Source organism: Lysobacter sp. M2-1, assembly GCF_022662495.1.
Lineage (GTDB): Bacteria > Pseudomonadota > Gammaproteobacteria > Xanthomonadales > Xanthomonadaceae > JAKPBU01.
In genome coordinates this window covers 170,772-226,681 of the sequence record NZ_JAKPBU010000007.1, presented here as the reverse complement: position 1 = coordinate 226,681, position 55,910 = coordinate 170,772, and the positions used below count along the sequence as shown (strand labels likewise).

Sequence of the window (55,910 nt, the reverse complement as noted above, 5' to 3'; positions counted from 1 at the left end):
GCGTGGGCAAGGGGTAGATCCACGCCACGATGCTAACGCCATCCGCACTCGCGCGCCGTGCCGGCCTGCGCGTAAAGCGGACGCAACATTGCACGTCCAGCATGGCCGCGCCGGCTGACAGGGGACCGGCATCCCCCTCCAGAGAAGGACGACATCATGCCCCTGCGACATGCCATCCAAGCCATTGCACTGGCCGGCTTCGGTCTGGCCGCATTCGGCGCGTGCGCGGCACAGCCACGCGCCGACGCCCACACGCAGACTGCGCCCGCCGACCGAAGCGATCACCAGGGCCTGATCGTGATCGGCCACCGCGGAGCCAGCGGCTACCGCCCGGAGCACACGCTCGAATCCTATCGGCTGGCGATCCGCCAGGGCGCCGATTTTATCGAGCCCGATCTGGTCGCCACCCGGGACGGCGTGCTGGTGGCGCGGCACGAAAACGAGATCTCCGGGACCACCGACGTCGCGACCCGCCCGCAGTTCGCCGACCGCAAGACCACCAAACTCGTCGACGGCGTGAGCATCACCGGCTGGTTCACCGAAGACTTCACCCTGGCCGAACTCAAGACCCTGCGCGCGAAGGAGCGGATTCCGGCGGTGCGCCCGCAGAACGTGCGTTACGACGGCCAGTTCCAGGTGCCGACCTTCGCCGAGGTGATCCGGCTGGCCAAGCGCGAGAGCCGTCCCGGGCGTCCGATCGGGGTCTATCCGGAGACCAAGCATCCCACCTACTTCGCGTCCGAAGGACGGCGGCTCGACGGTACGCCGATCCACGTCTCGCTCGGCGCCAAGCTGGTGGAGACGCTGGTGGCCGAGGGCTTCACCGATCCACGGCGGGTCTTCATCCAGAGTTTCGAAGTCGCCAACCTGCTGGAATTGAAGCGTTCGATCATGCCCGCGCGCGGCGTGTCGTTCCCGCTGGTGCAGCTTTACGACGATTTCAACGACGCCAGCCCTTACGACGTGCGTTACCACGCCGCCCACGGCGGCGACATGCACGCCATCTATGGCGGCCTGGCGAACGTCGCCGAGGGCGGATTGGACAGCGAGACGACGTACGGCGCGCTCGCCACCGAAGCGTCGTTGAACTGGATGAAGGCCAATTACGCCAGCGGCGTCGGGCCATGGAAGGGTAGCTTGCTGCCGCGCGTGTCCCTGGACCCCAAAGTCGACGCAAACGGCGACGGCAAGGCCGAACTCGGCAGCAGCGGCACCGGGCTGGTCCATCCCATGCTGGGCTGGGCGCTGAAGGCGGGCCTGCAGGTGCACCCGTACACGCTGCGCGCGGAGGAAAGCTACCTGGCGCAGACGCCGGGCGGCATTGCGCAGTCGGTCATGGCCGAAGCCGTGCAGCTCTACGGCCTGGGCGTGCAGGGGTTCTTCATCGACCAGCCGGACATCGGCGTGGCGGCCCGCGAGATCTTCCTCGACATCAGCAGCCCCTGACTGGATTGCCGATTCGTGCAGGGATGCTCACAAGCGACTCACGGGATGACGGGCAAACCGAGCCGTTCCGACTGGGACAAAAAACCGCCCGGATCGCTCCGGGCGGTTTCGTTCGCAAAGGGGGCGGCGCTTACTTCCCGCTTTCGGCGGCAGGCTCGGTCGGCGCTTCAACCGGAGGTGCATCGTCGCTGGTGGTCGCGTCCAGGCCACGCTTCTTGAGCAGGGGTTCGATCTTCGGCTCGTGCCCGGCGAAGTTGGTGAACAGCTTCGACGCCTCGATGCTGCCGCCCGGGCCGAGCACGTACTGGCGCATGCGGTCGCCGTTCTCGCGGGTCAGGCCGCCGTGCTGCTCGATCCATTCCACCGTGTTGGCGTCCAGTACTTCCGACCAGATATAGGCGTAGTACCCGGCTGCGTAGCCGCCCATGATGTGACTGAAGTAAGGCGTGCGGTAACGCGGCGGCACCGGCGGATAGTCGACACCGTCCTTCTTGAGCGCGGCCGCTTCGAAGCCCATCACGCCCGATGCGTCCGGCAGCTGGTCGGCCGTGGCCTGGTGCCAGTTCTGGTCGAGCAGCGCCGCGCCGAGGTATTCGGTGGTGGCGAAGCCCTGGTTGAATTTCGAAGCCGCCAGCACCTTGTCCAGCAGTTCCTTCGGCATCGCCTCGCCGGTCTGGTAGTGCTTGGCGTAGTTGGCCAGCACGCTCGGCCAATCGGCCCACATCTCGTTGACCTGCGAGGGATACTCCACGAAGTCGCGCGGCACGTTCATGGTGAAGTAGGGGTACTTCACGTCCGAGAAGAAGCCGTGCAGGGCATGGCCGAACTCGTGGAACGTGGTGGTGACCTCGTCCCAGGTCAGCAGCGTCGGCTTGCCGGCCGACGGTTTCGGGATATTGAGGTGGTTGGCGACCACCGGATTGTTGCCGATCAGCTCGGACTGGCCCACGTAGGTGTTCATCCACGCACCGCCGCGCTTGGACTCGCGCGCATAGGGATCGAAGATGAAGATCGACAGCTGTTTGCCGTCCTTGTCGAACACGTCGTAGGTCCAGGTGTCCGGGTGGTACTTGGGCAGGTCGGTGCGTTCCTTGAAGCTGATGCCGTAGAGCTGGTTGGCCGCGTAGAACACGCCGTTCTCCAGCACGTTCTTCATCTCTAGGTAGGGCTTGAGCTGCGCTTCGTCGAAGTTGTACTTGGCCTGGCGCACCTTTTCGGTGTAGTAGGCCCAGTCCCAGGGTTCGAGCTGGAAGGTCGGCTCGCCCTTGGCCTTCTGCTCGCTGTCGATCATCGCCTGCAGGTCGGCGGCTTCCTTCCTGGCATTGGCCACGGCCGCTGGCGCCAGCTGGCCGAGCATCTTGTTGACGTTGGCCGGCGATTTGGCGGTTTCATCGGCCAGCACGAAGTCGGCCCAGGTGCCGTAGCCGAGCAGCTTGGCCTTTTCGGCGCGCAGCTTGGTGACCTTGGAGACGATCGCGGTGTTGTCCCACTGGTTGCCGCGGCTGCCGCGGGCGACCGAGGCCTTGTGGAGCTTCTCGCGCAGCGCGCGGTTCTCCAGCTGGGATTCGGGCGGCTGGCCGGTGGTGTTGAGCAGGGCGATGACGTACTTGCCTTCGAGCTTGCGGCTCTTGGCAGCTTCCGCCGCACCCGCGATCTGCTCGTCGGTCAGGCCCTTGAGCTCTTCCTTGGTGTCGACCACCACGGCCGAATCGTTCACTTCCGCCAGCACGTTCTGGCTGAACTGGGTGCCGAGCTTGGAGGCCTCGGTATTGATTTCGCGGATGCGCGTCTTGTCCGCTTCCGACAGCGCGGCGCCGGCGCGCACGAAGTCTTCGTAATAGCGTTCCACCAGGCGCAGGCCCTGGTCGTCCAAGCCCAGCCCGGCGCGACCGTCGTACAGGGTCTTGATCCGCGCGAACAGCTTGGGGTTGAGCGTGATCGCGTCGCGATGGGCGGAGAACTTGGGCGAGTAGTCGGTCTGCAGCTGCTCGCGCGCGTCGTTGGTGTCGGCGCCGACCAGATTGAAGAAGACGGTGGTGGCGCGGTCCAGCGTGCGCCCGGATTTCTCCAGCGCGACGATGGTGTTGTCGAACGTCGGCTTGTCCGGGTTGTCGGCGATGGCTTCGACTTCCTTCAGTTGCGCAGCCATGCCGGCGTCGAAGGCGGGGGCGAAATCGCTGTCCTTGATCTTGTCGAACTGGGGGTAGTTGAGCGGCAGCGGACTGTCGCTGTCGAACACGCTCGTTTGAAGGGTGCTTTCGGGTGCGGAGCTGGTGGCGGTATTCACGGGCGCGGGGGACTGGTCGGATTCCTGGGCGTAAAGCGGCGAGCTGGCGGTGAGCGCGATGGCCAATGCCAGGGCGAGCGGATGCTTCATGGGATGATCCTGAACGGACAAGTCCGGCAAGGCTACCGGAACCACCCGTAGCCAGCCCATGACGAAAGGCACGGTCGGCGGCGCGCGGTCCGTGCGCCGATTCCGTGAGGGCACGGCCGGAACCGTTTCCATCGGGGATCTGATTCCGCCCTGCAAGGGAGGCGACGATCGCCAACCGTGCAGGAGGCTGGCAAACCGGACAGGCGCCACGCGCCGAGCATCGAGCTTGCCGCGCTGCACCGTTTTCGCAAAGGGGCAGGTTTCCGGTCCAGTCGCGGAGGGAGCACAATGCGCGGATGGCGGCGAGCAGCCGCCACGCGTTTCCTCCGCGGAAACGCTCCGCCTTTCGTCCTGGAGATCCTGATGAAGCGTTGTGGCATCGCGTTGCTGGCACTGGCGCTGAGCGCCCCGGCCTGGTCGGCGGAAACCCTCAAGTACGTGGCACTGGTCGACGGCGGCAAACAGGCCGGTCAGCAGACCGTGGTCCATGGCGACGACGGCACCACTCGCGTCGATTTCATCTTCAAGGACAACGGGCGCGGTCCGGAGCTGAAGGAAACCTACACACTCAATCCGGACGGCACCTACCGGACCTATCAGGTTACCGGCGCGAGCACGTTCGGCGCGAAGATCGACGAAACCTTCCGGCTCGAAGGCGGCAAGGCGGTCTGGAAATCCACCTCGGACGAAGGCGAGCAGGAGATCGCGGCGGGGGCGCAGTACTCGCCGCTCGGCGGCACGCCGCAGTCCGGATCGGTCGCGATCGCTGCGCTGGCTGCGCGCGCCGACGGCAAGCTGCCGCTGATCCCGAGCGGGACCCTGACCATGCGCAAGGTCGGCGAAGCCGAGGTGATCAACGGCAACGACAAGCGCCAGGTGCAGCTGCTGGCGATCACTGGCGTGGGTTTCACGCCGCAGTTCGTCTGGGCGACCGCGGATGCCAAGCCGCGCCTGTTCGCCTTCATCTTTCCCGGATTCCTGCAGCTGATCGAAGAGGGCTGGCAGGCCAATGCCGATGCGCTTGAGGCGACCCAGAAGACCGCCGAGAGCAAGGCCCTGGTCGACCTGCAACAGCGCCTGGCGCATCCGATCAAAGGCAGCACCCTGATCCGCAACGCGCGCGTGTTCGACAGCGAAAAAGCCACCCTGGGCGCCGCGTCGGACGTGCTGATCCGCGACGGCCGCATCGTGTCTGTTGCCGCCACGAGCGGGCAGGGCACTGCCGACCACGTCATCGATGCCGGCGGCCGGGTGCTGCTGCCCGGCCTGTTCGACATGCACACGCACATGGACCGCTGGAGCGGCGGGCTGCAGCTCGCCTCCGGCGTCACCTCGGTGCGCGACATGGGCAACGACAACAAGACCCTGCAGCAGGTCATGGCCGAGGAGCGCGACGGCACCCTGCTGATGCCACGGATCGTGGCGGCCGGCTTCATCGAGGGCGAGAGCAAGCAGTCCGCGCGTAACGGCTTCGTCGTCAGCAACCTGGACGAGGCGAAGAAGGCGGTGGACTGGTATGCGGCCAACAAGTATCCGCAGATCAAGATCTACAACTCGTTTCCCAAGGACATCCTCAAGGACACGGTGGCCTACGCCCACGGGAAAGGGCTGCGCGTGAGCGGGCACGTCCCGGTGTTCCTGCGCGCCCAGGATGCGCTCGATGCCGGCTACGACGAGGTCCAGCACATCAACCAGCTGATGCTGAACTTCCTGGTCAAGCCGGACACCGACACCCGCACGCTGGAGCGTTTCTACCTGCCGGCGAAGGGAGTAGCCGACCTCGACCTCGACTCCAAGCCGGTGCAGGACTTCATCACGACGCTTGCGCAGAAGCAGATCGTGATCGATCCCACCCTGGCGACGTTCGAGTTCCTGCATCAGCGCAACGGCGAACTGTCGCCGATCTTCGCCGACGTACCCGATCACATCCCGCCGGACGTGCAGCGCAGCCGGCGTGCCGCGGAAATGGACATCCCGGACGAGGCGACCGGCGTGCGCTACCAGAAGTCCTTCGACAAGATGGTCGAGTTCGTCGGCCGCGCTTACAAGGCCGGCGTGCCGGTGGTCGCGGGCACCGACGAGGTGCCTGGGTTCACCTTGCAGCACGAGCTGGCGCTGTACGTGAAGGCGGGGCTGACCCCGGCCCAGGCGCTGCAGGTCGCTACCTGGAACGGAGCGAAATATTCGGAGGTGCTGGAAGAGCTGGGCAGCATCGCGCCGGGCAAGCGCGCCGACCTGATCCTGGTCGATGGCGATCCCACCAGCGACATCGCCGACATCCGCAAGGTGACGACGGTGATCAAGGGCGAGACGGTGTACTACCCGTCTGAAATCCATACTGAGCTCGGCATCAAGCCGTTCGCCGAGCCGGTGCGGCTGCAAGGGAGCCGGTGAGGTGACCACCGCCTACGATTTCAGCGCCACCGACATCGACGGCCACGACACTGCGCTGGCCGACTACAGCGGCAAGGTGCTGCTGATCGTCAACGTGGCGTCCAAGTGCGGCTTCACCCCCCAGTACGCCGGGCTGGAGAAGCTCTGGCAGCAGTATCGGGATCGCGGCCTGGTGGTGATGGGTTTCCCGTGCGACCAGTTCGGGCACCAGGAACCCGGCGACGAGGCCGAGATCAGGAATTTCTGCTCGCTGACCTACGACGTGGATTTCCCCATGTTCGGCAAGGTCGAGGTGAACGGCGCCGGCGCACACCCGCTATGGAAGTGGCTGAAGGACGAGAAGGGCGGCTTCCTCGGCATCGACGCGATCAAGTGGAACTTCACCAAGTTCCTGGTCGGCCGCGATGGACGGGTGGTCAAACGCTACGCGCCGACCGATACCCCCGAATCGCTGGCCAAGGACATCGAGGCTGCCCTGGGTTGAGGTGTGGACATGGACGCTGCGGAGTACGCCATCGTTTTCGCGTTGCGCGAGGGCGTCCTGCACGCCCACGTCACCGGCGTCTCCAGCCTGGAAGCGACCATCGGCTACTGGCGCGAGATCGCGCGCGAGGCCAGGGAGCGCGACGCGAAGCTGCTGCTGCTGGTCGATGAGCTGCGCGGCGAGCCCCTGGGCGAGGCCGACTGGCTGCAGCTGGTGACCGCCTCGCAGGACGAGGGTCTGCAGCGCCTTCGCATCGCCCACGTCAAGCCGGCCGGACTGCAGGCGATCGAATACTGCGAGATCTTCGCCCGCGAGGCAGGAATCGAGGCCAAGGTGTTCGAGCACGAGGCGCTGGCCGAGATCTGGTTGCGCTACGGCGAGAGCTAGCGGCGGCTGCGGTTATTTCTCGACGAATGCCCGCTCGAACACGTACTGCCCGGGCACACCGATTCGCGGTGCGGCGGCGAAGCCACGCGCATCGAGCAGGGCGCGAAAATCGGCCAGCATCTGCGGGCTGCCGCAAACCATCGCGCGGTCATGCGCCGGGTCCAGCGGCTCGATGCCGAGCTGTTGCATCATCCGCCCGCTCTCCATCAGGCTGGTCAGGCGCCCGCGCTGGTCGCGTCCTTCGAACTGGAAGGGCTCGCGCGATACCGCCGGGTAGTAACGCAGACTGGCCGCGATCTGCTCGCCCAGGAACTCGTGTCGTGGCAGTTCGTTGACGATGTAGTCGCGATACGCCAGGTCCCGTGCGTTGCGCACGCCGTGGCACAGCACCACACGCTGGAAGCGCTCGTAGGTGTTTGGATCCTTGATCACCGCCAGCCACGGCGCCAGCCCGGTGCCGGTGCCCAGCAGGTACAGGTTGCGTCCCGGCAGCAGGTCGTCGATGCGCAATGTGCCGGTTGGCTTGCGCCCGATCAGGATCGCGTCGCCCGGCACGATATCGCGCAGGCGCGAGGTGAGGGGCCCGTTGGGGACCTTGATACTGAAGAATTCCAGCTGCTCTTCCCAGTTGGCGCTGGCAATGGAGTACGCGCGCATCAGCGGGCGCCCATCGACTTCCAGGCCGATCATCACGAACTGGCCGTTCTCGAAGCGGAATCCGTCGTCGCGGGTGGTGGTGAAGCTGAAATAGTCGTCCGTCCAGTGACGGACGTCGAGCACCGTTTCGGTGCCGAACGGCGAGGACATGCGGCAGGGCCGAGTTGCGGGGTCGCGGAGCGGCTATTTTACAGCCCGCTGCGCGCCGTATTCAGCTGGTCGCGAAGAAGGCGCCGTAGGCCAGCAACACAAAGCCGGCGACCGCAGCCAGGGCATGGGTGAGCACCAGCCAGGCAGGTAGCAGGATCCTGTTCCATTTGTAACGCAGGCTCAGGACGGCGCCGCCGACGGCCGCGATGCACAGCAGGCCGAACGCGGACGGCGCGGTGCCGTCGGCATTGTGGGCGAAGACTGCATAGCCGGTGAGCGTGAGTCCCGCCGCGGCGAGCAGACCGTGCAGCATGGCGAGCCACGCGGGGGGATTGGCGCTGCGAGCGAAGCGAATCGCCGCCATGGCGACGCCGCCGAGGGCGCCGATCGCGAACAGCACCGTTGCGGTCTGCAGCAGCTGCAGTCCTGCCGTAGGCGAGACATCCATGGGCGGCCCTCCGTGCGGGGACTGTGGAAAGCTAGCAACCGCGCGGTGACAGCCGCGTCGACAGGCGCTCCGCGCGGCTGGCGTATGCTCGCCGCATGCCGACGCTGTGGACCATCGGCCACTCGATACGTCCGTGGGACGCCTTCGTCGCCATGCTGCGCGAGGCCGAAATCACCGCGGTGGCCGACGTGCGCCGGTTCCCCGGCTCGCGTCGGCATCCGCAATATTCCGGGGAGGCAATGGCGCAGGCGTTGCCCGCGCTGGGTATCGAATACCTGTCGATGCCGGAGCTCGGCGGGCGGCGACGCCCGCGGCCGGATTCGGCCAATACCGCCTGGCGCAGCGCGGCCTTCCGCGGCTACGCCGATTACATGCAGACGCCGCAATACGCCGCCGCGCGCGATCGCCTGATGGCCATGGCGACGGCCCAGCGCACCGCGGTCACGTGCGCCGAAGCGGTCTGGTGGCGCTGCCACCGCGCCCTGATCTCGGACGATCTCAAGGCCCATGGCTGGCACGTGATCCATCTCTCGGCGCTGGGACGCAGCGAGGAACACCCGTTCACCTCGGCGGCGCATATCGACGACGCGGGCCGGCTGGATTACGCCGCGACGTCGGCGCTGCAACCCGAGCTGTTCGAACCCCCCGGGCCTCGATGACCGCGGTCGCGTTGGTAGGCGCGCTACCGGTAACCTGCTGCCTGCAGCTCGAATAGCTCCGCATAGCGCCCGCCCTGCGCCAGCAGCTGTGCATGCGTGCCAGACGCCTCGAGCCTGCCTTCGGCCAGCACCAGGATCCGGTCGGCCATCCGCACGCTGGAGAACCGGTGCGAGATCAGCACCGCGGTGCGCCCTTCCGAGAGTTCCTTGAACCGCTTGAACACCTCGTACTCCGCGCGTGCGTCGAGCGCCGCGGTCGGCTCATCCAGGATCATCACCTGCGCATCGCGCATGTAGGCGCGGGCGATGGCGATCTTTTGCCACTGGCCGCCGGACAGGTCCACGCCGGTCTTGAAGCGGCGCCCGATCAGCTGGTCGTAGCCGTTGGGGAGCCCGTCGATCACCTCGTCCGCCATCGCCCGATGCGCGGCGTCGCGGATGCGCTCGCGGTTGTACATGTCTTCCACCTGGCCCACGCCGATGTTCTCGCCCGCGGTCAGGTGATAGCGCACGAAGTCCTGGAAGATCACGCCGATGTTGGCGCGCAGGTCCTCCAGGTCGTAGTCGCCCAGGTCGCGTCCATCAAGCAGGATCCGCCCTTCGTCCGGGTCGTACAGCCGCGCCAGCAGTTTCACCAGCGTGGTCTTGCCGGCACCGTTCTCGCCCACCAGGGCCAGTACTTCGCCAACGTTCAATTGGAAGTCCAGGCCGCGCAGCGCCCATTTGTCGGCGTCGGGATAGCGAAAACCGACGTTTTCGAACACGAAGCCCTGTGCGATCGGCCGCGGCACCGGCAGCGCGCCGGGCCGGCTGCGGATCTCCGGCTCGATCTCGAAGAACGAGTACAGATCGTCCAGGTACAACGCCTGGCCGGCTACCTGCGAAAAGCCGATCAGCAGGCTCTCCAGCAGTTGTCGGAGGCGCCGGAAGCTGCCGGCGAGGAAGGTCAGATCGCCGATGGTGAAGTCGCCTCTGACCGTGCGCCAGGCGATGTAGGCGTAGGCGATGTAGTAACCCAGTGTCCCCAACGCCGCAAGCAGCGTGCCCCAGAACGCGCGCCGGCGGGCAAGGGCGCGATTGGCGGCGAAGAACTTGGCCGAGAGTTCGCGGAAGCGAGTGATGAAAAAACGGTTGAGGTTGAAAATCTTGACCTCTTTGGCCGTCTCCACGCTCGCGCCCATCTGGCGGATGTATTCCAGCTGCCGGCGTTCGGGCGTCCACTGGAAGTTGAGCGAATAATTCATCGCATTGAAATGCGACTCGCCGATGAAGGCGGGGATCAATGCGACCGCCAGCAGTACGATCAGCCACGGCGCATAGATGAGCAGTCCCGCGGCGAAGCCCGCCACCGTTATCGCGTCCTGGGCCTGTCCGAACAGCTGGCTCATCAGGTTCATCCGGCCCATCGTCTGCCGGCGCGCCCGGTCGAGCTTGTCCTGCAGGTCCGGATCCTCGAAATCTTCCAGGTCGAGCGTGGCCGCATGCTCCATCAGCCGGATGCTGGTGGCGTTGGTGAACAGCTCCGACAGCACCGAGTCGGCGTAGCTCACCAGCCGCCCGAGCAGATCGGAAACGATCGCCAGGGCGAATTCGGCCAGCAGCAGGGCGAGCAGATGGCTGAGCTGTCCGCCCTCCCATGCCGCCTGCAGCGAATCGAAACGCACGCCGGCCCCGACCAGGCGCACCGCCTCGTCGATGATCAGCTTGCCCACGTACAGGGTCACGATCGGAAGCAGCGCGCGCACCAGGCGCAGGCCCATGCTGGCGGTGGTCAGCGGTTTGCTGGTCGCCCAGATCTCGCGCAGGAACGGCGGCAGGTTCTTCAGCGCGCTGACCCGTTCCCTCAGACTGGGATTCTGCCGCCTGGGGTTGGACGCGGCGGCCGGGTCGGGGAACGGGCTGGGCATCGATGCATTGTGCGGCAGGCGCGCGCGAATTTCGTGTGTCGCGGCGCTGGCGGTCGAGCGCGATCAACCGGTCGGTGCGCGCTCCCTGCCGTACCGCTGGCAAGCCCGCAGGCCCGGGATCTGCAAACGCGCCGGCCGCGTGTACGCCCCTAGGCGGTACCGGCCCCCACGTCGACTTCGCGATAGGCCTGGATCACGCGCTGCTCGCCGTTGACGCCCGGCTGCGAATTTCCGTGCTCCATGCCGAAGACGAAGTCGCGGCCTTCCTTGCGCATGCGTCCGTGCACGTGCGCAAGCACGTTGCGGTAGTTGATCTCGCCGGTGCCCGGTTCGTTGCGGCCGGGTACGTCGCCGATCTGGAAATAGGCGATCTCGTCCCAGGACAGGTCGATGTGCGCGATCAGGTTTCCTTCGTTGCGCTGCATGTGATAGATGTCGTAGAGGATCTTGCAAGCGGGGCTGTTCACCGCACGCGCGATCTCGTAGGACTGCGCGGAAGTGCGCAAAAACAGTTCCGGCGTGTCGCTGAGCGGCTCCATCACCATCACCAGCCCGTGCGGTTCGAATACTTCGGCGCCGGCACGAATCGCATCGATCACGTGCCCGGTCTGCACGCCCAGCGGCAGCTTGGTCTCGAAGAAGCCGGGCACGATCGTCATCCACTTCGCGTCGACCCGGCGTGCGACATCCAGCGCCTCGCGGCAACGCCGCACGAAGCGGTCGGCGAACTCTTTCGCGCCGGTGGCGTAGGACACCTTCCAGTTGTCGCCGGCATCGATCACGAACACGCCCATGGTCATGCCGTTCTCGCGCAGGACCTTGCCAATGCCTTCCTGCACCGCCACGGACCGGTCCATCAGCCCGTTGTCTTCGAACGCCGTGAAGCCCTGGTCGGCCATGAAGCGGACCTGGTCGACAGGGTCCTTGCCGGCGGAGGCCTCGAACATGCCGATATGGGGCGCGAACTTGAGCCGGAACTTGCTGGCGGTCGCCGGCGCCGGGCTTTCAGCCTGCGACTGTGCGAAGACAGGCGCCAGCGGCGCGGCCGAGGCGACGGTGAACGCGGCCAGGGATTGAAGGAAGCGACGACGCTGCATCCGGAACTCCTGCGAATCGATTGGGGTGTTGCGAGCCGCCGTGGGAGCGAGCTGCTCGCGATGGCTTTGACGCCTTCGACGATCAATACGACCAGCGTTCGCGGCCAAGGCCGCTCCCACGGGCGGTCGCAGCCGAAGTCGCTGTCACGGGCACCGCTAGGTCCACCACGGCTCGTCTGGCGGTTCGCGCAGCAGTGCCTGCTTGAGCGTGGCGATGGCGGTCTGGAAACCCTGTTCCACCGACATCAGCGCATCCTCGTGTTCCAGGCTGACCACGTAGTCGTATCCGGCCATGCGCAGCGCCTCCATGATCTCTTTCCACACCAGCAGGTCGTGGCCGTGGCCCACCGAGCGGAAGCGCCAGGCGCGGTCGGCCATTTCGCGGTAGGACTTGCCGTCGATCACGCCGTTGACCGCGACGTTGCGGCGGTCGACGCTGACGTCCTTGGCATGGAAATAGAACAGCGCCGGGCCCAGCGCGCGGATCGCCTGCGGAATGTCGACCCCGCGCCAGAAATGATGGCTGGGGTCGAGATTGATGCCCAGATGGTCGCCCGCGGCCTCGCGCAGGCGCAGCATGGTCTCCACGTTGTGCACGATGAAGTTGGGGTGCGCCTCCAGCGCCACGCGCACGCCGTGCTCGCGGGAGAAGTTCGTGGCTTCCTTCCAGTAGGGAATGGCCTTCTCGTTCCACTGCCATTCCAGCGTTTCGAGCATCTCCGGTGGCCAGGGAGAGGTGATCCAGTTGGGTATCCTGGACTGGTCAGAATCGCCGGGGCAGCCGGAGAAGGTCACCACCACAGGGACCTCCAGCCGCTCGGCCAGGCGCACGGTCTTGCGGAAGATTTCGTCGTCGCGACGCGCGGCCTCCTTGTTGGGATGCAGCGGATTGCCGTGGCAGGACAGCGCGCTGACGATCAGGCCATGGTCGGCGACCTTGCTGCGGAACTCGCGCGCCTTGTCCTGCGAAGCGAGCAGGCCGTCGACGTCGACGTGATCCGAGCCCGGGAACGCGCCGGTACCAAGCTCGACCGCGTCCAGGCCGGCGTCGCGAACCTTGGCCAGCACTTCGTCCAGGCTCAGCTTCGCGAACAGCGGGGTGAAAACGCCAAGTTTCATTGCAGGCTCCTCATGATGCTGGGTGCGCGCCGTCGCCTCAGCTTCCGACCCGGGTCCAGACACCGCCTTGCGCGGCGCTGGCGAGCATGGCGTCGACGATGTTCAGCGCGCGCAATCCGTCCTCGAAGGTCGCCACCGTGGGCGGAAGCGCTTCGTCGATCTTCCCGCCCTTCGGCCAGCGCGCGATGGCGGCGTAGATATCGCGCATCAGATTGCCGAACGCGTCCGCCCAGGCCTCCTGGTGTCCCCCGGGCAGGCGCGCGTAATCGCTGACCGCGGGGTCCATCAGCGACGGATCCTTCTGCAGCAGTTCGTTGGCGCGGTCGCGGTGACCGATCCACAGTTCGTTCTGGGCTTCCTGCCGCCACTTGACCGAGCTGCGGGTGCCGCACACTTCCAGCACCAGATCGTTCTTGTGCCCGGCGCAGACCTGACCCACGCTCACCACGCCGCGCGCACCGTTGTCGAAGCGCAGCAGCACGCTGGCCAGGTCCTCCATGGTCATCTCGACCCATTCGCCTTCCTGGCCGGCATTGGCGCCGAAGGTGCCGGCTCCGCCGGCGGTAGGCTTGCGACGGCGCGGAATTGCAGTACCGAGCTCGGCCAGCACCTCCACGATCCGGCAGCCGGCCACATGCTGGGCCAGGTCGCACCAGTGCGAGCCGATGTCGGCCAGCGCCGAGGAAGGACCTGACTTGTCCGCCTCGAGCCGCCAGGACCAGTCGGTCTCGTGCAGCAGCCAGTCCTGCAGGTAGCGGCCATGGATGAATGTCGGCCGGCCCACGCTGGCGTTGATCACCATCTGCCGCGCCTGCTGCACCAGCGGGTTGCCGCGGTAGTTGAAGGTGACCGCGTGGAATACGCCGGCTTCGCGCGCCGCGTCCAGCAGTTCGCGACCCTGCGCGGCCGTGTTGGCCAGCGGCTTGTCGCAGACCACGTGCTTGCCGCGGGCGATCGCGGCCATGGCAACTGGGTGATGCAGCTGGTTGGGCGCGGCGATGTGGACCACGTCCACTTCGCCATCGTCCAGCAGCGCCTGGTAGTCACCGTAGGCGCGGGCGATGCCCAGCTTGTCCGCGGCAGCCTGCGCGCTGTCCTGGCGGCTGCCGGCCAGGGCGACTACGTCCACGTTGCCCAGCCGGCGCAGCGCGTCGACATGCCAGGGACCTATGAAGCCGGCGCCCACCAGGCCGGCGCGAATGCGGGCACTCATGCGGCAGGCTCCTGCGCGGCAGCGAAGGCCGGGGCGCCTGTTGCTGCAGTCGAGGTCATGACCTGGAGAATGCGGCGGCGCTGCATGTGCTCAAACCTCCTCGCCCTTGTACTTGATCCTCTCGTTCTTGAAGGCAAGCAGGAACAAGGCGAACACGCCGGCGGCAAAGACGGCTGGGTAGATCCAGATGCTTCGCCAATCGTGGCCACCTTCGACGACATGCATGTCGGTGATCATGCCGGCCACCCAGAACCCGATCAGCATGCCCAGGCCGTAAGTCGCCAAGGTAATCAGGCCCTGTGCCGCGCTTTGGTAGCTTTCTCCGGCTTTCGAGTCGGTATAGATCTGTCCGGATACGAAGAAGAAGTCGTAGCAGATGCCGTGCAGCACGATGCCGGCGACGAGCATGAGGAACTGGGCGTCGGCATTGCCGTAGGCGAACAACACATAGCGCAGTGCCCAGGCGAGCATGCCGACCAGCAAAGTCATCTTGATGCCGTAGCGCACCAGGAAGACCGGCAGCAGCAGCATGAAGAACACCTCGGACACCTGGCCCAGCGTCATCAACCCGGTCGGCTTGCCCACCCCGGATTCGACCAGGAAGGGATTGGTGTTCTGGTAGTAGAAGGCCAACGGAATGCAGATCAGTACGGACGAAACAAAAAACACCAGGAAGTTCCGGTCCTTCAGCAAACCCAGCGCGCTCAGACCGAGTTTGTCCCTGATGCTTGCATCCTCGCTGCGGGCCTTTGGCGGCGTTTTCGGCAGGGTGAAGCTGAACAAGCCCAATGCCGCCGACGCAATGGCCGTCATGACGAATGTGTTCCGCAACAGGCCCTGGCCGATACCTTCCTGCGAATCCCACGAGAACAGATGGCTGATCGCCAGCCCTGCCACGACCCAGCCGATGGTTCCCCACACACGAATGAAGGGAAATTCCTTGGCCGGGTCGGCCATCTGGCGGAACGAAACGGAATTGACCAGCGCCAGGGTGGGCATGTACACGATCATGTAGCCCAGCACGTACGGAAAGAACTGGCCGAAATCGGTCGCTCTCGAGAGCTGGAACATCAGGACGGCGCCGATGAGATGCAGGATGCCGAGTATGCGTTCGGCATTGAAATACCTGTCAGCAATCAAGCCGATGATGAAGGGCGCGATGATCGCGCCCCACGATTGGGTACTGAAGGCCGCGCCGGTTTCCACGCCGCTGGCGCCGAGCGTCTCGCCCAGAAACGTACCCAGCGTTACGAACCATCCGCCCCAGATGAAGAACTGGAGAAACATCATGAGCGACAGCTGAGTTCTCGTGGTCGTTTTCATTGTGGTTGTCTTATCCGGAATTGCGGATGAGGTTGCCGGGCTTCGTTCCGGCACGCGTGGTTACGGGCACTGCAATCGCGGCCGCCTGTCACCCGAGCGGTCCGGGGTGGTCGAGCTACAGCTCCTTGATGCGGATATTGCGGTAGCTCACCTCGTCGCCGTGATCCTGCAGGCCGATGTGGCCTTTCGGCAACATCCCGTAGCGTGGCCAGTCCTTGAACTTGGTCTGCGCCACGCGCGCCTTCCACTCCGGCGTCCATAGCTCATAGCCGGCGACCTTCACCCCGTTGAGCCAGTGCTCGACATGCGCGCCGCGGGCGACGATCCGCCCTTGATTCCATTCGCCCACCGGCACCGTCCGCGCACCGTCTGGGGCGTACATGCCGTACACCGCCGCGGCGTGGCGGTCGGGTCCGTTGCGGCCGTCGGGATGGCGTTCGTTGTCGAGGATCTGGTATTCGATGCCGGTCCAGTACGCGGCTTCCTCGTCCTCGGCCGCACGGTAGAACACGCCGCTGTTGCCGCCCGGGGAGATCTTCCATTCGAAGCGCAGGTCGAAGTCGCCGAACGCGCGGTCGCTGATCAGGTCGCCACTGGCCGCCGTTCGGGTGAGGACGCCGTCCACGACCGACCAGCCCGACACCGGCGCGCCGGGTTTGCGATACAGGTGCCAGCCAGTCAGGGTGGCCCCATCGAACAGGGGCACGAAGCCGGCTTCGTCGCCGACGGGAGCGCCCGTGCCGGCCGCAGCGTCGGGCTGTGGTGATGCGGTGTCCGGCGCTGCGGCGTCAGGTGTCGCGGTTGGCGCCGGCGAACAGGCGACCAACAGCCATGCCGAGCAGGCGAGCGACAGCAGGCTGGTGCGGATGGCGGCAGTGCGGGTCATGGGAAAGTCTCCAGTGCGGCGGTGACGGTAGTAGGGGCGGGGGAGGGCCAGTCCTTCGAGGCCACGCGCTGCACCCGTCCGTCCGGATCCTGCCGGACCATGAGTACGGCGCTGTCCGGCACGCCGGCTACCAGGCGCAGCCCGGCTTCGGTGCCCAGTACCGACGCCGCGGTGTCCAGGCCATCGGCCTGCAGCCCGCGCGGCGCCACGACTGTCGTGGTGCTGCGAAAGGTAAGCGGCCAGCCCGTGCGCGCATCGAGCACATGCGAATAGCGGACGCCGTCGATTTCCATCCATTGCTCGGCATCGCCGGCAGTTGAGACTGCGGCATGCTTCAGCAGCAGGGTCGTGCCGGGCGGCGCACCCGGCACGTCCAGCGGCGCCACGTCGATGCGCCAGCCGGGTTCGTTTGGCGGCGGCGCACCGACGGCGATGTCGCCGCCCAGCGCTACCAGAGCACGTTCGGCACCGGCGGCCCGAATCGCCTGCAACGCCTGTTCGGCCACATAGCCTTTGGCGATACCCCCCACGTCGAGCTGGATGCCAGGTCTTGCCAGCGACACGGTGCCCCTCTCTGGATCGAGCTGCAGGTCGCGATAGCTGCCCGACGCCAGTGCCTGGCGTATCCGCACCGGATCGGGCATTTCATCGAGCTTGCGGGCCTGTCGCCAGATCCGGGTGACCGCCCCACGGGTGACGTCGAACGCGCCATCGCTGCGCTCGGCGAGGGATTGCGCAGCCTGCAGCACGGCGAACAGGTCCGCGCTCACGTGCACCGGGCCGGCGCCGGCGCGCGCGCCGAGGCGGCGGAGTTCGCTGTCGCTGCGATAGTCGCTGAGCACCGCGTCGAGCTGGCGGATGCGTGCGAATCCCGCGCCCGCCGCGCGCCGCGCCTGCGCTCCATCATGCGCATACACCACGATCCGCGCCTCGGTCCCCATCTGCGGCTCGGAAAACGCATGGCGCGATAACCCGCCATCCATCGATTCTGCGGCCAGGGCCGCGCCGGCCATGGCGGCCAGCAGCAGCGATACCGCAGACAGGCGAAGCGGGTTCATGCGTAGTGGGGCGTGCACCCGGATCCGTACGCCCCGACGACCGCACTCATGTCAGCGGCGTCTGACCGGGCATGGCCACCGCCGGAACCGGAATCGTCGATTCCAGGCTGAAGTCGGCGGGCATCAGCACTTCCTGCGACGCCATCGCCTCGTCCCAGGTCACCGCCTGCCCGGTGTAGCCAGCCATGCGTCCCATGATCGCGGTCAGGGTGGTTTCGGCGACGGCCTTGAGTTCGTTGAGCGGCTTGTTGCCGCGGATCGCCGCGATCAGGTCGGCATGTTCCTGCACGTAAGGATCCGGATCGTCGTCGCGCTCGGCACGTTTCCACGGGTTGGCGCCGGTGATGGTGTAACGGTCGACCTGGCTGTTGCCGCGGGTGCCGACCAGGGCCTCGCCGACGTTGTTGGCGCAGTTCTCGATCTGCCGGCACATGCTCATCAGGTGCACGCCGTTCTCGTATTCGAAATCGGTTGCGAAGTGGTCGTAGACGCTGCCGAACTCCGCTGCGGTGCGCACCTGGCGTCCAGCCAGGCTGACCGCACGCACCGGGTGCGCCTGCATTGCCCAGTTGATCACGTCTGGATTGTGGATGTGCTGCTCGACGATGATGTCGCCCGACAGAAACGGGAAGTAGAGCCAGTTGCGCAGCATCCACTCCGCGTCCGACCAGCCGGGCTGGCGCGGCTTGCTCCACAGCGAACCCTGGTTCCAGTACGCGCGCGCGGCCACGATGTCACCGATCGCGCCGTCGTGGATGCGGCCGATGGTCTCGATATAGCCCGCCTGGTGGCGTCGCTGGGTGCCCGCTGCGATCCGCAGGCCTTTGGCGTCGGCCACGTCGACCAGTGCGAGCACGTCGCGCACGCCCGGGCCATCCACCGCCACCGGTTTCTCGGTGAAGATGTGCTTGCCGCTTTCGACCGCGGCCTTCAGGTGCAGCGGACGGAAGCCCGGCGGCGTGGCCAGGATCACGTAATTGATGTCCTGCGCGAGGACGTTCTTGTAGGCGTCGAGTCCGGAGAACTGCCGCTCCTTCGGAACGTCCAGCGGCTTGGCCAGCTTGGCGTTGACCTGCTTGAGCGATGCGTCGATCTGATCCTGGAATACGTCGCCGATCGCAACCACGCGCACGCCTGGCGCCGCATCGAGCACATTGCGCAATGCGCCCGTGCCGCGGCCGCCGGCGCCGATCAGTCCCACCCGGATCTCGTCGCTGCCGGCGGCATGGGCCATGCCGAAGCGCCCGGCAACGCTGGCGGCGACGGCCGCGCTGGCGGTGGTGCGCAGAAAGTCGCGTCGCGTGAAGCCGGCAACGGGGGCTGCGGGGTCGTGCGTATCGCTCATCGCTGCGAATCTCCGGTTCGGGTTGTGGAACTGCCAGTGCTACTGGTCCGGGCTCGCGCGCGTGACCTTGGATTTGAGCTGTTGGAGTTTGGGCGGATCGTTGTCCACGCGCACCACCCGGAATCCGACGAAGGTGGCATCGGTATGCCACCAGATGCTGCGCGGCTCCTGCGGATCGCGCCGGCTCCAGCCGGGTTTGGAGCCGCGCCGCGCGGCGCTGCGCAGCTGCGCAGGTTCGTCCTCGAACGAGCCGCCACGCACGACGTGCGGAAAGCGCGCCGCACCGGGCAGCGCCACCGGATCGGTGGCCTTGCCGCGCAGGGCGGCATAGCGCTTGGGCAAATACTGGTCCAGCGTCCATTCCGCCACGTTGCCGTGCATGTCGTACAGGCCGAACGCGTTGGGCTTCTTGCCGCCCACTTTGTGCGGTGCGCCATTGGAATTGCCGGCGTGCCAGGCCACCGCATCGAGCGATGCGGCCTCGCCCGACGACCAGGGCGTGGCGGTGCCTGCGCGCGCGGCGTACTCCCATTCGGCTTCGGTCGGCAGCCGGTAGTGATGGCCGGTCTTCTCCGACAGCCAGCGGCAATAGGACATGGCGGCGTGCCAGGTCATGCCGATCGCCGGTTGTTTGCCCTTGCCGTAACCCCAGCTCTCATCGGCATAGGGCGGCGTGGGGCGGGTGATCGCGTCGCCGTCGCTGCCTTCGCGCCTGGAAACCGGAATGCCGGTGTCCTTGCGGTACAGATCGTATTCGGCCCAGGTCACTTCGTGCTTGCCGATCCAGAACGGTTTCACCGTGACTTCGGCCTGCGGGCCTTCGTCCGCACTGCGTCCGGTTTCCGCCGTGGCGCTGCCCATGCGGAACTTGCCGCCTGGTACCGGCACCATCTCGAAGGCAACGGTGCTGCCAGGGATCTTTTCCGCATAGGGTTGCTGCGGTGCGGCATGGATCGCGCACGGCACCAGGGCCAGGATCGCCAGCCACATGCGACGGGTTGGAAAATTCGACAGGCGGAACTGCCGGCAAGACGGTTTGCCCAGCCGGGCGGAAGCTTCCATCGGGTGCGGGGAACCTGTGATCGACCGAATCGTATGACAAATACCGTGGCGGTCCGCGCCAGTCAAGCGCGCAATCCACGCAGTCGGACCGCGTGCACGTATGCAGGCGTGCGTCAAGCCTGCGATGGCGTCTTGCATGTCGTGTGTCGCGCCCGCCATCCCCGACTTGTGCGGCGATCACATGACATCCGTCATCAGTCCGGCAATACGCGTGAGTATCGCGTTGGGCCTCAGCATTGCGGAAACGCCGGCGCTCCGGCTCGGTCGCGCCAGATATCCAAATGTTCCGCGGGTAACTGATTCGGCTGCGCATGCGCCTGCGGTGCGCTGTCTACATCTCCGGGATGGCTTCCAGCGCCTTCCGGTCCCCTGCATCGTGCTCGCGTCGTGACGATCGTTGCAGGGGCTCCTTGCTGGCCCGGTACTGCGCGCGCAGGGCGGGGTCGAGCACGTCGATCTGACGCTGCGCCTGCATCGCCGCGCGGTCGCCCGGCGCGAGCTGGCAGTTGCGACTGAGGATCTCGAGTTCGTCGCCGTTGCGCGCCGCGCTGCTCTGCAGGTTGACCACGACCGCCAGGGTATCGCCGAGCTGCTGCAACTGGTAGCAGATCTCATCGATGGTCTGGTGGCTGCGACGGGCATTGCTGTCGACCAGGGCCAGCAGATTCTCGCCGTCCACCCAGACCACCGAGCCCACGCCGGTTACCGTGCGCGCGGCGGCACGGGCGGCTTCCGGATCGATGCGACGGTCGGGATCGGGCAGCTGCGTCGACCGGCGCATGGCCTCGTGCAGGACACCGGCTTCCAGGGCGCCGACCTGGCCGCGCGCGGCTTCCTGGGCGTTGCCCGGAGCAGGCATCTTCAGGCCATGCGCCGGTGCCGGTTGCGTAGGCTTGTTCGTTTGCGCCAGTTCCCATCGCGGCGGCGGATGCGGCGGAGGAGCCTGGGTGCAGGCGGTGAAGGCCAGCAGCCATCCGGCTGCGATGCCGCACTTGCGCAATTGCGCCAAGCCGCTGCGTGGTTGCATCCGGCAAGGATACGTCAGTGGGTGTGGATGCCTCGCAAGGCCAAAGCCGAATGCAGCGCGTGACCACCGGTGTGTTGCAGCGCTGCAGACCGGTGGGCCGGCGCATGGCACTAGAATTACGCCTTTCACCAGCAGCGATTGCCCGCCTTGTCCGCTTCCCCTTCCAACACGCCTTCTGCCGGCGCCGTCGTCATCCGCCAGGATGATCTGATCCAGTCCGTGGCCGATGCCTTGCAGTACATCAGCTACTACCACCCCGGCGACTACATCCGGAACCTCGCTGCGGCCTACGAGCGCGAGCAGTCGCCCGCCGCGCGCGACGCGATCGCCCAGATCCTGATCAACTCGCGCATGTGCGCCGAAGGCCACCGGCCGATCTGCCAGGACACCGGCATCGTCACCGTGTTCCTGGCCATCGGCATGGACGTGCGCTGGGATGGCGCCACGATGGGCGTGGAAGACATGGTCAACGAAGGGGTGCGCCGCGCCTACAACCACCCCGACAACAAGCTGCGCGCCTCCGTCCTGCTCGATCCCGCCGGCAAACGCAGGAACAGCGGCGACAACACGCCGGCGGTGGTCAACGTCAAGGTGGTCCCGGGAAACACCGTGGACGTGATCGTGGCGGCCAAGGGCGGTGGTTCGGAGGCCAAGTCGAAGTTCGCCATGCTCAATCCGTCGGATTCGATCGTGGACTGGGTGCTGAAGACCGTGCCGACCATGGGGGCGGGCTGGTGCCCGCCGGGCATGCTCGGCATCGGCATCGGCGGCACCGCCGAGAAGGCGATGCTGCTGGCCAAGGAAGCGCTGATGGAACCGATCGACATCACCGACCTGCAGGCGCGCGGAGCCTCGAACCGGCTGGAAGAGCTGCGGCTGGAGTTGTACGAAAAGGTCAATGCGCTGGGCATCGGTGCGCAGGGGCTGGGCGGGCTGACCACCGTGCTGGACATCAAGATCCGCGACTACCCGACGCATGCGGCCAATCTGCCCGTTGCCATGATTCCCAATTGCGCGGCCACCCGGCATGCGCATTTCACCCTGGACGGGAGCGGACCGGTCATGCTGGAACCGCCGTCGCTGGAAGATTGGCCGAAGCTGACCTACGACGCGTCGAAGGGCCGGCGCGTGGACCTGGACAGCGTGACCCGTGAGGACGTGGCCGGCTGGAAGCCCGGCGAGGTGTTGCTGCTCAACGGCAGGCTGCTCACCGGTCGCGACGCCGCACACAAGCGCATCGTCGACATGCTCGACAGGGGCGAGCCGCTGCCGGTCGATTTCAACGGTCGTTTCATCTATTACGTCGGGCCGGTGGATCCGGTGCGCGACGAAGCCGTGGGCCCGGCAGGGCCGACGACCGCCACGCGCATGGACAAGTTCACCGGGCAAGTGCTATCGCAGACGGGGCTGTTGGGGATGGTCGGCAAGGCAGAGCGCGGCGATGCCGCGATCGAGGCGATCCGCAAGCATCGCTCGGTCTACCTCATGGCGGTCGGAGGCGCCGCCTATCTGGTCTCGAAGGCGATCAAGGCCGCGCGCGTGCTGGCGTTCGAGGATCTGGGCATGGAGGCGATCTACGAGTTCACCGTGCAGGACATGCCGGTGACGGTGGCCGTCGATTCGACCGGTGAATCCGTACACAAGACCGGTCCACGCGAGTGGCAGGCGAAGATCGGGCGCATCCCCGTGGTGGTGGAAGCCTGAGGTGGCGGGGCGCCTGATCCAGCACCACCGCGAGATCGACAGCCTGCTCGCCGGTCTGCGCCGGATCGCGGTGCTCGGCATCAAACCCGAGAGCCGCGCCGGCCAGCCCGCGCACATGATCCCGGCCTATCTGCTGCGCCATGGCTACGAGGTGATCCCGGTGCCCGTGTATTACCCGGAGGTCACCGAGATCCTCGGCAGGCCGGTGTTCCGCAGCTTGCGCGACGTGCCCGGGCGTATCGATCTGGTCGACGTGTTCCGCAAACCGCAGGACATTGCGCCGCACCTGGACGAGATCATCGCCGCCCGGCCGCGTGCGGTGTGGTTCCAGACCGGGATCCGTCACGACGACTGCGCGCAGGCGCTGCGCGAGGCCGGCATCGACGTGGTCCAGGACGAATGCCTGATGGTCGAGCACCGCCGCTGGCGTAGCGGGCACTGATTTCCGGGCCTGCGTATCTGGTGCAACCCGCAATGGATGCGGGCAGCCGTCCGCCTCAATACCACTCCAGCAGCGAAACCCCCAGGCCGACATAGGTCGCATGGTGGTTGTAGTCGATCAGGCTCTCGCCGTAGCCGTCGAAGACCTGCAGGTGTCCGCGCAGCTGGTGGGTGAGGGGAAAGCCCCAGTCGAACTGCACCGCACCGTGCGAGCGTTCGCCGCCGCGCAGCGAATGCCGCGCCATCAATGCGAATTCGTGCTCGCCGCGGGTATGGACCAGGGTCGCGTCGGCGCGTCCCATAAAATCCTCGATGTCCGGGTTGTCGTCGTCGTCCGACTCGGGCAGGCGGTACCAGGGCCGCAGCATCAGCGACCAGTGCTCGCGGTCCAGGCCAACGTTGAACATCAGCCGGTTCCAGCTACGCGAAAGCGCGCCCCCGCGGCCGTTGGACTGGTGGTTGATGCCGACCGCGGCCATGCGTCCTTTCCACCCGGGCAGGCTATAGCTGTTGCGGAACACCAGCAGCACTTCCGGCTCGTAGTTGGTCTCACGGAACGGACGCGACTGGTCGGCGTTGTAGACCTGCCAGCGCGAACTCTGGGTATAGCCCATCCAGACATCACCGTTGTCACCGAACAGATTCTCCAGCGCCTTGGTCTTGAAGCTGAGCTGGAACTTGGTCTCGGTATCGTCCAGCGGCTGCGGCACCGCGACGGTGTTGTCGGGGTTGGGGGAGTGCGGCGTCGTGTTCGGATCGCTGTTCCAGAACAGTGGCAGCAGGTAGACCGGCTTGTAGGCGCGCAGGTTGAACGTGCCGAGCTTGGAATCCCTGGCCAGTTCCCAGCGACTGTCCAGCAACGAACCCTTGCCGGCGTTGGCGATCGCCCGTTGCGGCTCGGAGGCATACAGGTCGCTGTGTTGGCCGCGCGTCGCCCCGGGGATCGCGCTGGCGTCGGTCGCCTTCGCCGCGGCCTCGACCTCCTGTCTGGCCCGTTGGGCGGCCGCATCGGCAGCGGCGGTGCTGGTCCGCCCTCGCCCGAGGGCGCGGTCGTAGCAGGCCAGGCGCAACTGGTCCGATTCGATCGCCAGGCAGGCGCTGGCGGCCTCGCCCGGGTCCGAGGTCGCGTGCTGGGCGGACGTGTCCAAAGCCATGAGCAGCCCGGCCGCACCGCAGGCGAGTGCTGCGCGGCGCAGGACAAATATTCTGATGTTCACAACTGCGATTTTAGCGGCAGGATGAACTTCTCGAAAAGTTTCTCGCGCAGGGGGCGCTGTTGCCACATGTCATAGGTGTAACGCTTGCATGAAACCAGGTCCTGTTCGAATACCACGGTCATGCGCTCGGCAAAGGCCTTGTCGTAGACGTTGAGGCTGGCTTCGTCGTTGAGCCGGAAGCTGCGCACGTCGAAATTGGTGGAACCCACCGAGACCATTTCGCGATCCACGATCAGCAGCTTGTTGTGCATCATCGTGGGCTTGTATTCGTGGATCTCAACGCCCGCGAGCAGCAGCTCGCCCCAGCCTGCCTTGGAAGCCAGGCGGACAGCGTCGGAATCGATGTGTTCACCTGGCAGGATCACGCGCACGCGCACGCCGCGATGGCGGGCGGCGAGCAAGGTTTTGGTGATGAGCTCATCGGGCACGAAATAGGAGGCTTCCAGATCGATGCTCTCGGTGGCCGCGGCGATCGACAGCAGGTACATCAGGTGCATGCTCTCGCTGCCGCCTGCAGGCGAGCTGATGAACAGGTGCGCGTCCATGCTGCCGGTCGGTTCGAGGGCGGGGAAGAACTCGGGGCCGTTGAGCACGCGGCCGGTGGTCTTGATCCAGTTGTCGTTGAACGCCGCCTGCACTTGCGCCACCACCGGGCCTTCCATGCGGAAGTGCATGTCGCGCCAGTGGTCGGGGTCCTGGGCATTGCCTTTCCACTGATCGGCGATGCCGACGCCGCCGGTGAAGCCGACCTTGCCGTCCACCACCAGCAGCTTGCGGTGGGTGCGGTTGTTCATGCGGCTGATGTTGTACCAGTGCAGGGGCCGGTACTGCTGCACGTCGACGCCCGCCTGCTTCATCTCGTCGAGCAGCGCATCGTCCATCTTGATGCTGCCGGCCCAGTCGATCATGACCTTGACCTTGACCCCGGCGCGCGCGCGTTCCGACAGCGCATCCGCCATCTTCTGGCCGATATCGCCCGACCAGTAGATATAGGTCTCGAAGGTGATCGTGCGCTGCGCACCACGGACGGCCTCCAGCATGGCCGGGAAGATCTCGTCGCCGTTCTGCAGGTCGGTCACGTGGTTCGACGGCGACAGCGACGGCCCCAGCATCACCCCCATCTCGCGCCGGAATTCCGGGTCCGACACCGCGTAACGGTGCTGGACCATATGCTCGAGCTTCTTTTCAGGGGTGACGAAGTTCAGCGAGATCACCACCGCGACGATGGTGAACACGATGGTGAGCAGGATCGTCCAAACCATGCGGTCTCGGCTCCAGGTCTTGCGCACGTCTTGGCTCCGGGGGAGAGGCGCGTGGCGGGGGTGCCCGCAATGTGGAGATCGCCGGCTGATCGCGACGTGAAACCGGGGTGCGAAGCCGGCGTGCGGGCCGTCAGTAGAACCAGGCGAGCGCGAACAGGCCGATCATGGCGAAGGCAAGGGTCAGCTTCAGCACGACGCCGAACACGATGCCTAGCCAGGTGCCCAGGCCGATCTTTGCCGCGTCACCAAAGTCGCGCCCGCCCAGGCTGCGCCGGTGCAGCAGCTCGCCGGCAAGCGCGCCGGCGAAGGGGCCGACGAAGAGGCCGACCGGACCGAAGAAAATCCCCACCACTGTCCCGGCGACTGCGCCGAGTACAGCCTTGCGGCTGGCGCCGACCCGCTTGGCGCCGACCGCTGTCGCCCAGAAATCGATCGCCAGCGAGAACGCGGTGAGCAGGCCGAGCACGACGATGGTGAAAACGCTGATCTGTTCGAAGCCGCCGGCCCAGGCCGCCAGAAGCATGCCGCCGAACACCAATGGCAGGCCGGGCAGGGCAGGCAGCACGGTCCCGAGCAGACCGATCGCCACAAGGATGGCGGCCAGGACGTAGTAGAGCGATTGCGCTTGCATGCGGGCATCCGGAAAGGGCGGCGCGGCGATTGTGCCGGATCGGCACGCACGTGCCGCTCACGCGTGCCGTCCGGGTGGGGCGGATGCTGTCGTGGTTAAAAAAAACGGCCCGCTCGAGCGGGCCGTTGTACTTAGGGTCAGCCAACCCTCAGTTCTGCGACGGCGTGTTTTCCGCGAAGTACTCGTGGTTGTCGGCGTTGTTGAGCGCACCGTCCGGGTCGGACGAGGCCAGGCTCTTTGCGCCGCTCTGCCCGTAAACGATGTCGTCGGTGCCGGCGACCACGTTGAAGTGGCTCATTTCGTGGATCAAGGTGCCTGCCTTGGAGTCGGTGCCGGTCAGCGGTGCGCTCCAGAACGCACGGCAAACGAAGATCTCGTACGGCCGGGTCGGGTAGACGTAGGCGTAGTAGCTCTGGTTGCAGCCGCAGTTGATCTTGATCTGTCCCGCGTTCTGGTCCATTGCCGCGTCGATATCCACGAAGTGGGTGCGAGCCGTCGCATAGCGCTGCGAGGTGTAGGCGCCGAACCAGGTGCTGTAGCGCGCTCCGACCGTGCCCATGGCCAGGTATCCCTTGGCGTTCTCGGAATAATTGCGCGCCGCGTTGACCGCGTTCGTCGCGGTGCTGGCCTGGGTGGCGTCGCAGCCGACGAAGCTGATGCTGCCCGTGCCGCCGCCGCCGCATTCTTCCTTGCGCGGATTGCAAGGTTTGCCGCGCGCGTTGACGTCGAGCTTCTGCACATACGGCGCCACCCCGCCGTCGTGCCACAGGCGCAGCGACGGGCTCTTGAGCAGCATCGGCAGGCCGCGCGCGGTCTGCAGCTTCCGGCCGTCCGAGAGCGACGCGTACTGCAGCGGGGACGCCAGGCTGACGGTGTAATCGCCGCGCGCGCGCATGTCGTAGGTCGCGGCCAGATCGACGAGGGTGCGGTAGGTCTGCCCCGGGCGCAGGATCGCGAAATCCTTCGCCTGCGGCAGGCCGCGCTTGATCAGCGCGCCCTCGTAGGCCACCTGTTTGCCGTCGCGGGTCACGCTGAACAGATTCGATTGCAGGATTTCCTGCGGAAGCTGCCACTTGGGCACCCTCGCGGCCCTGGCGCTGGTATTGCTCAGCACCACCTCAACCGTGCCGTCGCCGGCCGGATACAGGCCGACGCGGAGCGGGTTGGCGCCGGCGCGTTCGGGTGCGGCGTTGGCGGCGGCGATCGCGCCGGCGAGCACGGTGAGACAGGCAATAGCGGGCAGGACTTTCGACGGACCCTTCATGGACTCTCCCTGGGTATGAACGGACGGCTGTGGACGGACATCCGCGTCGCGGACCCGGCCGACCTTACCCCGGAAACGCGCACTGCCGCACGTTGTGATGCGCAAAAAACGTCGCAAGCCGACGCATCCCGTCAGTCGCCGCCAGACGCGCGTCAGGGAAGCGGACGAGCTGGACGAACGGTTGATTTTGGCCGACCAAGGGTACAGACTCACGATAAGCGGCCGTGTATCGGGGATAGGCGGCAACGCGGGGCCGGGAAGCTCGGGGAGACAGGGGGATGCGGAAGCGAGCCTTCCGCCAGGGCGGCATGACCCTGGTGGAGTTGACGGTCGCAATGGCGGTCGCGGCGATCCTTGCCGCCATCGCTACGCCGTCGCTGCGCGATCTCGTGCAATCCAATCGCATCGCGGCCGCAAACAACGGCCTCATTACCGCGTTGCACCAGGCTCGCGCGGAAGCGCTGCGGCGCGGTCGCAGGGTCGCGGTTTGCGCCAGCTCCAACCAGCACGAATGCAGCGGCTCGGGCGACTGGTCCACGGGCTGGGTGGTGTTCGAGGACCGCACCGTGGCTGGTGCGCCCGCCGCTCCGACCCAGGCCGATTACGACGCACACATGATCGGCGTGTATCCGCCTCTGGCCGCGGGTTTCCAACTCCGCTCGCAAAACGCGTGGTACCGCTATGCGCCGACCGGGAGCCTGACCTGGCCTGCAGTGGGCACCGGTTCGGAAAGCCAGCTCGAACTGCGCACGGGTGCGAACGCGGACCAGCAGCGCTGCGTCAGGTTGAACAGGATCGGCCGGGTGCGGGCGCAGAAAGGGGGATGCTCATGAGCGCAAGACGTGCCGGCGGCTTCAGCTTGCTGGAAGTGATGATCGCGGTCGTCGTGACCAGTGTCGGCCTGCTGGGGATCGCATCGCTGCAGCTGTTCGCGTTGCGCACCCAGAACAATGCCTACCTGCGCGGGCAGGCGACCCAGATCAACCACGACATGCTCGAACGCCTGCGCGCGGACTGCGCAGGAGCGCTCTCGGGCGCGTACGACATCGCGTTCGGCGCGGTCCCCGGCACCGGAGCCGACCTGCCGAGCACCGAACTGCGGAGCTGGCGCGCGCTGGTGGCGCGTTTGCCTGCCGGCGAGGGTGCAGTGCAGGTGACCAATGACGGCGCGGCCACCATCCGCCTGCGCTGGAACGATGCCCGCGGCGACGCTGGCGCCGAGAATCCGGCCGCAGGCGCCCTGCTCGAATTCGCGGAAACGACCCGGGTATGCCGATGAGACGGACCTATCGCCGGCACGCAGCCGGGTTTTCGCTCATCGAACTGATGGTCGGCGCCGTGCTGGGACTGCTGCTGCTCGGCGCGGTGATCGTGGTGTACATGTCGGTGAAGCGCACCTTCATTGCCCAGGACGAGGACACCGGCGTGGTGGAGGGCGGGCGCTTCGCGATCGACACGATCACCCGCGACCTGCGCATGGCCGGGCTGAGCGGCTGCGCCAGCCGCAACATGCCCGGCAGCACCGTGCCGGTGCGCAACTTCCTCAACAGCACGGCCTACCCGTACGCCTTCGGCGCGGCGGTCGGTGGATTCGAAGGCAATGGCACGGCGCCGGGCCAGCTTTTCACTTTGGCTGCCAGCGACCCGGCACCGGGCGGCACCTACACGCCGGCGCTTCCTACGCAGATCGCCGCTTCGGCGATTGCAGGTTCCGATGCCCTGATGATCGCCGGCGCCGAGCCCGGAGCGCGGCGCCTGGTGGACCCGTTCACCAGCGGCTCGAGCATCCACCTCGAGGTGGGCGGGGATTTCGAACCGGGCGACATCCTCTGGGTGACGGACTGCTCGCAGGCGGCGGTCTTCCAGGCGACCGCCGTCAACGCTACGCGCACGCTCATCACCGGTTCGAACGCCGCGACCTTCGTGCCCGGCAACAACGGGCCGATTTCCTCGCCAGGTCCGGTTGCGAACTTCCGCCATGGTGCGCTGGTGTCGCGGGCGCGCAGCGTCTTCTATTTCATCGGCCGTCCCAATCTGGGTCCGACCGGGGACTCCTGCAATTCCGGGGGGAGCGGATCGCCGGCGTTGGTCCGCGCGAGCCTGGGACCGGGCGCCTCCGCCAACGCCCGCGTGATGCGCTGCGACGAATTGCTGCGCGGGGTGGAGTCGATGCAGATCCTGTATGGCGTGGACACCGACGGCGATTTCGACGTCGATGCCTACCGTGCGGCCAATGCAGTCGCCGACATGGGCAGCGTGCGTGCACTGCGCGTCGCCGTGCTGCTGCGCGCCGAGGGGCCATCGCTTCCGGACGACGACACCGCTACCTACGGACTCGCCGGCACGACCATCGATCCGGTGAACGACCGCAGGCAGCGGCGCGTGTTCGTCTCCACCATCTCGCTGCGGAACCGCCTGCCATGAACGATCGCGACCCTGCCGCAATCGCGGCGCCGATGGCCCAGCGCGGTGCGGTGCTGGTGGTCAGCCTGATCGTCCTGCTGGTGCTGACCTTGCTGGCGCTGGCCGCCAGTCGCAATGCGCTGGTGATGGAGCGGCTCGGCGGCAGTTCGCGCCAGCTCGACCAGGCCTTCCAGGCTGCAGAAGCGGCGCTTCGTCACGGCGAAGGTCTGCTGTCGCAGGCCAACCTGCCGGTGCCGACCGGTGCCAACGGCTGGTACCACTATTCGATCGCGCCCAGTCCCGACTGGAACGATCCGGACGCCTGGGATGCGACAGGCAACGGAAAACTCGCCTGGTCGCTGGCTTCGTGCGACGGGGCGAGCGCCTGCCAGACGCAGATCGCCATCGAGGAATTGCCGCCATTGCCCGATCCGGGCGGTGGCCTCAACCCGACCGAGCAGCCGCAGGAAGGAACGATGTACCGCATCAGCGCGCGCGGCTTCGGCGGCCGCGGCGACACGTTCGTGATCCTGCAAACCACATTCCGGCGCTGACGGAAAGGAGCGCACCACATGCAGATCCGATTCCCGCTGCTTGCAGCCGTTGCCACGCTGGCCATCGGCCTGGGGCTGGGCATGCCGGCGCTGCACGCCGGCATCGCGCAGCAGCCGCTGACGCTCACCCCGGCGGTGAAGCCGAACATCGCGCTGATCATCGACAATTCCGGCAGCATGGACGGCGAGCTGCTGTTCCCGACGAACGACGGCGCGCTGTGGTGGAATACGAGCACCGGCAACGCGGGTTCGCGCAGCTTCTATGGAGCCGGTCGCAGCGGCGCCGGCTTCAACTACAACGATGCCGGCGAAGCCAACGCGACCTGGAAGAAGTACACCTATCTGTTTCCGAACGGCACCGGAGCAGGCAACCGCGTGTACGGCGATGCCGAAAACGACCATTACGCCGTTCCGCCGCTGCCGGAATACGCCTTCGCCCGCAGTGCCGACTACAACGCCGCCTACTACAACCCGGCGGTCGTCTATGCGCCGTGGCGGGACGGGGGCGGCCATACATTCGCCGACGCCGATCCGCGCTCGGCAAGGTCCGATCCGTTGGCCGGCGCCGGTACGATCGACCTCGCCGCCAACCTCGCTTCCAATGCAGGCAACTGGATGTTCCGGGTGCAGGACGGCATGCGGACCAATGCAGGGAGCAATGCGCGCAGAGCCGGTGGAGCGGTAAGCCTGGCATTCGCCTATTACCCGGCGACGTATTACTCGCGCAGCACGGCATCGGCAGCTTTCCGCGTCGGCGGCCGCGACTACAACTGCGCATCGCCCGATCCGACGGCCTACACGGACTATGCGGCCAATCCCACCGTCGCGCTTCCGGGCAGCGTGCATGCGATCGCACCCGACGGGGCCTGCCTGGTGCGCACCCAGATTGCCGCGGGCAGCGCGGAGATGCGTAATTTCGCCAACTGGTTCCAGTACCACCGCAAGCGCCATCTCGCGCTGCGTGCAGGAATGGGCAGCGCCTTCGCCGATATCGATAGCGCGCGCATCGGCATGACGCCGATCAACGGCCTGGTTCCGAGCCTGACGATGTGGGACATCGACAGCCAGCGCGATGATCTGTATCAGGCGTTCTACGGCGTGGGCGGCAACGGCGGCGGCACCCCCAATCGCCCGGCGCTCAGGTTCGTGGGCGAGCAGTTCGACAGCAATCGCTCCATCGTGCAGCAGGCCTGCCAGCGCAACTTCGCCCTGCAGTTCACCGACGGGTTTTCCAATCCCGACGCGGGGACGGGCGTGGGCAATACGGACGGCAGCAGCGGATCGCCGTACCAGGACGCCTATGCCAACACCATCGCCGACATCGCGATGCGCTACTACCAGCGGGTGCGCAGCGACCTGCCTTCCGGGCAGGTGCCGGTGCCCGCATCCTGCAGCAATGCCAGCCCGCCACGGCATCTGGACTGCAACCGCAATCCGCACATGAACACCTACGGCATCACCCTGGGTGCGCAGGGCAACCTGTTCGGCAACACCCACAACCGGGTCGCCGACGCCTACACCGATCCACCGGCCTGGGCCAATCCCACTGCGCAGCGCAATCCGGTGCAGGTCGATGATCTTTATCACGCGGCAGTGAACGGGCGCGGGGAAATGCTCAATGCGCGCTCGACCAGCGAGCTTGCCGCGACCCTGCAGCAGGCGCTGGCGGGCATCCTGTCCGATTCGATCGGCGCGAGCTCGCGCACCACCGCCTCGTCCACGCGCGCGAGCGCCGGCACCCAGCTGTTCCAGGCGCGCTACGACGCGCGCCAGTGGACCGGCGAGCTGATCGCGTACGACCTGCTGGCCAATGGCGGCGTCGGCAGCGTGCAGTGGAACGCGGCGAATGCGATTCCCGCGCACGCCGCGCGCCGCGTCTACACGCGCAATCCGGCGACCGGCAGCCTCGTGGAGTTCCGATGGGACCAGCTGCCGGCCGCGCTACAGGCGACGCTGGGCACGGATCCGGCGACCGGTTTGCCCGACGCGCTGGGCGAGCGGCGCGTCGACTGGCTGCGCGGCAGCGATGCCGACCACGAGGACCGCGGCGGCGTTTTGCGCGAGCGCGACATCGCGTTGGGCGACATCGTGAATTCCAGCCCGCGCTATGTGGGAGCAGACAACTATGCCTACGACCGGCTGCCGGCCGGCGCGCCCGGCCGTGGCACCTATCAGGCTTACCGGTTCTCCAAGGTGGGCAGGCCGGCCACCGTCTATGTCGGCGCGAACGACGGCATGCTGCATGCCTTCGATGCGGCAACGGGCATCGAACGCTGGGCCTATGTTCCATCGGAGATGATCGCGGGCCTGAACCAGCTCATGCGGCCGGATTACCGGCATCGTTACTACGTGGACGGCCAGCCCGCGAGCGGCGATGCCTATTTCGCATCCGACAACAGCTGGCACACGATGCTGGTCGTGCCGATGGGCGCGGGCGGGCGCTCGGTCGTAGGCCTCGACATCACCGACGCCAGTGCGACGGCACCATCGGTCGCGTGGGAGTTCACCGATCCCGACCTGGGTTATGTGCTGGGCCAGCCCACGATCCAGCGCATGGCCAATGGCAGGTGGGCGGCGATCTTCAGCAGCGGGTATGGGATCGACCGGTCGGCGAAGCTGTTCGTCGTGGATGTCGAGACCGGCGCGCTGATCCGCAAGATTTCGACGCTCGCACCAGCGGCGGAGGCCACGGCGGCGGCCAATGGACTGTCCGCGCCATACCCGGCCGACCTCAACGGCGATGCGATCGTGGACGCCGTGTATGCAGGCGACCTGTACGGCAACATCTGGCGCTTCGACGTGAGTTCGACCAACGCGACCAGCTGGCGCACGCATCACCGAAACGGCGCCCAGCCGGCTCCGCTGATCACGGTGTGCGCGTCCGGCAACGTGACCGGCCCGTTCGCCTGTCCGGCGGCACAGCGCCAGCCGATCACCGCGCGCCCCGTCGTCGGACGATCCCTCAACGGATCCGGCCTGTCGGTGTACTTCGGCACCGGCAAGTTCTATGAGGATGGCGACAACATCGTCGGCACCGGGCCGGTGCAGACGTTCTACCGGGTCGAGGACGCGAACAGCACCAACAGCAACAACGACCGTCTCACCGGCCGCAGCGTGCTCCAGCAGCAGAGCATCGTTGCGGAAGTCGACAAGGACGGCGAGGAGTACCGGGTGGTCACGGCCAACGCACCGGCAACCGGAACGCGCGGCTGGTATCTCGACCTGATCACCACACCGCCCGGGTATGTCGGCGAACGGGTCGTGGCCGACCCGGTCCTGCAGCAGGGCAGGGTCATCTTCACCACCCTGATTCCATCGACCGATGCCTGCACCGGCGGTGCGACCGGATGGCTGATGGAAGTGGACGCATCCACGGGCGGGCGGATCACGCTGCCGGTCCTGGACCTGGATGACGACGGCAACTACGACGGCGACGACATGGTCGACCTGGGCGGGAATCCAGTCGCGCCCTCCGGCAGGAAGTCCGACGTCGGCGCCCTGGCCGTGCCCACGATCCTCAACATCCCCGGTTCGCCCAACCAGCGCAAGATCATGCAGGGCAGTAGCGGCCAGCTGATGCAACAGGGGGAGCGGGATGCCATCGCAAGAGGACGCACCTCATGGCGCCAGTTCTGGCCATGAAGCGCATACGCGGCTTCACCCTGATCGAGTTGCTGGTGGTGGCCGCCATCGTGGCCATCCTGGCCGCGATCGCGTACCCGTCTTATCTGGAGCAGGTGATCAAGACGCGGCGGGCTGAAGGCAAGGCGACCCTCAACGAAGTGTCCCAGCGCCTGGAGCGCTGCTTCACGCGGTTCGGCAGCTACCTCAATGCCAATTGCACGGCGGCCGCCAGCGCTGCTTCGGAGAACGGGTGGTATGCGGTGTCGACGAGTTCCGTCAGCGCGACCGGATACACGCTACAGGCGGTACCGAACCCGGTGCAGGCGGCGGCAGACGTCAAATGCGGCACGCTGACGATCAACCACGTCGGCGTCCGGTCGCAGAGCGGCACGCCTCCGAGCGGTTATGAGTGCTGGTGAGGCGAGGCTGCTGGCCTGATGCGCGAAGGCCCGGCGTCCGCAAGGACACCGGGCCATTCGTTTGCCGGACTGTCGACTCAGCGCTGGTAGGCGCGGCCGTTGCGGACTTCCACATAGGAACCTTCGCGGATGCCGCCAAGGTCGTCCTGCGACACCACGATTTCGCGGCCGTCCTGCATGCGGACATAGATGTTGTAGCCCGTACCCGCGCGGTTCTGGATCGCGTTGCCGATCGCGGCGCCAGCGACCGCACCGCCGACGGTGGCGGTGTTCTGGCGGCCCTCGCTGTCGGTCCGGTCCTTTGCGATCTCGCGTGCCGCCGCGGCACCGAGCACGCCACCGATCACCGCGCCGGTCGCATTGGGAACGCGGCTGCCCGAACCCTGTTCAATCCGGGTGACCGTGCCACAGTCGTAGCAACTGGCCGGAGCGTTGCCGTATCCGCTCCCGCTTCCGTAGCCACTGCCATAACCGGGGGAGGTGGTCGCGCAACCGGCGGAAGCGAGCGCGGCAACCAGGGCGGCGGCGCCGATCAGACGAATGTTCATGGGAAACTCCTGCGTCATGGGGAGGTGATCGCCCCGGCATGGCCAGGGTCGGCCCCGACCTTAGGCGCAGGCAGATGAACGCGCTGCCAATTCCGCCGCTTGCGCATGCGGCCGCCTGCGCCGTGTCAGTCCCCGTTCACGCCTGCGGTCATCCGCGGAAATCGGTATGGCAGGCCTTGCACGCCTCGCCGAGCTTCTGCAACGTGGTGCCGGTGCCGGCACAGTTCATCGGCGGCTGGGCGAGCGAGGCGTCCAACGCGCCGCGATACTTGCTGGCGTGATCCTTGAACCGCTGGTCGTCGGCGAGTTCCGGGAAGGCGGGCTCCAGATCGTTGCCCAACATGCGCAGCGCCTGCAGATGCGGCAGCACGTCGGTCGCTGCGCAGCGATTGCTGTCGACCGCGGCCTTGAGCTGCCCGGCATGCCATTGCTGCACGGTCATCAGGCTGTCCGGAAAATGGTCGGTACGTGCGTCGATGGCCCTTAGCGCCATCACCGTGCCGATCGCACCCACCACCAGGCCGACCAGGAACAGGAAGAAATAGCGGCTGGCAACTGACGACTTCTTCGGGACGACCGGGTTGGACGGGCTGGACATGGACTGGCTCCTGGCTGGCGTTGCGCGACCTTAGCATGCGTTCCGCGGCGAGGCGGAGAGGGGTGGACCGCTAGAATCCACGCATGGACCAGGCCGTGCGCGAACGATTCGGGGGAGTGGACCGTCTTTACGGACGCGGCGCGCTGGCGCGCTTTGCGGCTGCGCACGTCTGCGTGGTCGGCATTGGCGGCGTTGGCTCGTGGGCGGTAGAGGCGCTGGCGCGTAGCGGGGTAGGGCGCTTGACGTTGATCGACGCGGACGATCTGTGCGTGTCCAACAGCAATCGCCAGCTGCCCGCGCTCGAGGGTCAGTTCGGGCGCTCGAAGGTGGCTGCGATGGCCGAGCGTTGCCGGGCGATCAACCCGACGATCGAGGTGATCGAAATCGCTTCCTTCCTGACGCCGTCGAACATGGCTGCGCTGCTGGAGGGTGGGTTCGATCTGGTCCTGGATGCCTGCGACAGCTTCCGTACCAAGGTGGAGCTGATCGCCTGGTGCAGGCGCCGCAAGCAGGCGATTGTGACCGTGGGATCCGCTGGGGGGCGCACCGATCCGACCCAGGTGCGGGTACGCGACCTGTCGCGTACCGAACACGACGCCATGCTTTCGCTGATCCGCAAGAAACTGCGCGGCGAGTTCAATTTCCCCAAGAACCGCGACCGCTACTTCGGCGTGCCGGCGGTGTACTCGCTGGAGAACGTCCGCTATCCGCAGGCGGACGGCAGCGTCTGCGGCGTACGCCCCCGGCTGGATCCGGATGCCGCCCTCAGGCTCGACTGCGGCGCCGGCCTCGGCGCCGCAACCCACATTACCGGGACGTTTGCGTTCGCGGCGGTGGGCAAGATGCTGGAGGTGCTGTTGAAAAAGGCGTAGGGCGGATTATCCGTCCAAGGCGCACCTTGAGCCGGATCGCTGCCCTTACGGCAACGGCAATCCGAAGAGTCGCCGCGCATTGGCGGTGGTGGCGGCAGCGATCGCTTCGGACGCCTCGCCACGCAGTGCGGCGACCGTATCCAGAACGCACCGCAACCGCGCGGGTTCATTGCGCATTCCGCGGCGCCAGGCATCGGGCTGGTCCGGTGCGTCGGTTTCCAGCAGCAGGAACTCCAGCGGCATCCCGGCCACAAGCTTGCGCAGACGGCTGGCGCGTTCGTAGGTAAGCGGTCCGCCCAGGCCGATCAGGAAGCCGAGTTCCCACAGTTGTCGCGCCTGCTCCGGGCTGCCCGAAAAACTGTGCACCACGCCGCGCACGCCGTGGTGGCGGCGGATCGAGGCGATCACCGCATCGACTGCGCGACGGGCGTGGACGATGACGGGCAGCCCGTGCTCGCCCGCGAGGCGCAGCTGGCCGTCGAAGAAGTGCTGCTGGCGCTCACGATCCAGGCCATCGATAAAGTAGTCGAGGCCGCATTCCCCTACGGCGATGGGCCGTTCGCGCTCGATCCAGCCGGCCAGCGCCTCGAGGTGGGTGTCCTCGTGCTCGTCCAGGTACATCGGGTGCAGGCCATAGGCGGCATGCAGCCCGTCGAACGATGCGCAGACCTCCCGCAACTTCGGCCAGCCTGCCGCCGAGATCGCGGGGACGACCTGAAGAACAACCCCGCAGGCGCGCGCGCGCTCCACGACGACGGCGCGGTCGGCGTCGAATTCGCCCACATCCAGATGGCAGTGGCTGTCGACCAGCACCACGTCAGCGGCGGGTGGATTCGCCCTCGATCGGATCGACGGGCGGTGCGGGGCTCTTGCGATTCTTCCAGTTGGCCAGCAGCAGCGTACCCAGACCCAGAAGGATCTCGTCCGCCAGCGGGATCATGTCCGGAACGACAAGGTCGACGACGAACAATCCGGCGGCAAGCATGAAGAGTCGGGGATAACTCAGGCGACCCAGCCAGCGCAGGACCGGGGCGAGCAGCGGATTGGCCATGGCAGCACTCCGTGAGCGGATCTACCGCAGATGGTGCCGCACAACGCTAGCACGAGGCCGGAGGGCCCAGGATCGTGGCCGGGTTCACGTCCCGGACAGCTGCCGCGGAATTGTTAGGGTTTCGCTCAGGCGCGACGTGGTGCAATCGCCTCGACCCATGAATGCGGGCATAGAACCCGCGAAGAGGAGACTGTCATGAAGAGCAACACCCTTGCCATTGCACTGGCTTCGCTGCTGGTAGGCGGCGTTGCCGTCGCCGCGTTCCAGAACAACCGCGAGCGTAGCGACTATGTGGCGACCGGCCAGGGGGGCGCGTTGGGCGCCGATGCCGCGTTCGATAGCAGCATTCCCAGTCGCGGTCGCCTGGAATACGCGCAGGTGATCGATGTGAAGCCCATCACCGAGAAGCAGGACCTGTACGCACAGGTCATCGGCACAGAGCCGGTGCGCGAGAGCAGCACCACCTCGGCTCCGCGCCAGGTCTGCGAAGACGTGGTGGTACAGGAGCGCCTGCCCGAACGCGACGGCAACGTCGGCGGTACCGTAGCGGGTGCGCTCATTGGCGGTCTTGTCGGCAACCAGGTCGGCAGCGGCAATGGCCGCAAGCTGGCCACGGCAGCGGGCGCCACCGCTGGCGGGTTCATCGGCAACCGTGTCGACCGCAACCACGTGGGTGGCCGGGTCGTGAGCCGGACGGACCGCCAGTGCCGCACGGTGCAGGACACGTCGACGTCGTCGCGTACCGTCGCCTACAACGTGACGTACCGGAATCCGGATGGCACCACCGGCACCATGCGCACCGATTCCAAGCCGGGCGACCGGATCGCGCTGGGCACTGAGGATCAGACCATCGGTTATGACGTGACCTACCGCTACGACGGTGAGGAGCGCACGATCCAGATGGACGAACGCCCGGGCGAGCGCCTGCCGGTGATCGACGGGCAGGTCGTGACCCAGGTCGCGTCGGCGGAGGCGGGCAACACCCGCGGCTGATCTAGCGCATCGCAAGTCGAGGCAGGGCCGGAGCGATCCGGCCCTGTTTTTTTGCCGCGCCGCGATCATCGTTTCCGCCGCGAAGGCTTCCGAACCGCCGCAGCGGGCCTGGACATGGGCCCGGTTCCGGGTTGGGTGGTTCCCCCAGCACAAGGCGGTCGCGCCTGTAAGGCGCTCGCACAGGGGAGGGCAAGCCGCTTCCCGTAAAATGCCCGGCTTTCCCGCCGAAGACTCCCCATGGCCCTGCACCCCTACGATCTGTACGACGTCCGCTCCCTGCTCAGCGAGGAGGAGCGTGCGGTCCAGGACGCCGTGGCCAGGTTCACCGACGAGCGGGTGCTGCCGATCATCGGTGAATGCTTCGACAAGGCCGTCTTCCCCAGGGAGCTGATCCCGGAAATGGCCGGGCTGGGCCTGCTCGGCGCCACCTTGCCCGAGCAATACGGCTGCGCCGGCCTCAACGCAGTCAGCTATGGCCTGATCTGCCAGGAGCTCGAGCGCGGCGACAGCGGCATCCGCAGCTTCGCCAGCGTGCAGTCTTCTCTGTGCATGTACCCGATCTATGCCTACGGCACAGAGGAGCAGCGCAAGCGGTGGCTGCCGGACATGGCCGCCGGCAAGGTGATCGGCTGTTTCGGCCTGACCGAGCCGCAAGGCGGCTCCGACCCGGCCAACATGAAGACCAATGCGAAGCAGGACGGGGCGGACTGGATCCTCAACGGCTCCAAGATGTGGATCACCAACGGCAACCTGGCGGACATCGCGATCGTCTGGGCCCAGACCGAGGACGGCATCCAGGGCTTCGTGGTCGAGAAGGATTTCGCCGGCTACACCGCGCAGGAGATCAAGCACAAGATGAGCCTGCGCGCGTCGGTGACCAGCGCGCTGTTCTTCGACAACGTGCGCGTGCCGGAAGCGAATCGCCTGCCCAACGTAAAGGGCCTGAAAGGGCCGCTCGGCTGCCTGACCCAGGCGCGCTACGGCATCACCTGGGGCCCGATCGGCGCGGCCATCGCCTGCCTGGACGAAGCGCTGAACTATTCCAAGGAACGCATCCTGTTCGATCGTCCGGTTGCGGCGACGCAGAGCGCGCAGCTGAAGATGGCCGACTGGGCGCGGCGCATCACCTCGGCCCAACTGCTGTCGCTGCAGCTGGGCCGGCTCAAGGACGCCGGCAGGATGCAGCCCACCCAGGTGTCGCTGGCGAAGTGGAACAACTGCCGCATGGCCATCGACATCGCCCGCGAAGCGCGCGACCTGCTCGGCGGCGCCGGGATCACCACCGAACATTGCCCGATCCGGCACGCGCTGAACCTGGAATCGGTGATCACCTACGAGGGCACCGAAACCGTGCATCAGCTGGTGGTCGGACGCGAACTCACCGGGATCAACGCGTTCTGAGTCATTGCTCGTCTCCCGTTCACACGGGAGACATCGCTTTGCATTGGTTGAAACGGCTTTGGCCAAGAGCTTTCCCGAGCGAGTCGCTCACGCGAAACGCATGCAGAAATCCGGAGTGGATGTGACGACCGACCCACGCATCGAAACCCAGCGCCTGGTCCTGCGAGTGCCGCGCATCGAGGATTTCGAGCGCTATGCGGAACTGCAGGCGCACGAGCAGGCGACGCGCTACATCGGCGGGCAGATGGAGCGGCACGCGGCCTGGCGCCGCTTCCTGCAGATGCCCGGTGCTTGGGCGGTGCAGGGGTTCGCGATGTTCTCGGTGATCGAGAAGGACAGCGGGCTGTGGCAGGGACAGCTCGGCCCATGGCAACCCGACGGCTGGCCCGGCACGGAGATCGGCTATGCGTTGCACCCGGATGCCTGGGGCAAGGGCTATGCGATCGAGGCTGCGGTGGCCGCCGTCGATTGGGCCTTCGCCAGCCTGGGCTGGAGCGAAATCATCCACTGCATCGACCCGGCCAACACCGCCTCACAGAAGGTCGCGCAGCGCCTGGGCTCGAGCAATCGCGGACCGGGACGGCTACCCGAGCCGCTGCACGACCATCCGATCGATGTCTGGGGCCAGACCCGCGCCGAATGGGCGGAAAACCGGAAGCGTTTCGCATGACTACCATTTACGGCTATTCGGTATCCGGTAATTGCCACAAGCTGCGGCTGCTGCTGGAGCAGCTGGGCCGACCCTATCGCTGGATCGAGGTGGACAGCAGCCAGGGCGAAACCCGTACGCCCGAATACCTGGCCAAGAACGCCAACGGCAAGGTGCCGATGCTGGAACTGGACGACGGCCGAATCCTGGTCGAATCCAACGCCATCCTGTGCTATCTCGCCGACGGCACGCAGTTCCTGCCCGGGGACGCCTGGGAACGCGCGCAGGCGCTGAGCTGGATGTTCTTCGAGCAGTACAGCCACGAGCCCTACATCGCGGTTGCGCGTTTCATCCGCGGCTGGACACCGCTGGACTCGCCGCGTCGTACAGCGGAACTGCCGAGGTGCTGCGAGCGCGGCCACCAGGCGCTCGCAGTGATGGAACGCCATCTGTCGTCGCAGCCCTGGTTCACGGGCGCGGATTACGGAGTGGCCGACATCGCCCTGTTCGCCTACACCGACGTTGCCCATCATGGCGGCTTCGACCTGAGTGGCTTTCCTGCGATCTGCGACTGGCTGGCACGGGTGCGCGCCACGCCCGGATTCGTGGCCATGCCGGAACCGGCGCCGGAAAACGCAGCATTGATTGAAGCCTCCGCCTGATCTCCAATCCCGTTTGTCCTGAGCGTAGCGCCGACGGCGCGAAGTCGAAGGACGCCTTTCGCGAAATGCATCTTTCGACTCCGGCGCTGCACGCCTACGCTCAGGACGAACGGTTCCCTTTCAGTCGAGCCAACTTGTGAATACCAGCAGCACCATCCCCGCCCGCATGCGCGGACTCAACCGCGCCGAGATCTGCGACGTCAACTTCCAGGAATTCGTGCGCGACTGGAGCGGACGTGTCGATGCAAAGCCGGCGCCGGACGAACCCATCCTCAATGGCAGCGCGCTCGATGCGCGCGGGTTCCGCGAACTGTTCGAATCGCAATTGATCTCGCGTCATCTCGATCTGATGGCGCGAGTGCTGCGGGTGCAGAACAAGGTCTTCTACACCATCGGTTCGTCCGGGCACGAAGGCAATGCGATGGTGGCGCGACTCACCCGCCACACCGATCCGGCCTTCCTGCACTACCGCAGCGGCGGGTTCATGGCCGAGCGTTTCCGCAAGCTGCCGGCACAGGCTGGTCAGAAGCTCGACCCGATCATGGATTCCGCGCTGTCGTTCGCCGCCAGCAAGGACGACCCGGCCAGCGGCGGGCGCCACAAGGTGTGGGGCAGCAAGCCGCTGTGGGTGCTGCCGCAGACCTCCACCATCGCCTCGCACCTGCCCAAGGCCTTTGGCACCGCGGTGGCGATCGAACAGGCGCGCAGGATCGGCCACGCATTGCCGATCCCCGACGACAGCATCGCAATCTGCTCGTTCGGCGACGCGTCCAGCAACCATGCCACCGCGCAGACGGCGTTCAACGCCGCGGCGTGGACGGCCTACCAGAAGCTGCCGGCTCCTGTCCTGTTCGTGTGCGAGGACAACGGCATCGGCATTTCGGTCAAGACGCCGGACGGCTGGATCGGACGCAACTTCCGCGACAGGGCCGACCTAGACTATTTTCATGCCGACGGCCTCGATCTCGCGCAGGGCTATGCCGACGTGCAGCGCGCGGTCGATCATTGCCGGCGCACGCGTAGGCCGACCTTCCTGCACCTCCGAACGACCCGGATCATGGGTCATGCCGGGACCGACTTCGAGATCGAATGGCGCAGCCTCGAGGAGCTGTGCGCGGTGGAGGCGACCGACCCGTTGCTGCGCAGCGCGGCGATCGCGCTCGAATCCGGCCTGATGTCCAAGGACGAGATCCTGGCGCTGTATGAGGACACGCGGCGCAAGTGCTTCGTCGCCGCAGAAGATGCCGACAAGCGGCCACGCCTGGCCTCACTCGAAGAGGTGATGGCGCCGCTGGCGCCGTACACGCCGGACCAGGTCAGGGCCGAAGCGGAGCGCTTCGATTACGCGCAGCGACGCCTGGCCGTATTCGGCGGGGAAGACAGGCTCCCCGAGAAGCAGGCGCCGAAGCACCTCGCCATCCAGATCAACCAGGCCCTGCACGATCTGTTCTGCAAGTACCCGGAAGCCTTGTTGTTCGGCGAGGACGTGGCCCAGAAGGGCGGCGTCTATACGGTGACCAAGGGCCTGCACAAGGCCTTCGGCAACAAGCGCGTGTTCAACACGCTGCTGGATGAAACGATCATTCTCGGCCTGGCCCAGGGTTACTCCAACATGGGCATGCTGCCCTTGCCGGAGATCCAGTACCTGGCCTATTTCCACAACGCCTGCGACCAGATCCGCGGCGAGGCGGCGAGCCTGCAGTTCTTCAGCAATGGCCAGTACCGCAATCCGATGGTGATGCGGATCGCGTCGCTCGGCTACCAGCGCGGGTTCGGCGGGCATTTCCACAACGACAATTCGATCACCGCGCTGCGCGACATCCCCGGCCTCGTGGTGGGCTGCCCCAGTCGCGGCGACGACGCTGCGATGATGCTGCGCACGCTCGCCGCGCTGGCCAAGGTGGACGGGCGTGTGTGCGCATTCTTGGAGCCGATCGCGCTGTACATGGCCAAGGACCTGTACGAAGCCGGCGACGGCGGCTGGCTGACCGAGTATCCCGAGCCGGACCAGGCGATGACGCTGGGCGAGGGCAGGGTGTATGGGGAAGGCGACGATCTGGTTATCTTCACCTTCGGCAACGGCGTGCCGATGAGCCTGCGCGCCGCGCGCGCCATCGAGCGCAAGCACGGCTGGAAAACCCGCGTCGTCGATCTGCGCTGGCTGGTGCCGCTCAACGACGCCTACATCCGCGAGCAGGCGGCAACGGCGAAGCGGATCCTGATCGTCGACGAAGGCCGTCGCAGCGCGGGTGTGGGCGAGGGCATCATCACCGCGGTGGTGGAGGGCGGCTACGGCGCGCGTCCGTTCAGGCGCGTGGTGGGCGCCGACACTTTCACCCCGCTGGCTGGCGCGGCCTTCTTGGTGATTCCCTCGGAAGAGGAGATCGTGGCCGCGGCCGATTCGCTGGCCTGACGGCTCGGTCCCGTGGGAGCGACGTCAGTCGCGAGCTCTCGCGTCCCAAGAGAAAAGCTCGCGGCTTGCGCCGCTCCTACCTGTTTCCAGCGGGCTTGGATCGCCGTTTGACGCCACTGCAACGGCGGATGCGCGAAGCTGCTGCCTTTCCAGCACGGGACCCATGTCATGGCAACCACGAAGATCGCCGTCCTGGTCGGCAGCCTGCGCAAGGAGTCGATCAACCGCCGGCTGGCGCGGGCGCTGGAAACCCTTGCGCCCGCGGACTTCGTCTTCGATCACCTGAGGATCGACGATCTGCCGCTGTACAACCAGGATTTCGACGAAGCCTATCCGGAAATCTGCCAGCAGCTGAAGGCCCGGATCAAAGCCGTGGATGCGCTGCTGTTCGTCACCCCGGAATACAACCGGTCGATTCCCGGCGTGCTCAAGAACGCCATCGACATCGGTTCGCGGCCGTACGGTCATAGCGCCTTCGCCGGCAAGCGCGCCGGCGTGATCGGCGCATCGATCGGAGCGGTGGGCACGGCATGCGCGCAGCAGCATCTGCGCAATGTCCTTGCCTACCTGGACGTCGCCACGCTTGGCCAGCCGGAGGTCTTCCTCCACGTCAAGGACGGATTCTTCGACGCCGAAGGCGGTATCGCCGACGCTGGTACGCGCAAGTTCCTGCAGGGCTGGATGGACGGGTTCGCGGCCTGGGTGGCCTGAACTGCTGCGGGCTCAGCCCGCATCGCTGGCGCCGCGCGCCGTGGGTGGCGCGGATTGTTCGAGGCGAAATGCGAGGGCGGCAATCGCGTCGCGGGCCAGCGGCCCCAGCCCGTCGCCACCGGCATGCAGGTGGCGGACGATCGCCTGGCGCATCCCCGGCTCCCAGAACCGCTGCAGGTGCACGACCATGGTTTCGACCGCAGTGGCATGGTCCGGGTTTGCGGACAGGTTGGCGGCGATGTCATTGGCCATGTCGACCAGGCGTTGCGGATTCAAGCGGTGGGCTCCATCGGCATGCGGCGCGGGTGGGTGTACACGGCATGGCCGTCCTCGCGAGCGAAGCCCACGAGCGTGAGGTTGCAGGCTTCGGCGAGCGAGATCGCGAGTGCGGTGGGTGCGGAGACGGCGGCCAGCAGCGCGATGCCGGCGGACGCAGCCTTCATCGCCATCTCATAGCTGGCGCGGCTGGTGACCACGGCGAAGCCCGCCTGCGGATTCTCGCCAGCGCGGAACATGGCGCCAATCAGCTTGTCGAGCGCGTTATGCCGGCCGACATCCTCGCGGACCAGGCGCACCTGGCCGTCGGAATCGGCCCAGGCGGCCGCATGCGTCGCCCCGGTCAATCGCGCCAGCCCCTGCAGGGCATGCAGTCCGCGCAGGGCCCGCCGCAAGGCGGCCGCCGTGACTGCGACGCCTTCGCCCACCGCTTCGGGCCGGCGCAGTGCGGCTTCGAGCAGTTCGCTGCCGCACAGCCCGCATCCGCTGCGACCGCTGAGCGAACGCCGTCGGCGCTCGAGCGCCTCCGCGTATTGCGTGGGAATGCGCAGGCGAATTTCGATGCCTTCCAGCAGTTGTTCGCTGCCGAGCAATTCGACCTCGCCCGCATCGTCCACGATGCCTTCGCTCAGCATGAAGCCGAGCGCGAAGTCCTCCAGATCCGCCGGTGTAGCCATCATTACCGCGAACGGCGCCTCATTGATCACGAAGGCAACGGGCATTTCCTCGGCCACGTCGTCCACGTACCGCCGCACCCGCCCGTTGCGCACGCGCACGACCTGGCGCTGTGCGCTTCCGGCAGGCGCTGGGATGGCAAGAGGGTCGGGCCGGGCCATCAGCGTCCGGCGATTTCCGGATGCGTGACGACGGTGTCGTGCGGCAACAGCGACTCCTGCAGGTCGGCGAATGCGTGGAAGCGGCGCTGCCATTCCGATGGCTGGCTGACGCGCGTGACCTGCACCGCGGTCACCTTGTATTCCGGGCAGTTGGTGGCCCAGTCGGAATTCTCGGTGGTGATGACGTTGGCGCCGGATTCGGGGAAGTGGAACGTGGTGTAGACCACGCCGGGCTGGACCCGGTCGGTGATGCGCGCGCGCAGCACGGTGTCACCCGCACGGCTTTCCACGCCCACCCAGTCGCCCTCGGCGATGCCGCGCTCCTCGGCGTCGTGCGGGTGCAGCTCCAGGCGGTCCTCGTCGTGCCAGACCACGTTTGCCGTGCGCCGGGTCTGCGCGCCCACGTTGTACTGGCTGAGGATGCGCCCGGTGGTCAGCAGCAGCGGATAGCGCGGAGTGATCTTCTCGCGGGTGGGCACATAGGGCGTGAGCATGAAGTTGCCCTTGCCGCGGACGAACGTATCGACGTGCATGGTCGGCGAGCCCTGCGGATGCGCGTCGTTGCAGGGCCACTGCACGCTGCCCACGCGGTCGAGCAGGTCGAAGCTCACGCCACTGAAGGTCGGCGTGAGGCTGGCGATCTCATCCATGATCTCGCCCGGATGCGCATAGTGCATGGGGTAGCCGAGCGCATTGGACAGCAGCTGGGTCACTTCCCAGTCTGCGTAGCGCGCACGCGGCGCCATCAGCTGGCGCACCGGCGAGATCCGGCGCTCGGCGTTGGTGAAGGTGCCGTCCTTCTCCATGAAGCTGCTGCCGGGCAGGAACACGTGCGCGAACTTGGCGGTCTCGTTGAGGAACAGGTCCTGTACCACGACGCATTCCATGGCGCCCAGCGCAGCGGTCACGTGCTGGGTATTGGGATCGCTCTGGGCCAGGTCCTCGCCCTGGATGTACAGGCCCTTGAAACTGCCATCCAGGGCGGCGTCGAACATATTGGGAATGCGCAGGCCGGGTTCGGCGTGCAACGGCACGCCCCAGCGCCGCTCGAAGGCTTCGCGCACCGGCGTGTCGGAAACGTGCCGGTAGCCGGGCAGTTCATGCGGGAAGCTGCCCATGTCGCAGCTGCCCTGCACGTTGTTCTGGCCGCGCAACGGATTCACGCCCACGCCGGGGCGGCCGATGTTGCCGGTGGCCATGGCCAGGTTGGCGATGCCCATCACCGCGGTGGAACCCTGCGAATGTTCGGTCACGCCCAGGCCGTAATAGATCGCCGCATTGCCGCCGGTGGCGTACAGCCGGGCCGCGTCGCGGATGGCCGTGGCAGCCACACCCAGCTCGGCTTCCATCGCTTCGGGCGAATGCGCCGGATCTGCCACGAACGCGCGCCACTGCTCGAACGCGGCGGCATCGCAGCGTGCGGCGACGAAGTCCTCGGCCACCAGCCCTTCGGTCACGATCACATGCGCCAGCGCATTGAGCATGGCCACGTTGGTGCCGGGCCGCAGCTTGAGGTGGATGCCCGGGCTGCCGTGTGGAGTCTTGAGCAGGTCGATGCGGCGTGGATCGACCACGATCAGGCGGGCGCCCTCGCGCAGCCGCTTGCGCATGGCCGAGGCGAACACCGGATGCCCGTCGGTGGGGTTGGCGCCGATGACCAGCATCACATCGGCGTAGCGCACCGAATCGAAATCCTGGGTGCCCGCGGATTCGCCCAGGGTCTGCTTCAGGCCATAGCCGGTCGGAGAATGGCAGACCCGCGCGCAGGTATCGACATTGTTGTTGCCGAAGGCGGCGCGTACCAGCTTCTGTACCAGGTAGGTTTCCTCGTTGGTGCAGCGCGATGAGGTGATGCCACCCACAGAGAATTTTCCGTACTTGGCCTGGATGCGCTTAAACTCCGACGCGGCATGGGCGATGGCTGCTTCCCAGCTCACCACGCGCCACGGGTCGGTGATCCTGTCGCGGATCATCGGCGTGGTAATGCGGTCCGGATGGGTGGCATAGCCCAGCGCGAAGCGACCCTTGACGCAGGAATGGCCGTGGTTGGCATGTCCGTCGGCGTTGGGGACCATGCGCACCAGTTCCTGTCCGCGCATCTCGGCGCGGAACGAGCAGCCCACACCGCAATAGGCGCAAGTGGTGACGATGCTGTGCTCGGCCTGGCCTATTTCGATCAGCGAGCGCTCCGTCAGCGTGGCCGTCGGACATGCCTGCACGCAGGCGCCGCAGCTGACGCATTCGGATTCCAGGAACGGCTGGTCTTGGCTGGCGGATACCTTGGAAGCGAAGCCGCGGCCCTGGATGGTGAGCGCAAACGTGCCCTGCACCTCGTCGCAGGCGCGCACGCAGCGCGAGCAGACGATGCACTTGGATGGATCGAAGGTGAAATACGGGTTGGACGTGTCCTTGTCCGCGAACAGCGGGTTGTGCGCGCCGTCCGTGGACTTGGCATAGACGTGATTGGCGCCGTCGTAGCCATAGCGCACCTCGCGCAGGCCGACCGCACCGGCCATGTCCTGCAGCTCGCAATGGCCGTTCGCAGGGCAGGTGAGGCAGTCCAGCGGATGGTCGGAAATGTAGAGCTCCATCACTCCGCGACGCAGCTGCGCCAGCTTGGGCGTCTGGGTGCGCACCTGCATGCCCTCGGCCACCGGCATGGTGCACGAGGCCGGATAGCCCTTGCGTCCCTCGATCTCGACCAGGCACAGCCGGCACGAGCCAAATGCTTCGAGCGCGTCGGTCGCGCAAAGCTTGGGAATGGACGTGCCGGCCAGCGCCGCCGCGCGCAGTACCGAGGTGCCTTCGGGTACCTCGATCATGCGGTCATCGATCTGCACGCGCACGCGGCGCAGCGGTTCGAGCTGGACCAGCTGCGGGTTGGGCGTGCCGTAATCGGCTTCGGCGATCGAACGCATGGTGGACCTCCTGCCGTCAGGCAGCGACCTGGCGCGACGCGCGCGCGAAGTCTTCGGGAAAATGGTTGAGCGCGCTCAGCACGGGCAGCGGCGTGAGCCCACCCATCGCGCACAGCGAGCCCTGGGTCATGGTTTCGCACAGGTCGCGCAGCAGTGCGTCGTTGCGTTCCGGTTCGACGCCGGCGAGCATGCGGTCGATGACCTCGACGCCGCGGACCGAACCGATCCGGCAGGGCGTGCATTTGCCGCAGGATTCGATCGCGCAGAATTCCATCGCATAGCGCGCCTGTTCGGCCATGTCGACGCTGTCGTCGAACACCACGATGCCGCCGTGGCCCAACATGGCACCGAGCGCGGCGAAGGCCTCGTAGTCGACCGGCGTATCCAGCTGCGACAGCGGCAGGTAGGCGCCGAGCGGCCCGCCCACCTGCACCGCGCGGATCGGGCGACCCGAATACGTACCGCCGCCGATGTCCTCGATCAGCTCGCGCAGAGAGATGCCGAAGGGCGCCTCGAACAGGCCGCCGTATTTGATGTTGCCGGCCAGCTGTAGCGGCAGCGTGCCGCGCGAACGCCCGGTCCCGTACGTCTGGTAGGCCGCGGCGCCATCGGCCAGGATCATCGGCACCGAGGCCAGGGTGATGACGTTGTTGATCACGGTCGGTTGACCGAACAGACCCTCGATCGCCGGCAGTGGCGGCTTGAAGCGGACCTGTCCGCGCTTGCCTTCCAGGCTGTCGAGCAGCGCGGTTTCCTCGCCGCAGATATAGGCGCCCGCGCCGATGCGCAGTTCCAGGTCGAATCGGCGGCCGGAACCGGCGATGTCCACGCCCAGGTAGCCGGCCGCAGTGGCGTTGGCGATGGCTTCCTCCAGTACCTGTCTCGCATGCGGATACTCGCTGCGCAGGTACACATAGCCCCGATCCGCGCCAACGGCCAGGCCGGAGATGATCATTCCTTCGATTAGCGAGTAAGGATCGCCTTCCATCAGCATGCGGTCGCTGAAGGTACCGCTGTCGCCCTCGTCGGCATTGCAGACGATGTATTTCTGCTGCGCGGGCGCATCGAGCACGGTCTTCCACTTGATCCCGGTGGGGAAGGCCGCGCCGCCGCGGCCGCGCAGACCGGAATCGGTCACCGCCTGCACGATCCCGGCTGGCGCCATGGTCAGCGCCGCACGTAGTCCGCTCCAGCCGCCGTGCGCGGCATAGGCGTTCGCATCCACCGGATCGATCAGGCCGACGCGGCGGAAGGTCACGCGCTGCTGGCGGGCGAAGTAGGGATGGGACTCGATATCGCCCAGGCGCAGCGGATGCGCGTCATCGCCCGTCCATGCGTCGAACAGGGCTGGAATGTCGGCTTCGGCCACCGGGCCGTACGCAATGCGCGCGTCTGCGGTTTCGACTTCCACCAGCGGTTCCAGCCATAGCAGCCCGCGCGAGCCGTTGCGGACCAGGCTGAGCTCGATGCCGCGCGCTGCGGCTTCGCGTTCCAAGGCCTGCGCCACACGACCGGCACCCATGGCCATCGCGGACGCGTCCCGCGGCAGGTATACGCGCAAGGCGCTCATGCGACCTCCGTGTTGCAGGAGGCGACGAGCGCATCGAGGCGCTCGGGTGTCACGCGACCGTACAACTCGCCGTCCAGCAGCAGCGACGGCGACAGGGCGCAGTTGCCCAGGCAGTAGACCGGTTCCAGGGTGAAGCGACCATCGGCGGTGTCGTGGGTGCCGTCGGGCAATCCCAGACGGCGCTGCGCGTGCGCCTGCAATCGGCGCGCGCCCATCGCCTGACAGGCTTCGGCCTGGCACAGCCTGAGCACGTGCCGCCCCGCCGGGGCGCGGCGGAAGTCGTGATAGAAGCTGATGACGCCGTGCACATCGGCACGGGTCAGGCGCAGGGCGTCCGCGATCGGCGCCACGGCGCCGTCGGGCACATGGCCCAACGCGGCCTGCACGTGGTGCAGGATCGGGAGCAGGGCACCCGCGCGATGGCGATGGGCCTCGATCGCGGCGTCGACCGCGGCCCGATGTGCGGGCTCCAGCAGGGGCACTGTCTCGGTATTCGATTCGGCGTGGCGGCCGCGTTTGCCCTGGCCTGTTTTCATGCGCGCTCCTGCCGTCGTGCCTATGTATTGCAGCACATAGCTGCGGGCGACGATCCAGGCGCAGAGTAGACCAGATCCGGCCGTAAGGCAGCGTCGGTGACGCGGCAGGTTATGCTTCCAGAAGCCGAATACAACGGCGCTGCCTCGCAACATTCCGGAGGGCTGAATGTACAAGGTCACCCTGCGTCCCGCCTGGGACGTGCAGACCGCCCAGGGACGCAGCCTGCCGCCGAGGCTGGTGGAACTGCTGGTGGCCGTGCACGGAAACGCATCGCTTGCGGCTGCCTGCCGCCAGGTCGGCCTGTCGTATCGCTACGCGTGGGGGTTGCTGCAGCAGGGGGAGGCGATGTTCGGCGTCCCGCTGGTGCGCGCGGCGCGCGGCCGCGGCGCCGTGCTTTCGCCGCTGGGCGAGCGTCTGGTCTGGGCCGACCGCCGGATCGCCGCCCGTCTGTCTCCGACCCTGGACAGCCTGGCGGCCGAACTGGAGTCGGAACTGGAGCGCAGCCTGAGCCTGCACGCGGCGCCCGTGCGCCTGCAGGCTTCGCATGGCTTCGGCGTGGAAGCCCTGCGCCGGGCGATGGCGGCGGGCGACCGTCCCCTCGACCTCAAATACCGCAGCCCGGACGAAGCGCTCACCGCGCTGCGCGCCGGCGCCTGCGAACTGGGCGGCCTGCATCTGCCGATCGGCGAGCTGCAGGCACCGGTGCTGGCCCATTACCGGGATCGCCTGCGCCCGCGGACCGACCGCGTGGTCCACCTTGCGATGCGCCGTCAGGGGCTGGTGGTGGCGCCAGGCAATCCGCGCGGGATCCATGGCGTGGCCGATCTGGTGCGTGGCGACGTGCGCTTCATCCATCGCCAGCCCGGCTCCGGCACGCGGCTCCTGCTCGAATGCCTGCTGCGGCGCGAGGGCATGTCGCCGGCTGATGTTGCCGGCGTCGGCATGGAAGAGCTGACCCATGCTGCCGTGGCCGCGAATGTGGCCAGCGGGCTGGCCGATGTCGGTCTGGCGCTGGAGCCGCCGGCGCGGCGCTACGGGCTCGATTTCATTCCGCTGGCGACCGAGCAGTACTTCTTCCTGTGCGATGGCGCCGGTCTGGAAGGCGGGCGCATCGATGGCGTGCTCGAAATCCTGCGCGATCCGGCGTTCCGGCGTGAACTCGCGCTTATCCCGGGATACGATCCGAGCTTCTGCGGGGTCGTGCAGAGCCTGGAAGAAGCGTTTCCGACGATGCGCGACGGCTAGCGGGCCAAACCTTCCTGCAGCGCTTCGTGTTGCAACGACAGGCCATGTACCTGCAGAGGTTGCGGGTGCTCCAGCGGCAGCACCGCAAGCGCGATGGCATCCGCCGCGCTGATCACGTTGCCCAGTTCGACCCCTTCGTGCGCGACGGCGTCGCCAGGCGCGAGGGGCTGTTCCGCGCGCAGCAGCGCCAGCCCGCGCTTCGCCTGCCCGAGGAAATGGGTCCGTGCCACGATTTCCTGGCCCGGATAGCAACCCTTCTTGACGCTGAAAGCGCGCAGGCGCTCGAGCGAGAGTTGCTGCGGCGTCCAGCGTTCGGACTGTGAAGCCTCCAGCCGTGGCAGTCCATGCTGGAGATCGAAGGCGCGCCAGCGGGCAAGCGATTCTGCGTCCGTCGGAGCAGGCGCGCCCTCGATGCGCACGCTGCGCGGGCCACTCGCGCCGCCGAAGTCCATTTCGACGCCGTGTTCGACATCTCCGGCAAGCCGTGCGCCGGACGCTGCCACGGGCGCGCCGAAGCGACCGGACACGTACAGGTCATCGCGCGCAGCGATGACGACCTTGCTCCGGAACACGAAGCGCTGCAAACCTGCTGCCAGCGCCCGCACGTCCGCATCGGGCACGATCAGCCACAGGCTTTGCGCATCCAGCCGCAGCACGGCGAACAGCGCGATCACCCGTCCTTTCGGGGTCAGCCAGCCGTTCCACTGCCATTGCCCGTCAGTCAGCCCCGCGACGTCGTTCATCGTCTGCGCCTGCGCGAAACCCACGGCATCGCGCCCGGTGAGGCTGATGACGCCATGGTCGGGCAGGGCAAACGATCCGGTGGAGGCGGGTGGCGGCTTGTCGCTCATGGGGGTGGGGACTAGAATTCCGCGGTGCAACAGAAGTCCATCTTAGGCCAAGGCCAGTCCTCGCCCGAACCGGCAGCATCGGAAACCAGCGTTCCAGCGCCGGCAACCGTACCTGTGCGGGTTCCGGAAACCGGCGGCCGCGATGGCCCTGAGCCCACTCGCTACGGCGATTGGGAAAAGAACGGCCGCTGCATCGACTTCTGACGCCCCAGCCATCGCGGCCCCATGCCGCCCCAGCCAACACGGCGCATGCCGTCCAGCGAGATGAGAGCCTGTTCAATGCCTCCCCATGGCCCGCGTTGTCCCGCAATGGCCGTCAGGTGGTGCCGCGTGGCGCCGCGCCTTGCTGCCTGCAAGGTCAAGCCACGCGGCGCCGCATGGCGGCCATTGCGGGACAACCCGAAGGGCTGGGTCACGCTGCACCCAGGCCCGCGTCCTCGCTCAGTCATGGATCGACATCCATTCCATCGCTCCTCCTTGGCCTGCGCGCAGCGTGACGCAGCGCGGGCCATGGGGAGGCATTGAACAGGCTCTAGGAACGCACGATGGCCAACCAACGTCCCCTGTCGCCGCATCTGCAGGTCTATCGCTGGCAGATCACCATGGTGATGTCGATCCTGCACCGGGTCTCCGGCATGGTGCTGACGGTCGGTGCCTTCGCGCTGGCGTGGTGGCTGATGGCCATGGCCACCGGCGGCGAGTCCGCTCTGCGCGCGGCCGAATGCCTGGCATCGCCCTGGGGCAAGCTGGTCCTGTTCGGGTTCTCGCTCGCGCTGGTCTATCACCTGCTCAATGGCATCCGCCATCTGCTGTGGGATGCCGGCTGGGGCTTCGAAATTCCCGAGGTGTACAAGTCCGGCTATGCGGTGGCGGTGTTGACGGTGGTGTTCACCGTCCTGATCTGGTGGGCTGCGCTGGGAGGCAACGCATGAGCAGCGCGAACGGACGCTACCGCAATCCAATGCAGCGCGCGCGCGCGTTGGGATCGGCGAAGTCGGGCACGGCGCATTTCTGGTGGCAACGGGTGACCGCCGTGGTGCTGGCGCTGCTGGTGCCGTGGCTGGTGGGTCTGCTGGTGTCGTTCGTAGGTGCGGACCTGGCCAGCGTGCAGTTCGCGCTGGGCAAACCCTGGAACGCGATCCTGCTGTCGGTGTTCGTGGTCGCGCTGTTTTGGCACGCGCAGATGGGGATGCAGGTGGTGATCGAGGATTACGTGCACACCCGCGCTACCGAGCTCGTCCTCCAGTTCCTCGTCATCCTGGCCTGTGTGGTCGGCGCGCTCGCGTCGCTCTACTCCATCGGCCGTATCGCGCTGATGATCGCCCCATGACTTCTGCCTACAAGATCACCGAACACAAGTACGACATGATCGTGGTCGGCGCCGGCGGCGCCGGGCTACGCGCCACCTTCGGCCTGGCCCACAAGGGCCTGCAGACCGCCTGCATCAGCAAGGTGTTCCCGACGCGCTCGCATACCGTGGCGGCGCAGGGCGGCATCTCGGCGGCGCTGGGCAACATGGGCGAGGACGACTGGCGCTTCCATTTCTACGACACGGTGAAGGGCTCGGACTGGCTGGGGGACCAGGACGCGATCCAGTACATGTGCCGCGAGGCGATCCCGGCGGTGATCGAACTCGAGCACCAGGGGGTCCCGTTCTCGCGCACGGAGGACGGACGCATCTACCAGCGTCCGTTCGGCGGCATGACCACGCATTACGGCGAAGGGCCGGCTGCGCAGCGCACCTGCGCCGCGGCCGACCGTACCGGCCACGCGATGCTGCATACGCTGTACCAGCAGTCGCTGAAGCACGATGCGCGCTTTTTCATCGAGTACTTCGCCCTCGACCTGATCTTCGACGCCGACGGCGCATGCCGTGGGGTGCTCGCGCTGGACATGGCCGAAGGCACGCTGCACCTGTTCCGCGCACACGGCGTGGTCCTGGCGACCGGCGGTTATGGTCGCGCCTATTTCAGCTGCACCTCGGCCCATACCTGCACCGGCGACGGCGGTGGCATGGTGCTGCGTGCCGGGCTGGGCCTGCAGGACATGGAATTCGTGCAGTTCCATCCCACCGGCATCTACGGCGCCGGCTGCCTGATCACCGAAGGCGTGCGCGGCGAAGGCGGCATCCTGCGCAACAGCAACGGCGAGCGTTTCATGGAGCGCTACGCGCCCAACGCCAAGGACCTCGCTTCGCGTGACGTGGTCAGCCGGTCCATGACGATCGAGATCAACGAAGGTCGCGGTGTCGGCGAGCACAAGGACCACATCCACCTCGACCTGACCCATCTCGACCCGAAGGACATCCACGAGAAGCTGCCGGGCATCGCCGAGAGCGCGCGGATCTTCGCCGGCGTCGACGTCACCAAGCAGCCGATCCCGGTAATCCCGACCGTGCACTACAACATGGGCGGCATCCCGACCAATTACCACGGCGAAGTCGTGCAGCTGAAGAACGGCGACCCCGATGCCGTGGTGCCCGGCCTGTACGCGATCGGCGAAGCGGCCTGCGTGTCGGTGCATGGTGCCAACCGGCTCGGTTCGAACTCGCTGCTGGACCTGGTCGTGTTCGGTCGCGCGGTCGCCAACCGCTGCGCCGAAACCATCAGGCCGGGCGAGTTGCACCGGCCGCTGCCCGCCGATGCGGCAGACAAGGCCCTCACCACGCTCGACCACCTGCGCAATTCGAACGGCAGCCTGCCGACCGCGACGATCCGCGACCGCATGCAGCGCTCGATGCAGAGCCATGCCGCGGTGTTCCGCACCCAAGAAACGCTGGCCGAAGGCGTCCGCCAGATCCATGAGATCCGCGAGTCGTTTGCCGAAGTCAAAGTCAGCGACCGATCGCTGATCTGGAACTCGGATCTGATCGAGACCTACGAACTGATGAACCTGCTCGGCCAGGCGCAGGTCACCATCACCGGCGCGGAAAACCGCAAGGAATCCCGCGGCGCGCATGCGCGCGAGGACTTCCCCGAGCGCGACGACGCCAACTGGCACAAGCACACGCTGTGCTGGCTGGACGATGACGGCAATACGCGGGTCGACTATCGCCCGGTGCACATGTACACGCTCGACGACGAGGTCGACGTGGTGCCGCCGAAGAAGCGCGTTTACTGACGGATTCCACGATGGCCGAATTCACCCTTCCCAAGCACTCGAAGATCCACAAGGGCAAGCGCTACTCCGCGCCTGCCGGGGCGACCCGCGTGCGCGAGTTC

Annotated in this window: 54 protein-coding genes (2 of these 54 cut by a window edge); 26 read left to right on the top strand and 28 right to left on the bottom strand. The window is 66.8% G+C overall.

Annotated features, from left to right (window positions below):
- Nucleotides 1-23, bottom strand: partial view of an NAD-dependent protein deacetylase gene (locus tag MC375_RS14120; protein ID WP_242104031.1) — the 5' end (the start) only. It extends 874 nt beyond the left edge of the window; the window shows 23 of its 897 coding nt (coding positions 1-23); its start codon is at nt 21-23; its stop codon lies beyond the left edge, outside the window.
- A 133-nt stretch (nt 24-156) separates the two neighbouring features.
- Between MC375_RS14120 and MC375_RS14115 the strand changes: the two genes are divergently transcribed.
- Entirely contained in the window at nt 157-1,446 is a 1,290-nt protein-coding gene (locus MC375_RS14115; RefSeq protein ID WP_242104030.1) for a glycerophosphodiester phosphodiesterase family protein, read from the top strand.
- Between the two features lie 130 nt (nt 1,447-1,576).
- On the opposite strand, the gene MC375_RS14110 is transcribed toward MC375_RS14115, so the two are convergent.
- Nucleotides 1,577-3,823 (bottom strand): M3 family metallopeptidase, encoded by a 2,247-nt coding sequence (locus MC375_RS14110; protein ID WP_242104029.1) that lies wholly within the window; start codon nt 3,821-3,823, stop codon nt 1,577-1,579.
- A gap of 363 nt (nt 3,824-4,186) precedes the next feature.
- On the opposite strand from MC375_RS14110, the gene MC375_RS14105 reads away from it, so the two are divergent.
- The 3 genes from MC375_RS14105 to MC375_RS14095 are packed head-to-tail and all read left to right on the top strand — an operon-like array spanning nt 4,187 to nt 7,088.
- A complete protein-coding gene (locus MC375_RS14105) occupies nt 4,187-6,217 on the top strand; it encodes an amidohydrolase family protein (RefSeq protein WP_242104028.1) in 2,031 nt (676 codons plus the stop codon).
- A 1-nt stretch (nt 6,218) separates the two neighbouring features.
- Complete coding sequence (locus MC375_RS14100; protein WP_242104027.1) at nt 6,219-6,701, top strand: glutathione peroxidase; 483 nt, start codon at nt 6,219-6,221, stop codon at nt 6,699-6,701.
- Between the two features lie 9 nt (nt 6,702-6,710).
- The gene (locus tag MC375_RS14095; RefSeq protein ID WP_242104026.1) at nt 6,711-7,088 is read left to right on the top strand and encodes a hypothetical protein; all 378 of its coding nucleotides are present in this window, start codon (nt 6,711-6,713) and stop codon (nt 7,086-7,088) included.
- A 12-nt stretch (nt 7,089-7,100) separates the two neighbouring features.
- On the opposite strand, the gene MC375_RS14090 is transcribed toward MC375_RS14095, so the two are convergent.
- A complete protein-coding gene (locus MC375_RS14090) occupies nt 7,101-7,895 on the bottom strand; it encodes a ferredoxin--NADP reductase (RefSeq protein ID WP_242104025.1) in 795 nt (264 codons plus the stop codon).
- 61 nt (nt 7,896-7,956) lie between these two features.
- Nucleotides 7,957-8,343 (bottom strand): hypothetical protein, encoded by a 387-nt coding sequence (locus MC375_RS14085; RefSeq protein WP_242104024.1) that lies wholly within the window; start codon nt 8,341-8,343, stop codon nt 7,957-7,959.
- A 95-nt stretch (nt 8,344-8,438) separates the two neighbouring features.
- Between MC375_RS14085 and MC375_RS14080 the strand changes: the two genes are divergently transcribed.
- Complete coding sequence (locus tag MC375_RS14080; RefSeq protein ID WP_242104023.1) at nt 8,439-9,002, top strand: DUF488 domain-containing protein; 564 nt, start codon at nt 8,439-8,441, stop codon at nt 9,000-9,002.
- A gap of 23 nt (nt 9,003-9,025) precedes the next feature.
- Here MC375_RS14080 and MC375_RS14075 read toward each other — a convergent pair whose 3' ends face one another.
- The 10 genes from MC375_RS14075 to MC375_RS14030 form a co-directional block, all read right to left on the bottom strand.
- Nucleotides 9,026-10,909, bottom strand: a complete 1,884-nt coding sequence (locus tag MC375_RS14075; protein ID WP_242104022.1) for an ABC transporter ATP-binding protein — start codon at nt 10,907-10,909, stop codon at nt 9,026-9,028.
- A gap of 149 nt (nt 10,910-11,058) precedes the next feature.
- Entirely contained in the window at nt 11,059-12,006 is a 948-nt protein-coding gene (locus tag MC375_RS14070) for a TIM barrel protein (RefSeq protein ID WP_242104021.1), read from the bottom strand.
- 156 nt (nt 12,007-12,162) lie between these two features.
- Complete coding sequence (locus tag MC375_RS14065; protein WP_242104020.1) at nt 12,163-13,125, bottom strand: sugar phosphate isomerase/epimerase; 963 nt, start codon at nt 13,123-13,125, stop codon at nt 12,163-12,165.
- A 37-nt stretch (nt 13,126-13,162) separates the two neighbouring features.
- Nucleotides 13,163-14,338: a Gfo/Idh/MocA family oxidoreductase gene (locus tag MC375_RS14060; protein WP_242104019.1), complete on the bottom strand. Its 1,176-nt coding sequence runs from the start codon at nt 14,336-14,338 to the stop codon at nt 13,163-13,165.
- A 90-nt stretch (nt 14,339-14,428) separates the two neighbouring features.
- Nucleotides 14,429-15,661: a nucleoside permease gene (locus tag MC375_RS14055; RefSeq protein WP_242104061.1), complete on the bottom strand. Its 1,233-nt coding sequence runs from the start codon at nt 15,659-15,661 to the stop codon at nt 14,429-14,431.
- Nucleotides 15,662-15,776: 115 nt separating this feature from the next.
- Nucleotides 15,777-16,547: a DUF1080 domain-containing protein gene (locus MC375_RS14050; RefSeq protein WP_242104018.1), complete on the bottom strand. Its 771-nt coding sequence runs from the start codon at nt 16,545-16,547 to the stop codon at nt 15,777-15,779.
- On the bottom strand, nt 16,544-17,605 hold the full coding sequence (locus MC375_RS14045; protein WP_242104017.1) for an FAD:protein FMN transferase: 1,062 nt from the start codon (nt 17,603-17,605) through the stop codon (nt 16,544-16,546). The genes MC375_RS14050 and MC375_RS14045 overlap by 4 nt, the downstream gene beginning before the upstream one ends.
- A 46-nt stretch (nt 17,606-17,651) precedes the next feature.
- A complete protein-coding gene (locus MC375_RS14040; RefSeq protein WP_242104016.1) occupies nt 17,652-18,950 on the bottom strand; it encodes a Gfo/Idh/MocA family oxidoreductase in 1,299 nt (432 codons plus the stop codon).
- Nucleotides 18,951-18,989: 39 nt separating this feature from the next.
- Nucleotides 18,990-20,012, bottom strand: coding sequence for an SUMF1/EgtB/PvdO family nonheme iron enzyme (locus MC375_RS14035; RefSeq protein ID WP_242104015.1), 1,023 nt, complete (start codon nt 20,010-20,012; stop codon nt 18,990-18,992).
- A 331-nt stretch (nt 20,013-20,343) separates the two neighbouring features.
- Complete coding sequence (locus tag MC375_RS14030) at nt 20,344-21,039, bottom strand: hypothetical protein (RefSeq protein ID WP_242104014.1); 696 nt, start codon at nt 21,037-21,039, stop codon at nt 20,344-20,346.
- 192 nt (nt 21,040-21,231) lie between these two features.
- On the opposite strand from MC375_RS14030, the gene MC375_RS14025 reads away from it, so the two are divergent.
- Together MC375_RS14025 and MC375_RS14020 are read left to right on the top strand one after the other, a co-directional pair.
- Nucleotides 21,232-22,743, top strand: a complete 1,512-nt coding sequence (locus tag MC375_RS14025; RefSeq protein WP_242104060.1) for a fumarate hydratase — start codon at nt 21,232-21,234, stop codon at nt 22,741-22,743.
- A 1-nt stretch (nt 22,744) separates the two neighbouring features.
- On the top strand, nt 22,745-23,185 hold the full coding sequence (locus tag MC375_RS14020) for a CoA-binding protein (RefSeq protein WP_242104013.1): 441 nt from the start codon (nt 22,745-22,747) through the stop codon (nt 23,183-23,185).
- Nucleotides 23,186-23,240: 55 nt separating this feature from the next.
- Here the strand turns inward: MC375_RS14020 and MC375_RS14015 are convergent, their stop codons facing one another.
- The 4 genes from MC375_RS14015 to MC375_RS14000 form a co-directional block, all read right to left on the bottom strand.
- Nucleotides 23,241-24,338 (bottom strand): phospholipase A, encoded by a 1,098-nt coding sequence (locus tag MC375_RS14015; protein WP_242104059.1) that lies wholly within the window; start codon nt 24,336-24,338, stop codon nt 23,241-23,243.
- A gap of 59 nt (nt 24,339-24,397) precedes the next feature.
- Nucleotides 24,398-25,663: a phospholipase D-like domain-containing protein gene (locus MC375_RS14010; RefSeq protein ID WP_242104012.1), complete on the bottom strand. Its 1,266-nt coding sequence runs from the start codon at nt 25,661-25,663 to the stop codon at nt 24,398-24,400.
- A gap of 130 nt (nt 25,664-25,793) precedes the next feature.
- Entirely contained in the window at nt 25,794-26,294 is a 501-nt protein-coding gene (locus MC375_RS14005) for a DUF456 domain-containing protein (RefSeq protein WP_242104011.1), read from the bottom strand.
- 148 nt (nt 26,295-26,442) lie between these two features.
- On the bottom strand, nt 26,443-27,558 hold the full coding sequence (locus MC375_RS14000) for a M35 family metallo-endopeptidase (protein WP_242104010.1): 1,116 nt from the start codon (nt 27,556-27,558) through the stop codon (nt 26,443-26,445).
- 278 nt (nt 27,559-27,836) lie between these two features.
- On the opposite strand from MC375_RS14000, the gene MC375_RS13995 reads away from it, so the two are divergent.
- Genes MC375_RS13995 through MC375_RS13965 form a run of 6 tightly spaced genes read left to right on the top strand, consistent with a single transcriptional unit; the run spans nt 27,837 to nt 34,558 of the window.
- Entirely contained in the window at nt 27,837-28,391 is a 555-nt protein-coding gene (locus tag MC375_RS13995) for a GspH/FimT family pseudopilin (RefSeq protein ID WP_277929494.1), read from the top strand.
- On the top strand, nt 28,388-28,837 hold the full coding sequence (gene pilV, locus MC375_RS13990) for a type IV pilus modification protein PilV (protein ID WP_242104008.1): 450 nt from the start codon (nt 28,388-28,390) through the stop codon (nt 28,835-28,837). Before MC375_RS13995 ends, pilV begins: the two co-directional genes overlap by 4 nt.
- Entirely contained in the window at nt 28,834-29,982 is a 1,149-nt protein-coding gene (locus tag MC375_RS13985; protein WP_242104007.1) for a PilW family protein, read from the top strand. The genes pilV and MC375_RS13985 overlap by 4 nt, the downstream gene beginning before the upstream one ends.
- On the top strand, nt 29,979-30,515 hold the full coding sequence (locus MC375_RS13980; RefSeq protein WP_242104006.1) for a pilus assembly protein: 537 nt from the start codon (nt 29,979-29,981) through the stop codon (nt 30,513-30,515). Before MC375_RS13985 ends, MC375_RS13980 begins: the two co-directional genes overlap by 4 nt.
- Before the next feature lie 18 nt (nt 30,516-30,533).
- Nucleotides 30,534-34,157 (top strand): PilC/PilY family type IV pilus protein, encoded by a 3,624-nt coding sequence (locus MC375_RS13975; RefSeq protein ID WP_242104005.1) that lies wholly within the window; start codon nt 30,534-30,536, stop codon nt 34,155-34,157.
- On the top strand, nt 34,136-34,558 hold the full coding sequence (locus tag MC375_RS13965; protein WP_277929493.1) for a type IV pilin protein: 423 nt from the start codon (nt 34,136-34,138) through the stop codon (nt 34,556-34,558). Before MC375_RS13975 ends, MC375_RS13965 begins: the two co-directional genes overlap by 22 nt.
- A gap of 77 nt (nt 34,559-34,635) precedes the next feature.
- On the opposite strand, the gene MC375_RS13960 is transcribed toward MC375_RS13965, so the two are convergent.
- Entirely contained in the window at nt 34,636-35,106 is a 471-nt protein-coding gene (locus MC375_RS13960; RefSeq protein ID WP_242104004.1) for a glycine zipper 2TM domain-containing protein, read from the bottom strand.
- Nucleotides 35,107-35,254: 148 nt separating this feature from the next.
- A complete protein-coding gene (locus tag MC375_RS13955) occupies nt 35,255-35,704 on the bottom strand; it encodes a hypothetical protein (protein ID WP_242104003.1) in 450 nt (149 codons plus the stop codon).
- An 83-nt stretch (nt 35,705-35,787) separates the two neighbouring features.
- On the opposite strand from MC375_RS13955, the gene tcdA reads away from it, so the two are divergent.
- Nucleotides 35,788-36,576, top strand: coding sequence for a tRNA cyclic N6-threonylcarbamoyladenosine(37) synthase TcdA (tcdA, locus tag MC375_RS13950; RefSeq protein ID WP_242104002.1), 789 nt, complete (start codon nt 35,788-35,790; stop codon nt 36,574-36,576).
- Nucleotides 36,577-36,621: 45 nt separating this feature from the next.
- Here the strand turns inward: tcdA and MC375_RS13945 are convergent, their stop codons facing one another.
- Together MC375_RS13945 and MC375_RS13940 are read right to left on the bottom strand one after the other, a co-directional pair.
- Nucleotides 36,622-37,392: a TatD family hydrolase gene (locus tag MC375_RS13945; protein WP_242104001.1), complete on the bottom strand. Its 771-nt coding sequence runs from the start codon at nt 37,390-37,392 to the stop codon at nt 36,622-36,624.
- Between the two features lies 1 nt (nt 37,393).
- A complete protein-coding gene (locus MC375_RS13940) occupies nt 37,394-37,627 on the bottom strand; it encodes a DUF6116 family protein (RefSeq protein ID WP_242104000.1) in 234 nt (77 codons plus the stop codon).
- A gap of 195 nt (nt 37,628-37,822) precedes the next feature.
- Here MC375_RS13940 and MC375_RS13935 point away from each other — a divergent pair, with 195 nt between their 5' ends.
- From MC375_RS13935 to MC375_RS13910, 6 genes are all read left to right on the top strand, one after another.
- Nucleotides 37,823-38,620, top strand: a complete 798-nt coding sequence (locus MC375_RS13935) for a glycine zipper 2TM domain-containing protein (RefSeq protein ID WP_242103999.1) — start codon at nt 37,823-37,825, stop codon at nt 38,618-38,620.
- A gap of 237 nt (nt 38,621-38,857) precedes the next feature.
- The gene (locus tag MC375_RS13930; RefSeq protein WP_242103998.1) at nt 38,858-40,021 is read left to right on the top strand and encodes an acyl-CoA dehydrogenase family protein; all 1,164 of its coding nucleotides are present in this window, start codon (nt 38,858-38,860) and stop codon (nt 40,019-40,021) included.
- Nucleotides 40,022-40,121: 100 nt separating this feature from the next.
- Nucleotides 40,122-40,691, top strand: coding sequence for a GNAT family N-acetyltransferase (locus MC375_RS13925; RefSeq protein ID WP_242103997.1), 570 nt, complete (start codon nt 40,122-40,124; stop codon nt 40,689-40,691).
- A complete protein-coding gene (locus MC375_RS13920) occupies nt 40,688-41,332 on the top strand; it encodes a glutathione S-transferase family protein (RefSeq protein WP_242103996.1) in 645 nt (214 codons plus the stop codon). The genes MC375_RS13925 and MC375_RS13920 overlap by 4 nt, the downstream gene beginning before the upstream one ends.
- A gap of 166 nt (nt 41,333-41,498) precedes the next feature.
- On the top strand, nt 41,499-43,745 hold the full coding sequence (locus MC375_RS13915; protein ID WP_242104057.1) for a thiamine pyrophosphate-dependent enzyme: 2,247 nt from the start codon (nt 41,499-41,501) through the stop codon (nt 43,743-43,745).
- Between the two features lie 168 nt (nt 43,746-43,913).
- Nucleotides 43,914-44,456: an NAD(P)H-dependent oxidoreductase gene (locus MC375_RS13910; protein WP_242103995.1), complete on the top strand. Its 543-nt coding sequence runs from the start codon at nt 43,914-43,916 to the stop codon at nt 44,454-44,456.
- A gap of 12 nt (nt 44,457-44,468) precedes the next feature.
- Here MC375_RS13910 and MC375_RS13905 read toward each other — a convergent pair whose 3' ends face one another.
- Genes MC375_RS13905 through MC375_RS13885 form a run of 5 tightly spaced genes read right to left on the bottom strand, consistent with a single transcriptional unit; the run spans nt 44,469 to nt 50,592 of the window.
- Nucleotides 44,469-44,732 (bottom strand): formate dehydrogenase subunit delta, encoded by a 264-nt coding sequence (locus MC375_RS13905; protein WP_242103994.1) that lies wholly within the window; start codon nt 44,730-44,732, stop codon nt 44,469-44,471.
- Nucleotides 44,729-45,568, bottom strand: coding sequence for a formate dehydrogenase accessory sulfurtransferase FdhD (fdhD, locus tag MC375_RS13900; protein ID WP_242103993.1), 840 nt, complete (start codon nt 45,566-45,568; stop codon nt 44,729-44,731). Before fdhD ends, MC375_RS13905 begins: the two co-directional genes overlap by 4 nt.
- Complete coding sequence (gene fdhF / locus MC375_RS13895; protein WP_242103992.1) at nt 45,568-48,486, bottom strand: formate dehydrogenase subunit alpha; 2,919 nt, start codon at nt 48,484-48,486, stop codon at nt 45,568-45,570. Before fdhF ends, fdhD begins: the two co-directional genes overlap by 1 nt.
- A 16-nt stretch (nt 48,487-48,502) precedes the next feature.
- Nucleotides 48,503-50,056, bottom strand: coding sequence for an NADH-quinone oxidoreductase subunit NuoF (locus MC375_RS13890; RefSeq protein WP_242103991.1), 1,554 nt, complete (start codon nt 50,054-50,056; stop codon nt 48,503-48,505).
- Nucleotides 50,053-50,592 (bottom strand): formate dehydrogenase subunit gamma, encoded by a 540-nt coding sequence (locus MC375_RS13885; RefSeq protein WP_242103990.1) that lies wholly within the window; start codon nt 50,590-50,592, stop codon nt 50,053-50,055. Before MC375_RS13885 ends, MC375_RS13890 begins: the two co-directional genes overlap by 4 nt.
- 166 nt (nt 50,593-50,758) lie before the next feature.
- On the opposite strand from MC375_RS13885, the gene MC375_RS13880 reads away from it, so the two are divergent.
- Nucleotides 50,759-51,838 (top strand): substrate-binding domain-containing protein, encoded by a 1,080-nt coding sequence (locus MC375_RS13880; RefSeq protein ID WP_242103989.1) that lies wholly within the window; start codon nt 50,759-50,761, stop codon nt 51,836-51,838.
- Here the strand turns inward: MC375_RS13880 and MC375_RS13875 are convergent.
- Nucleotides 51,835-52,689, bottom strand: coding sequence for a folate-binding protein (locus tag MC375_RS13875; RefSeq protein ID WP_242103988.1), 855 nt, complete (start codon nt 52,687-52,689; stop codon nt 51,835-51,837). The genes MC375_RS13880 and MC375_RS13875 overlap by 4 nt on opposite strands.
- A gap of 24 nt (nt 52,690-52,713) precedes the next feature.
- Between MC375_RS13875 and MC375_RS13870 the strand changes: the two genes are divergently transcribed.
- The 5 genes from MC375_RS13870 to MC375_RS13850 all read left to right on the top strand — a co-directional run.
- On the top strand, nt 52,714-52,893 hold the full coding sequence (locus MC375_RS13870) for a succinate dehydrogenase assembly factor 4 (RefSeq protein WP_343223526.1): 180 nt from the start codon (nt 52,714-52,716) through the stop codon (nt 52,891-52,893).
- A gap of 341 nt (nt 52,894-53,234) precedes the next feature.
- The gene (gene sdhC, locus MC375_RS13865) at nt 53,235-53,621 is read left to right on the top strand and encodes a succinate dehydrogenase, cytochrome b556 subunit (protein ID WP_242103987.1); all 387 of its coding nucleotides are present in this window, start codon (nt 53,235-53,237) and stop codon (nt 53,619-53,621) included.
- Entirely contained in the window at nt 53,618-54,019 is a 402-nt protein-coding gene (sdhD, locus tag MC375_RS13860) for a succinate dehydrogenase, hydrophobic membrane anchor protein (protein ID WP_242103986.1), read from the top strand. Before sdhC ends, sdhD begins: the two co-directional genes overlap by 4 nt.
- Nucleotides 54,016-55,809 (top strand): succinate dehydrogenase flavoprotein subunit, encoded by a 1,794-nt coding sequence (gene sdhA / locus MC375_RS13855; RefSeq protein WP_242103985.1) that lies wholly within the window; start codon nt 54,016-54,018, stop codon nt 55,807-55,809. The genes sdhD and sdhA overlap by 4 nt, the downstream gene beginning before the upstream one ends.
- Nucleotides 55,810-55,820: 11 nt before the next feature.
- Nucleotides 55,821-55,910 carry the start of a succinate dehydrogenase iron-sulfur subunit gene (locus tag MC375_RS13850; protein WP_242103984.1) on the top strand. 702 nt of this gene lie beyond the right edge of the window, so 90 of the gene's 792 nt are visible here — the first part of the coding sequence; the start codon lies at nt 55,821-55,823; the stop codon falls past the right edge of the window.

Excerpts from the sequence above, each read along its gene's own strand:
- MC375_RS13940 (WP_242104000.1), bottom strand. The coding sequence starts at position 37,627 with ATGGCCAATCCGCTGCTCGCCCCGGTCCTGCGCTGGCTGGGTCGCCTG.
- MC375_RS14010 (WP_242104012.1), bottom strand. The coding sequence starts at position 25,663 with ATGGTTTGGACGATCCTGCTCACCATCGTGTTCACCATCGTCGCGGTG.
- MC375_RS13890 (WP_242103991.1), bottom strand. The coding sequence starts at position 50,056 with ATGAGCGCCTTGCGCGTATACCTGCCGCGGGACGCGTCCGCGATGGCC.
- MC375_RS14045 (WP_242104017.1), bottom strand. The coding sequence starts at position 17,605 with ATGAACCCGCTTCGCCTGTCTGCGGTATCGCTGCTGCTGGCCGCCATG.
- MC375_RS14005 (WP_242104011.1), bottom strand. The coding sequence starts at position 26,294 with ATGCAAGCGCAATCGCTCTACTACGTCCTGGCCGCCATCCTTGTGGCG.
- MC375_RS13880 (WP_242103989.1), top strand. The coding sequence starts at position 50,759 with ATGTACAAGGTCACCCTGCGTCCCGCCTGGGACGTGCAGACCGCCCAG.
- MC375_RS13935 (WP_242103999.1), top strand. The coding sequence starts at position 37,823 with ATGAAGAGCAACACCCTTGCCATTGCACTGGCTTCGCTGCTGGTAGGC.
- MC375_RS13985 (WP_242104007.1), top strand. The coding sequence starts at position 28,834 with ATGAGACGGACCTATCGCCGGCACGCAGCCGGGTTTTCGCTCATCGAA.
- fdhD (WP_242103993.1), bottom strand. The coding sequence starts at position 45,568 with ATGGCCCGGCCCGACCCTCTTGCCATCCCAGCGCCTGCCGGAAGCGCA.
- MC375_RS14080 (WP_242104023.1), top strand. The coding sequence starts at position 8,439 with ATGCCGACGCTGTGGACCATCGGCCACTCGATACGTCCGTGGGACGCC.
- MC375_RS13925 (WP_242103997.1), top strand. The coding sequence starts at position 40,122 with ATGCAGAAATCCGGAGTGGATGTGACGACCGACCCACGCATCGAAACC.
- MC375_RS13885 (WP_242103990.1), bottom strand. The coding sequence starts at position 50,592 with ATGAAAACAGGCCAGGGCAAACGCGGCCGCCACGCCGAATCGAATACC.
- fdhF (WP_242103992.1), bottom strand. The coding sequence starts at position 48,486 with ATGCGTTCGATCGCCGAAGCCGATTACGGCACGCCCAACCCGCAGCTG.
- MC375_RS13920 (WP_242103996.1), top strand. The coding sequence starts at position 40,688 with ATGACTACCATTTACGGCTATTCGGTATCCGGTAATTGCCACAAGCTG.
- sdhD (WP_242103986.1), top strand. The coding sequence starts at position 53,618 with ATGAGCAGCGCGAACGGACGCTACCGCAATCCAATGCAGCGCGCGCGC.
- MC375_RS14065 (WP_242104020.1), bottom strand. The coding sequence starts at position 13,125 with ATGAAACTTGGCGTTTTCACCCCGCTGTTCGCGAAGCTGAGCCTGGAC.
- MC375_RS13955 (WP_242104003.1), bottom strand. The coding sequence starts at position 35,704 with ATGTCCAGCCCGTCCAACCCGGTCGTCCCGAAGAAGTCGTCAGTTGCC.
- MC375_RS14115 (WP_242104030.1), top strand. The coding sequence starts at position 157 with ATGCCCCTGCGACATGCCATCCAAGCCATTGCACTGGCCGGCTTCGGT.
- MC375_RS13960 (WP_242104004.1), bottom strand. The coding sequence starts at position 35,106 with ATGAACATTCGTCTGATCGGCGCCGCCGCCCTGGTTGCCGCGCTCGCT.
- MC375_RS13980 (WP_242104006.1), top strand. The coding sequence starts at position 29,979 with ATGAACGATCGCGACCCTGCCGCAATCGCGGCGCCGATGGCCCAGCGC.
- MC375_RS14030 (WP_242104014.1), bottom strand. The coding sequence starts at position 21,039 with ATGCAACCACGCAGCGGCTTGGCGCAATTGCGCAAGTGCGGCATCGCA.
- sdhA (WP_242103985.1), top strand. The coding sequence starts at position 54,016 with ATGACTTCTGCCTACAAGATCACCGAACACAAGTACGACATGATCGTG.
- MC375_RS14035 (WP_242104015.1), bottom strand. The coding sequence starts at position 20,012 with ATGGAAGCTTCCGCCCGGCTGGGCAAACCGTCTTGCCGGCAGTTCCGC.
- MC375_RS14085 (WP_242104024.1), bottom strand. The coding sequence starts at position 8,343 with ATGGATGTCTCGCCTACGGCAGGACTGCAGCTGCTGCAGACCGCAACG.
- MC375_RS14050 (WP_242104018.1), bottom strand. The coding sequence starts at position 16,547 with ATGACCCGCACTGCCGCCATCCGCACCAGCCTGCTGTCGCTCGCCTGC.
- MC375_RS14110 (WP_242104029.1), bottom strand. The coding sequence starts at position 3,823 with ATGAAGCATCCGCTCGCCCTGGCATTGGCCATCGCGCTCACCGCCAGC.
- MC375_RS14090 (WP_242104025.1), bottom strand. The coding sequence starts at position 7,895 with ATGTCCTCGCCGTTCGGCACCGAAACGGTGCTCGACGTCCGTCACTGG.
- MC375_RS14060 (WP_242104019.1), bottom strand. The coding sequence starts at position 14,338 with ATGAGTGCCCGCATTCGCGCCGGCCTGGTGGGCGCCGGCTTCATAGGT.
- MC375_RS14075 (WP_242104022.1), bottom strand. The coding sequence starts at position 10,909 with ATGCCCAGCCCGTTCCCCGACCCGGCCGCCGCGTCCAACCCCAGGCGG.
- MC375_RS14015 (WP_242104059.1), bottom strand. The coding sequence starts at position 24,338 with ATGGCTTTGGACACGTCCGCCCAGCACGCGACCTCGGACCCGGGCGAG.
- MC375_RS13915 (WP_242104057.1), top strand. The coding sequence starts at position 41,499 with ATGCGCGGACTCAACCGCGCCGAGATCTGCGACGTCAACTTCCAGGAA.
- MC375_RS13930 (WP_242103998.1), top strand. The coding sequence starts at position 38,858 with ATGGCCCTGCACCCCTACGATCTGTACGACGTCCGCTCCCTGCTCAGC.
- MC375_RS13975 (WP_242104005.1), top strand. The coding sequence starts at position 30,534 with ATGCAGATCCGATTCCCGCTGCTTGCAGCCGTTGCCACGCTGGCCATC.
- sdhC (WP_242103987.1), top strand. The coding sequence starts at position 53,235 with ATGGCCAACCAACGTCCCCTGTCGCCGCATCTGCAGGTCTATCGCTGG.
- tcdA (WP_242104002.1), top strand. The coding sequence starts at position 35,788 with ATGGACCAGGCCGTGCGCGAACGATTCGGGGGAGTGGACCGTCTTTAC.
- pilV (WP_242104008.1), top strand. The coding sequence starts at position 28,388 with ATGAGCGCAAGACGTGCCGGCGGCTTCAGCTTGCTGGAAGTGATGATC.
- MC375_RS14040 (WP_242104016.1), bottom strand. The coding sequence starts at position 18,950 with ATGAGCGATACGCACGACCCCGCAGCCCCCGTTGCCGGCTTCACGCGA.
- MC375_RS14055 (WP_242104061.1), bottom strand. The coding sequence starts at position 15,661 with ATGAAAACGACCACGAGAACTCAGCTGTCGCTCATGATGTTTCTCCAG.
- MC375_RS14000 (WP_242104010.1), bottom strand. The coding sequence starts at position 27,558 with ATGAAGGGTCCGTCGAAAGTCCTGCCCGCTATTGCCTGTCTCACCGTG.
- MC375_RS13965 (WP_277929493.1), top strand. The coding sequence starts at position 34,136 with ATGGCGCCAGTTCTGGCCATGAAGCGCATACGCGGCTTCACCCTGATC.
- MC375_RS13995 (WP_277929494.1), top strand. The coding sequence starts at position 27,837 with ATGCGGAAGCGAGCCTTCCGCCAGGGCGGCATGACCCTGGTGGAGTTG.
- MC375_RS13910 (WP_242103995.1), top strand. The coding sequence starts at position 43,914 with ATGGCAACCACGAAGATCGCCGTCCTGGTCGGCAGCCTGCGCAAGGAG.
- MC375_RS14105 (WP_242104028.1), top strand. The coding sequence starts at position 4,187 with ATGAAGCGTTGTGGCATCGCGTTGCTGGCACTGGCGCTGAGCGCCCCG.
- MC375_RS14095 (WP_242104026.1), top strand. The coding sequence starts at position 6,711 with ATGGACGCTGCGGAGTACGCCATCGTTTTCGCGTTGCGCGAGGGCGTC.
- MC375_RS13875 (WP_242103988.1), bottom strand. The coding sequence starts at position 52,689 with ATGAGCGACAAGCCGCCACCCGCCTCCACCGGATCGTTTGCCCTGCCC.
- MC375_RS14070 (WP_242104021.1), bottom strand. The coding sequence starts at position 12,006 with ATGCAGCGTCGTCGCTTCCTTCAATCCCTGGCCGCGTTCACCGTCGCC.